The organism is Salmonella sp. SAL00672, from assembly GCF_046552175.1.
In the GTDB taxonomy this organism is placed as follows: domain Bacteria; phylum Pseudomonadota; class Gammaproteobacteria; order Enterobacterales; family Enterobacteriaceae; genus Salmonella; species Salmonella enterica.
Genome location: NZ_JBGDUQ010000001.1, coordinates 683213 through 739305 on the forward strand (window position 1 = coordinate 683213; position 56093 = coordinate 739305).

The following is a 56093-nucleotide window of genomic DNA, read 5'->3' on the forward strand; positions in this document are numbered from 1 at the left end:
ACCTGTTCGGTCGTTGATACACACGCTCCTTCGGGAGCGTTTTTTTTGCCCGAAGCGTTGTTTGCCAGTGATTAAAAGGTGTATATTAAATACATCTTTTAATCACCACATCAGGGAGATGTCTTATGTCCCACTTACGCATCCCGGCAAACTGGAAAGTTAAACGCTCTACCCCCTTTTTCACCAAAGAGAATGTTCCGGCGGCACTGCTCTCTCATCACAACACAGCGGCAGGCGTTTTCGGACAACTCTGCGTGATGGAAGGCACCGTGACCTACTATGGCTTTGCGAATGAAACCGCGACAGAACCAGAAGTGAAAGTGGTGATTAATGCCGGGCAATTCGCCACCAGTCCGCCGCAATACTGGCATCGGGTAGAGCTGAGCGATGATGCGCGGTTCAACATTCATTTTTGGGTAGAGGAAGACCATCAGGGCGAGGAAATGTATCAACAGAAAAAAGCCTGACATCGGTAAACCAGTCACCACTGGGCGGCGTCCCGCCCAGTAGCCAGGTGATTAATGGCGCTAATTAAACGCTAGAGTAGTTTAATTTTAACGTGGTATCCCTCAAGCCCTTTCATCGTTTCTCGCGGCGCGAACTCTATTTCGGAAACCTCTTGCCCGGTTTTCTTCCGTAGTTCGGCGACCTTTTTGCTAATGAGTGCCGCGATTTCCTCTTCTGCTTTATGTGTCAACTCTTCGCTGTTCATTGATTTCCTCCTTTGAACTCGCAAACGGCTAAGCGCAATAAGACAGTGTCGTCATGGACGCGCTACTATTTTAACGTACAAAAAATTATAGGCTATCTTTCTGAGGATTATCAGGATGTTTCGCTTTAGAAGATGTAAAAAACCGCCTGGCACAGACAGTGTATCAGGCGGTTGGTTAATAGCACAAGACGCTATCTACGAGGATCTTCAACCTCATTCTGGGTATCCGGGTCGAGAGGATCGTCTCCCTCTGGCGTATCCGGAATATTTTCACCAGGAAGCGGCTCATCCTCTGGTAATGGATCGACTAAATCAGGACGTTCAGACATAAAGCCTCCAACGAACCATAGTTATTAAAGATACCCTACAGCACTACTTTTGGTTTTTCTTTGGATTTTTTCCTTCGTCTTCGGGTGTCTTATCAGGCTTCCTGGGCTGATCCTTTGAAACGCGCAACGGTTGGTTATTCATGGGGTAACTCCTCAGGATAGGCAGCGATATACTGCTTTGAAAGTATAGAGTCGCCGCCATACGTGCGCGAGCGCAGCGACAAGGCGCGTCAGGGAAGAATAGAAGGCAGTGATAACGCCAGGTGACGGAATTTGCACGCAATTCCTGGTTTCAGGGGCCGCCCGGCGTAAATTAAAGAATTGTAAACAATCAGCCGTTTTGCCGAAGACTTATTCTGCCCACGACGGTTTATTTAAAATATGATCCTGCCAGTCCCGTACTTCAGATTCTTTAACCGCGATATGACGGACAGAAATTCGCTCGCCATGCATAGCAGCTTTCGATCCAGTCAGCAGCGGATGCCACGTCGGCAAGGGCTTACCTTCCGCCAACAAACGGTAGGCGCAGGTCATCGGCAACCATTCAAAGTCTGGCAAGTTTTCGCGAGTGAGTTTGATACAGTCGGGTTCAAATTCAAAACGGCGCTCATAATGACGGCACTGGCACGTTTTAATATTTAATTGCCTGCACGCCACGTTGGTGAAGTAGATTTCATCTGTATCTTCATCCATCAGCTTATGCAGGCAGCATTGACCGCAGCCATCGCACAGCGACTCCCACTCGGCATCGGTCATTTCATCCAGGGTTTTACGTTGCCAGAAAGGTGTATCGCTCATTAAAGTATCCGCCATTGCACTAAAGCTGCACCTTATAACCAGTCTGGCCTGCAGATGCAAGTTTTACCACCGCTGAAGGCGGCAAGCAGATTTTACAGAACGCGGGTAGACAACGTTTCGCCATTAAAACGAATGTCCAGCTCATCGCCGCTTAATAATGGCCCCACGCCTGCCGGCGTGCCGGTTAGCACCACGTCCCCGGCTTTGAGCGTAAAATAGCGGCTCATATAGGCGATAAGAGGCACAATAGGATGAATCATATCCGCGGTCGACCCTTGCTGGCGAACCTCGCCATTAACGTTAAGTCCGATAACCGTATTTTGCGGATCGCCGCAGAAGGCCGCGACAGGGATGAAGCCTGAAATCGGACATGCGTTATCAAAACCTTTGGCTTTTTCCCAGGGCTGTCCGGCCTTTTTCATTTTCCCTTGAATATCGCGCAGGGTTAAATCAAGCGCCACGCCATAACCGGCTATCGCTTTACGTACATGATCTTCGGTCGCCTGGCGGAGCGTTGCGCCAATCAGCACGGCAAGCTCAACTTCATGATGAACAGCGCCCATATCCGCCGGAATCGCCAGCGGCTGGCGAATATCACACAATGCGGTTTCCGGCTTGATAAAAAGCACGGGTTCTTCCGGCGTCGCGCTGCCCATCTCCTTGATGTGATTTGCGTAATTACTGCCCACGCAGACCACTTTACTTACCGGGTAATCAAGCAAGGCGCCTTGCCAGTTACGATGTTGATACATATTTTCCCCTAAGATCATGATGGAATTCAGGCGCGGCACCGAATACCGTTTAACGGTCAGCGGGCGACGTATTTTGTCCCACCGAAGAAAGATGTTGTTTCAGCAAATCTTCCGGCGGCGGCGGCAATTGTAAATAATAGCCCTGCTCGCTTAACGCCTGTTTTACTTTTTCGAGCTCGGCATTGACTAATTTTTTACGTCCATCAAGCGGCAGCATCATCGCTAACTGCGGCTGACCGAATCCTTTCATCAACGCTTCAGGCACCCGCGAAAAATCGTCTTTTTTTTCGACATACAAATAGGTTTGATCGCGCTTGCTACTTCTATAGATCACACAAAACATACTTTTACTCTGAATTAACGGGATGGTGACTTGCCTCAATATAATACTGACTATAACATGCCTTCTGGACTTCGGAATATCACTCCGTATCGGAGATGATAAATAGCAAATTGAGTAAGGCCAGGATGTCAAACACGCCAATCGAGCTTAAAGGCAGTAGCTTCACCTTATCAGTGGTTCATTTGCATGAAGCGGAACCAGAGGTTATTCGTCAGGCGTTAGAAGACAAAATAGCGCAGGCTCCTGCGTTTTTAAAACACGCCCCTGTCGTTATTAACGTTAGCGGTCTTGAAAGACCGGTAAACTGGCCGGAACTGCATAAGATCGTGACCTCAACCGGCTTACGCATTATCGGCGTGAGCGGCTGTAAAGACGCCAGCCTGAAAGTAGAAATCGATCGGATGGGTCTTCCTTTACTGACTGAAGGTAAAGAGAAAGCGGTTCGGCCTGCGCCCGTTGAGCCGGCAACGCCCAGCGAGCCGCCGCAAAACGCTAATCCCATCACAAAAACGCGATTAATTGATGTTCCGGTTCGTTCCGGTCAGCGCATTTATGCTCCACAATGTGATCTGATTGTTACAAGTCACGTCAGCGCTGGCGCAGAGCTTATCGCTGACGGCAATATCCATGTCTATGGCATGATGAGAGGTCGCGCGCTGGCAGGAGCGAGCGGCGATCGGGAAGCGCAAATTTTTTGTACCCATCTGACGGCAGAACTGGTCTCTATCGCAGGTGTTTACTGGCTGAGTGATAAAATCCCGGCAGAATTTTATGGCAAAGCGGCGCGCCTGCGTTTAGCAGACAACGCTTTGACAGTTCAACCGTTGAATTGATCCCTTTTTAACAAGGAATTTTTATGGCACGCATTATTGTTGTTACTTCGGGTAAAGGGGGCGTTGGCAAGACCACCTCCAGCGCGGCCATCGCTACAGGTTTGGCCCAGAAGGGAAAGAAAACTGTCGTCATTGATTTTGATATCGGACTGCGTAACCTCGATCTGATTATGGGTTGCGAACGTCGTGTCGTTTACGATTTTGTAAACGTCATTCAGGGCGATGCGACACTGAATCAGGCGCTGATCAAAGATAAGCGTACTGAAAATCTCTTCATTCTTCCGGCGTCGCAGACCCGGGATAAAGACGCGCTGACGCGTGAAGGCGTCGCTAAGGTACTGGACTCACTGAAAGCGATGGACTTTGAGTTCATTGTTTGCGACTCGCCGGCGGGTATCGAAACCGGGGCGCTGATGGCGCTCTATTTTGCCGATGAAGCGATCATCACGACTAACCCGGAAGTCTCTTCTGTCCGTGACTCGGACCGTATTCTGGGTATTCTGGCATCGAAATCTCGTCGCGCAGAAAATGGCGAAGAACCGATTAAAGAACATCTCCTGTTGACGCGCTACAATCCAGGCCGCGTCAATAAAGGCGACATGCTCAGCATGGAAGATGTACTGGAGATTCTGCGTATTAAACTCGTCGGTGTGATCCCGGAAGATCAATCCGTACTGCGCGCATCGAACCAGGGCGAACCGGTGATTCTTGACGCCACTGCGGATGCGGGTAAAGCCTATGCAGATACCGTAGATCGTCTGTTGGGAGAAGAACGTCCTTTCCGCTTCATTGAAGAAGAGAAGAAAGGTTTCCTCAAACGCCTGTTCGGAGGATAAATTATGGCATTACTGGATTTTTTTCTCTCGCGGAAAAAGAGTACCGCTAATATTGCAAAAGAGCGGTTGCAAATCATTGTCGCGGAACGTCGCCGTAGCGATGCCGAACCGCATTATTTACCGCAGTTACGTAAAGATATTCTTGAGGTCATTTGTAAATACGTACAAATCGATCCGGAAATGGTTACCGTCCAGCTTGAGCAAAAAGATGGTGATATCTCCATCCTTGAACTTAACGTAACGCTGCCGGAAGCCGAAGAGTCAAAATAAGCTCTTTTATGGGAAAATTCCTGGATTAAAAAAGGCAGAAGAATCTGCCTTTTTTATTTTTTTACATTATTCCGAATACGGACATTTATTTCACTGGCCGTATTCCCGGCAATTACCGTCGTTAACGCGGATACTCCTGCAACAGAAGAGTTAACTTCTCCGCCATCAGTTCGGCGCGCCAGCCGGAAATCAATTCCGGTTGCCCATTTTGCGGTTTTAATTTCCAGTGCCAGTTAAGCAACTGATTAATCTGCCGACGCGATGCCAGTAGCTCGCCGCTGACGTGATGCGACGCGCTCACCTCCGCCACCAGCGCTTTGATGGCCTTAAACGCTTTGCGATAGCCCGGCATGTCCATCAGATTCAACAGGGGTTCCGGCAATGCCTCTTCCGGTAGCGCCTGTGCTTTCGCCACCAGCGATATCAACGTCTTGCCGTGAAAACGAATCTCGCTGCCGGAAAGCCCCAGGCTATCCAGCTCACCGAGACTGCCCGGCATATAACGCGCGACCGCCCACAGGTTTTCTTCACGCACAACAAAGTTCACCGCCATATCGCGCTCACGCGCCTTACGTAGCCGCCAGTCAGCTAAAAGTTGCAGACAGGCTAACTGGCGAGTACGCAGTTGCCAGGCATTGGTGATATCCCGCCATGCTTCTTCCGGCGCCTGAATCTCCTGACGACGCTGCTGCATCAATCGGCATTCATCAAGCGCGGCAGGCAGCCATCCTGCGGCTTCAGTTTCAATCATCAGCTTTTTGGCGATCGGTAACAGATACCAGACATCCGCCGCCGCGTATTCACACTGACGTTCGCTTAAAGGCCGGGCTAACCAGTCGGTACGAGACTCGCTTTTGTCCAGCGCCACGCCCGTATACTCTTCTACCATCGACGCAAAACCCCACGACAGCGGACGCCCGCAAAACGCCGCCAGAATTTGCGTATCAATCAGAGGTTCCGGCAGTTCGCCAAACGCATTAAGAAATACTTCCAGATCTTCGCTACCCGCGTGCAGAAATTTGGTGATTCCCGTATCGCGCAACACCGCTTTTAACGGCGACCAGTCACTGATGCCGAGCGGATCGATCAGGGCGACATTTGCCCCGTCAAATAACTGGATCAATCCTAACTGCGGGTAATAGGTGCGGGTACGGACAAATTCCGTATCTAAAGCAATAGCCGGACATGCGCGGACAGCCTCACACAGGCTCGCCAGCGCATCGTCCGTTTCAATCATTTGGTAATTCAAATCGTGTTCTCTTTGGTTCGCGCCAAAAAAAACGCCGGCTTAACCGGCGTCTCTCGTTAGCTGACTTAACGCTCAGGCTTTATTGTCTACTTTGCCACGGGCTTCGTCACGCAGTTCTCGTCGTAAAATTTTCCCAACGTTAGATTTTGGTAATTCCTCGCGAAACTCTACCTGTTTGGGCACCTTATATCCGGTCAGATGGCGACGGCAGAAGGTGATCAACGCATCGTCAGTCAATGCCGGATCTTTCTTAACCACAAAAAGCTTCACCGCTTCGCCGCTACTACCGGAAGGCACGCCAACCGCCGCGACTTCCTGCACGCCAGAATGCTGCATCACCACATCTTCAATTTCGTTTGGATAAACGTTGAAACCAGAAACCAGAATCATATCTTTCTTACGATCGACAATCCGCAGAAAGCCGTCTTCATCCATAACCGCAATATCGCCCGTATGCAGCCAGCCATCTTTAATGATTTCATCCGTCGCGTCAGGACGCTGCCAGTATCCCAGCATAACCTGCGGGCCTTTCACGCAAAGCTCTCCGGCCTCACCCGGCGCGACTTCGTTGTCATCGTCATCCACCAGTTTGGCTTCTGTTGACGGTACTGGCAGGCCGATACTGCCGCTGTGATAATCAATATCATGCGGGTTGACGCTCACCAGCGGGGCGCACTCGGTCAGCCCGTAGCCTTCCAGCAGGTATTGCCCGGTCAGCTTTACCCAACGTTCCGCAACGACGTTTTGCACCGGCATCCCGCCGCCGGCTGACAGATGCAGCGAAGAAAAATCCAGCTGTTGAAACTCTTTATTATTGAGCAGGGCGTTGAATAGCGTATTAACGCCAGTCATCGCCGTAAATGGATATTTCGCCAGCTCCTTGACCAGACCGGGGATATCACGCGGATTGGTAATCAGCAGGTTTTGCCCACCCAGCTCGATAAAAAGCAGACAGTTCATGGTTAAGGCAAAAATGTGATACAGCGGCAGCGCGGTCACTACCAGCTCTTTCCCCGGGTGCAGCAGCGGCCCATAGGTCGCTTTCACCTGCTCCAAATTCGCCAGCATATTGCGGTGGGTCAACATCGCGCCTTTCGCCACGCCCGTCGTACCGCCGGTATATTGCAGGAAAGCCAGATCTTCAGCGACAACCTCGGGTTTGACATACTGCATACGGTAGCCATGCTGTAGCGCGCTGCGAAACGAGATCGCATCTGGCAAGTGGTATTTTGGCACCAGACGCTTGATGTATTTCACGACAAAGTTAACAACCGTACCTTTGGCGGTAGAAAGCTGGTCGCCCATCCGCGTCAGAATAACGTGCTGTACCGACGTTTTCTCGACCACTTTTTCCAGCGTATGGGCAAAGTTAGAAACAATAATGATTGCCGCCGCGCCGCTATCGTTAAGCTGATGCTCAAGTTCGCGCGGCGTGTACAGCGGGTTAACGTTCACCACAATCATGCCGGCGCGTAAAATACCAAATAGCGCGACGGGATACTGCAACAGGTTTGGCATCATCAGCGCCACACGGTCGCCTTTTTTGAGTCCCAGCCCTTGTTGTAAATAAGCCGCAAATGCCCGACTACGTTCTTCTAATTTACGGAAGGTCATTACCTCCCCCATATTGACGAACGCAGGCTGATCGGCATAGCGCGTCGCCGCATGTTCAAACAGTTCAACCAGGGATTGATAACGGTCAGGGTTGATCTCCGCCGGAACATCAGCAGGATAACGGTTAAGCCAAACCTTCTTCAATGCATCACCTCTAAAATGAGTGTTCGTCGTCATCACAACCCCAGTTAATAAACAAGTCGTTAACATTATATTAACTCAGCGTACCAGTTTATTAATTACGCAACTGAAAGGTTGCGAAGCGCGTCACTATTTATTTTTATTATGTCTCTATGAATGCAGAAACAGCGGACCAGCCGCTGTTTCTTTTATTGATAAAACAAAGAGTTACTCTGTTACTATCGTCTGAACCTCTGCGGGTCCAGGGTTATACCACCCCCAACCGCCATAGCCATAAGGCCAAGCGCGTCCGCCGTAAAACCACGGATCGATCGGCTGTGGAGGCATGACGACCTGCTGAACAAGATGCCAGCGTTTATAGCCGGTAGCCTGCATCAGCATAAATTTATACGGCGTATTGCCGATTTTACCGTCAACCGTGCCGGTTATCGGGCCGACAACGGTAACTAACTGGCCACGGAAGTCCACCGGGTCCAGAAAACCGTTCACATCGGCAAAAATTCTGCCGCGCGAGGCTTCGCCCAGAACAGGACGCGCGCCGCTGTCGAGCGGTACGGTCGCGATTTCAAGCCGGGTTTTTCCCTGCTGATTTTGTACCGCCACAACTTTGCCGCCGAAACGCGCCTCTTGCCCGATATAGAGTTGTGGCGCATTCATCACCCGCACCAAATCCTGCTGCGGCGTCGGACTCGAACCTTTAATGGCATCCGGGATAGTCACGCAACCGCTCAGCATAAGCGCAAAAGCGCACGCCAGCGCCCCTTTTATTAACCGTTTTTGAACCGCCATGATGCGACTCCTTTTTCTCGACCTCTATTCCACCCCACAGCATAAAGTATGGGGGGTAATAGTAGTGAGAGTCATTCTTTGCCGGGAAGTTTCTTCCACGCCACTTCGTTACGCAAATAAACCGGCTCGGCATGTTCCACGGCAACGGTCTCTCCTGCCGCCAGCTTTTGACTGGCGATGGGCAACATATCTTCCGCTGCCGGGAGCGACACCTCCCCATCATGAAGCGTCAGGCCGCACTCCTTCGCCAGATCGGGCCACGCGGACCAACCCGTTCCTACCGTCGCCCACTCGCCGGAAAGCTGTTTCAACCGCTCGCCGACCCGTTCCGGTTTCAGCACCGCTTCCGTCTCTTCGCCCTGCCAGACGCCCTGCGCATCACGCTGGTATTCCGCCCAGTACACTTCGCCCATCCGCGCGTCAATCGCGGCGAGTACGCGGGTCGCGCCGGTTTTACGCCACGCGCCCTGCGCCATCGTGGCAAGCGTCGAAACACCGATCATCGGCAGATTTGCCCCTAACGCCAGCCCTTGCGCAATCCCAATGCCGATACGCACGCCGGTAAAGCTGCCCGGACCGCGCCCAAACGCCAGCGCATCTATCTCATTGAGCGAGACGCCGCTGGCGGCCAGAATCTCCTGCACCATGGGCAGGATACGTTGAGTGTGTTCTCGTGGACAAAGCTCAAAGTGAGCATTGATAGTACCGTTGTTCCACAGGGCGACAGAACAGGCCTCTGTGGCGGTATCGATAGCCAGAATTCGCATGAGGTTTCGTGCTTAGATCAATAAAATAGCGCGCATCTTACCATACTCCGTAACAAATTACTCGGCGGATGGAATCGCAAGAAAGCGAACGGCACGGGCGATATCACGCGTGCGCGGCGCAGGAGGCAGGCTGGCGAGAAACGTGGCGCCATAGGGCCGCATCACCAGCCGGTTATCACAAATCACTAACACCCCGCGATCGTCCGCATCGCGAATCAGCCGCCCCACCCCCTGCTTCAGTGTAATCACCGCGTCGGGCAGTTGAACCTCATCAAACGGATCGCCGCCGCGCAAACGACAGTCTTCCATTCGCGCTTTTAACAGCGGGTCGTCCGGGGAGGTAAACGGCAATTTGTCGATAATCACCAACGATAACGTATCGCCGCGCACGTCCACCCCTTCCCAGAAGCTGCTGGTGGCGACGAGCAGCGCGTTGCCGGCGCTAACAAATTGCTGTAACAGTTGGCCTTTACTGGTTTCCCCTTGCAACAATACCGGCAGCGTCATGGTGGCGCGAAACTGCTCCGCCAAATCGCGCATCATGGCGTGTGAGGTGCACAGCATAAAACATCGCCCGTTATTGGCTTCGATAATCGGCCTGAGCATAGCCGCCAACTGTCGCGCCGCGCCGGGCTGGTTGGTTTGCGGTAGGTTACGCGGTACGCAGAGTAACGCCTGGCGCGTATAGTCGAATGGGCTGGGCAGTAGCATGGATTCTGCCTGCTCAATTCCCAGACGGGCGGTAAAGTGGTGAAGATCATCATTTACCGACAACGTGGCCGAGGTAAAAATCCAGCTACCGGGTTTCTGTTCCATCACTTCTTTGAATTTGTCCGCCACGGTGAGCGGCGTCAGCGCCAGGGTGAAATGGCGCGAGGTGCACTCATACCAGTAGCTGTATCCCGGCTGATTGATCTCTTTTAAGCGTTTCAGCCGTGAACGGTATAGCGTGGCGCGTTCAAAAGCCGCATCCAGCAGCGCCGAACGGCCCAGCGACAGTTTCGCCACGTCATAACAAAGCTCCAGCGTATCATCCAGCAGTAAAAATGCCCGTTGGATACGCGAGTCGGCTAACAGTTCACGCAAATTTCCCCGATAGCCGGGCTCCCCCAGTTGCAGACGAAAATCCTGGGCGCTCTGGGCAAGGCGATCGGCGCATTTTTGCAACTGTTGAGTGTCTTTCAGTTCCGTCCGGTAGGCGATGGTGATGTCTTTTGCTAAATCCAGCAACTGACGGCTGGAGAGCGATTGTCCGAAATACTGGCTGGCGATGTCAGGCAGTTGGTGGGCTTCATCGAAGATCATTACTTCAGCCTGAGGGATAAGTTCGCCAAACCCGCTCTCTTTAACCACCATATCCGCAAGAAAAAGGTGGTGGTTTACAATCACCACATCCGCGTCCATCGCCTTTTTACGCGCTTTCACCACAAAGCACTCTTTGTAGAGCGGGCAATCGCTGCCAAGGCAGTTGTCGTTGGTACTGGTGACCAGCGGCCAGGCCTGGGAATCCTCCGCCACGCTGACGCAGGTGCTGATATCGCCATCCCGCGTCTGATTTGACCAGGAGCGCAGCAATATCACGTCGCTTAACGTTTGTACCGGTAAATCGCCGCCCGCCAGCGCTTGTTGTTCCAGACGCTCCAGGCAGAGGTAGTTTGAACGTCCTTTCAACAGGGCCGTCTTACCGGTAAACGCCAACGCTTTTGCTACCGTCGGCAGATCGCGGCTGTAGAGTTGATCCTGCAACGCTTTCGACCCGGTCGAAATAATGACTTTTTTCCCGGCGCGCAACGCCGGAGCGAGGTAAGCATAGGTCTTCCCGGTTCCGGTGCCGGCTTCAACAACCAGAGGCTGCGCATTTTCAATCGCTTGTGTTACGGCAACCGCCATTTGTCGCTGTGGTTCGCGCGGTTTAAAGCCGGTTATCGCTTTGGCCAGTTGGCCATCTGCTGCAAAATCGTCCGTCACACTGCCCCCTGTTAATTTACACAGGGATTATGTCAGGGTAGAAAGGCTTACGCCAGTTACAGAGGTGACGGCGGCGCCACATTGTGGCAGTCTTGAGCCATTCAAATGGAAAGCAAATGAGGAATAAGTGATGTCTATCGTGCGTATTGATGCCGAAGATCGTTGGTCAGACGTGGTGATCTACAATAATACGCTGTGGTATACCGGCGTGCCGGAAAACCTGGACGCCGATGCTTTTGAGCAAACGGCGAATACTCTGGCGCAAATTGATGCGGTGCTGGAAAAACAGGGCTCCAGTAAGTCACGTATTCTGGATGCCACTATTTTCCTGAGCGATAAAGCGGATTTTGCCGCCATGAATAAGGCGTGGGATGCGTGGGTCGTCGCAGGCCATGCGCCGGTACGCTGTACCGTACAGGCCGGGTTAATGAATCCGAAATATAAAGTTGAGATTAAGATTGTCGCGGCGGTATAAGCCGGTTATTCGTCTTCATCCTCAAAACGCGCCACTATCCGTTCGCCGGTATGGTTGGCGCGAAGTTCGCCCGCCACCTGGGCAATCGCTTCTCCGCTGCTCATACCTTGCGACATCAATTCCTGGATACGTTCTACGGCTTTTTGCTGTTGTTCATGACTGAGTGAAGGTAAACCTGCAAACATGATTAACTCCTGCTAAATTGTTAGCGCTAATTATTTCACGCTACCCGGCGGTAAGCCAGTAGTGTTGTAACGAGTCAGGAATGATGAAGACGTTATCTCCCACTGTTATCACCTTACCCTGGCGTCCGGACGCCGCTGAACACTATTTTGCGCCCGTAAATCATTTGCCCTGGGCGATGCTGCTGCATTCAGGTGATGCTATTCATCCCTATAACCGTTTTGATATTCTGGTCGCCGATCCTGTCACCACGCTGACCACGCGCGCGCAGGAAACCACGGTATGTACTGCGCGCACGACTACCGTCACTCTCGACGATCCGTTACACGTTTTGCAGACTCAACTGGAGGCGCTGCCTTTTCATCCTCAGCCTGACCCTGACTTACCCTTTCAGGGCGGCGCGCTGGGTCTGTTTGGTTATGATTTAGGGCGGCGTTTCGAAATTCTGCCCGATACTGCCGCGCGCGATATCGCTTTACCCGATATGGCGATTGGCCTTTACGACTGGGCGCTGATTGTCGATCACCAAAAACAGGTGGTGTCGCTGATAAGCTATCACGATGCAGACGCCCGATATCGCTGGCTCACCAGCCAGCGCGCGCCAACCCGAACGCCCTTCAGGCTTACCTCGGCCTGGCAATCCAATATGACGCGTTGCGAGTATGGCGAGAAGTTTCGTCAGGTGCAGGCCTGGCTGCACAGCGGGGACTGCTATCAGGTCAATCTTTCCCAGCGTTTTCAGGCGAGCTACGAGGGTGATGAGTGGCAGGCTTTCGAACGCCTTAACCGCGCAAATCGCGCCCCGTTCAGCGCCTTTCTTCGTTTACATGACGGCGCCATATTGAGCCTTTCTCCCGAGCGTTTTATCCAACTGGAGAATGGTCATATCCAGACGCGCCCGATCAAAGGTACGCTTCCACGGCTTAACGATCCGCAGGCGGATCGTCAGCAGGCGCAGAAACTGGCCAACTCAATGAAAGATCGCGCTGAAAATTTGATGATTGTCGATTTGATGCGTAACGATATTGGCCGGGTCGCCGTACCGGGTTCGGTGAAAGTGCCGGAACTGTTCGTCGTCGAACCATTTCCTGCCGTTCACCATCTGGTTAGCACCATTACTGCCCGTTTACCGGACTCGCTTCATGCCACCGATCTGCTGCGCGCGGCTTTCCCCGGCGGCTCCATTACCGGCGCGCCTAAAGTGCGGGCAATGGAAATTATCGACGAACTGGAGCCGCAGCGACGCAACGCCTGGTGCGGTAGCATCGGTTATCTGAGTTTCTGCGGCAAGATGGATACCAGTATTACTATCCGCACCGTCACGGCAACGCAGGGCCAACTCTATTGCTCAGCCGGCGGCGGTATCGTGGCCGATAGCAACGAAGAAGCGGAATATCAGGAAACTTTTGATAAAGTTAATCGTATCCTGCACCCACTGGAGAACTAATACGTGGATACCAGCCGTCTGACGCTCGATCATTTCTTATCGCGCTTTCAGCTTTTGCGCCCGCAGATGACTCATGAAACGTTAAATCAACGTCAGGCCGCCGTACTGATCCCTGTGGTTCGCCGCCCCCAGCCGGGGCTGCTGTTGACCCAGCGGGCTATTCATTTGCGCAAACACGCCGGACAGGTCGCCTTTCCCGGCGGGGCCGTGGACAGTACCGATGCTTCGCTTATCGCCGCAGCGCTTCGCGAAGCGCAGGAGGAAGTCGCCATCCCGCCGCAAGCCGTGGAAGTGATTGGCGTTTTACCGCCGGTAGACAGCGTGACCGGTTTTCAGGTCACCCCGGTGGTCGGCATTATTCCGCCAAATCTCCCCTGGCGCGCCAGTGAAGACGAAGTGTCTGCGGTGTTTGAAATGCCGCTGGCGCAAGCGTTGCAACTGGGTCGATATCATCCGCTTGATGTTTACCGTCGCGGCAATTCGCACCGCGTATGGCTCTCCTGGTATGAGCATTATTTCGTCTGGGGCATGACCGCAAACATTCTTCGTGAGCTGGCGCTGCAAATCGGCGTAAAGCCCTGACTGTACACAACGCCATTCACGTTGCCTCAAGGCGGTAACAATCGCCTCCCCCAAAGAGGCAGCCTGAAGGGCAACGTGTATATACTTAACTTTACGCGCGCAAGACACGACTTGAGATTACTGTCGCAATATTAGTAAAAACGCGGTTATTCATTAGTTTAATTCATGTGAATAGTTAAGCTGATGCCAGCGTTCCCTCTTACACTATGCGCAGTTATAACATCGTAACCGGAAGCCCCGGTTGCCCTGTCAGGAGTATTATCGTGATTAGCCTATTCGACATGTTTAAGGTAGGGATTGGTCCCTCCTCTTCCCACACTGTTGGCCCGATGAAGGCCGGTAAACAGTTCGTCGATGACCTGGTCGAAAAAGGATTACTGGATAACGTTACCCGCGTCGCTGTCGATGTCTACGGCTCGCTGTCGCTGACGGGGAAAGGTCACCATACCGATATCGCCATTATTATGGGTCTGGCGGGTAATGAACCCGCTACCGTGGATATTGATAGTATCCCCGGTTTTATTCGCGACGTCGAAACGCGCGAGCGTCTGTTACTGGCCCAGGGACGTCACGAAGTCGACTTCCCGAAAGATGACGGAATGCGTTTTCACAACGGCAATTTGCCGCTGCATGAAAACGGGATGCAGATCCACGCCTGGCATGACGACACGGTCATTTATAGCAAGACGTACTATTCCATCGGCGGCGGCTTTATCGTTGATGAAGAGCATTTCGGCCAGGAAGCGACGAATGAGGTTACTGTACCTTATCCGTTTAAATCGGCGAAAGAAATGCTGGAGTATTGCAACAGTACCGGCCTTTCACTCTCCGGCATGGTGATGCAAAACGAACTGGCGCTGCATAGCAAGAAAGAGATTGAAGAGTATTTCGGTCACGTCTGGCAGACCATGCAGGCCTGTATTGATCGTGGTATGAATACCGAAGGCGTGCTGCCGGGGCCGCTGCGCGTACCGCGTCGCGCCTCTGCGCTGCGTCGTATGCTGGTTTCCAGCGATAAGCTTTCCAGCGATCCGATGAACGTCATTGACTGGGTGAACATGTTTGCTCTGGCGGTGAACGAAGAGAACGCCGCAGGTGGTCGCGTCGTGACGGCGCCAACCAACGGCGCGTGCGGCATCGTGCCTGCGGTACTGGCTTACTACGACCATTTTATTGAGTCTGTCAGCCCGGATATTTACACCCGCTACTTCCTGGCGGCAGGCGCTATTGGCGCGCTGTATAAGATGAACGCGTCTATTTCCGGCGCGGAAGTCGGCTGTCAGGGCGAAGTCGGGGTCGCCTGTTCGATGGCGGCGGCAGGCCTTGCTGAACTGTTGGGCGCCAGCCCGGAACAGGTTTGCGTTGCCGCTGAAATCGGCATGGAGCATAACCTGGGGCTGACCTGCGACCCGGTTGCCGGTCAGGTGCAGGTGCCGTGTATCGAGCGTAACGCCATTGCTTCGGTTAAAGCGATTAACGCTGCGCGTATGGCCATGCGTCGAACCAGCGCGCCGCGCGTCTCGTTGGATAAAGTCATCGAAACGATGTACGAGACCGGAAAAGACATGAACGCCAAATACCGTGAAACGTCGCGCGGCGGGCTGGCTATTAAAGTCCAGTGTGATTAAACGCCGTTTCCCCTCCCTTCGCCCATCTGCTACGGATGGGCGAAATTTTTATCTCTTCCTCGTCGACTCCACGTTTCCCCACTACACTTGCTGTGTCGCGGTTGGCTTTTGTCGCCAACGCTTATTGGGCGGCCCGCATGCAAACAGCACAACGGATCATCAATCATTATCGCCGTAATCGTTTCATTGTTTGCACGATTTGTGCACTGGTCACGCTCATTCTTACGCTGAGCATCCGATTTATTTCGGAGCGGAACTTAAATCACCATCGCACGGTTGCATTCGCGAATCATGCCGTTGATGCGCTGGATAATGTGCTGCATCCTCTCCTGGTCGGACGAAACATACTGCTACCCTTACTTGAGCTTCCGTGCGCGACCGCGCATTTGCCGTTGCGTAAGCAAGCCGCCCGCCTGCAAACCATTCGTTCTATCGGGCTGGTAAAAGAGGGAATTCTCTACTGCTCAAGCATTTTTGGCGCCCGTAACACTCCCATACGCCAGCTTCAGCCCGATCTTCCCGCAGCTGGCGATCTGCTGCTACTTTCCACGGACCAATCGTTACTCAAGGGAAGCCCGATCCTCATTCAGTGGTATCCCGCCTCTGCCGATGGCCAGGATGGCGTGATGGAAATTGTGAATATTGACTTGCTGGCGACTATGCTACTTGAGCCTCAGCAGCCGCAAATTACCAGCGCCAGCCTGACGGTCGGCAAACGGCACCTGTTATATGGTCGGGGCGTGGTCGATACTCTTCCGGAATTAAAAAAAGATGAAGAGCGTTACCAGCTTTCATCGCGGCATTTCCCTTTTACTATCAGCGTCAGCGGGCCGTCGGCAGGCGTACTGGCGTTCAAACATCTCCCGACGCAGTTACCGCTGGCCGTATTGCTTAGCCTGTTGATCGGTTATATCGCCTGGCTGGCAACCGCCAGCAGAATGAGCTTTTCCTGGGAAATTAATCTGGCCCTTGCCGAACGGGAGTTTGAGCTATTTTGTCAGCCGTTGCTTAATGCCCGCACGCAGCAATGTACCGGCGTTGAGATCCTGTTACGCTGGAACAACCCGCGCCAGGGCTGGATCTCACCGGATGTTTTTATTCCTATCGCCGAGGAACATAACCTGATAGCGCCGCTGACCCGCTATGTGATTGCGGAAACCATTCGGCAGCGGCACTACTTCCCCATCAACCATCAGTTTCATATCGGCATCAATGTAGCGGCAAGCCATTTCCGACACGGCGTGCTTCTCAAGGATCTTAATCAGTACTGGTTTAGTGCGGAACCTGTTCAGCAACTGGTGCTGGAGCTCACGGAACGCGACGCGTTGCTTGACGTTGATTACCGCCTGATGCGCGAGCTGCATCGTAAAGGCGTGAAGTTAGCCATCGATGATTTTGGCACAGGAAACAGCTCGCTCTCCTGGCTGGAAAAACTGCGTCCGGATATTTTGAAAATCGATAAATCCTTCACCGCCGCCATCGGTACCGATGCGGTCAATTCAACGGTGACCGATATTATTATCGCGCTGGGGCAAAGACTGAATATTGAACTGGTGGCGGAAGGGGTCGAAAACCAGACGCAGGCACAGCATTTGCGCCAGCATGGCGTGCAAATGTTACAGGGCTATCTCTATGCGAAGCCGATGCCCATTAGCGAATTTCCACAGTGGCTGGCGGGCAGCGCGCCGCCGCCCGCCCGGCATAACGGACAGATTATGTCCGCGATGCCGCATCTATAGACTTGATTCCTGCGTGTGACGTTATTCCTCTTCGTCGTGGGCAGGCTGTTCTTTAACAATTCGAACCAGATCGACACGGTAATCGTTGGCCTCGACAATGGTGATCCGCAGGGGCGGAACATCAATGACATCGCCTACACGAGGAATATGGCCATTAGCGGCGATCACTAACCCCGCGACCGTCGCAATATCGCCCTCTTCGTTCACCAGATGGTCAACTTCCAGCGCCTGCTGTAGCGCATGAAGATCGGTGCCGCCCTTCACTATCCAGCCCTCGGCATCGGCAACGATTTCCGGCGTTTCATCGGCATCCGGGAACTCACCGGCAATCGCTTCCAGCACATCCAGCGGCGTAACCAGCCCCTGCACCACGCCGAACTCGTTAGTGACGATAACGAAACTGCCGCGCGCGCGGCGCAAAACGCCTAACAGATTGATAGGATCAAGCGTTTCCGGCACCACTATCGCCGGGGAAGACGCGGCGATAGCCGCAACATCCGCGCCCTCTTCCAGCGCCACCAGCAACTCTTTCGCCCGCACGATACCGATAATTTCATCCAGCTCGCCCCGACATACCGGGAACAGGCTATGCGGAGAAGAGAGTAACTGCTGACGGATTTCAGCTACGCTGAGATTCGCATCCACCCAACTAATTTCGCCTCGCGGCGTCATAATGCCGCGCAGGGAGCGCGACGCCAGAGTCAGTACGCCGTTAATCATGTAGCGTTCTTCTTCGGCGAAGGCGCCTTCCGACACCGATATCGCGGCCGGGCTATCCGTCTCATGTTGCGTACTCGTCTGGCGTTTACCGCCCATCAGACGCAGGATAGCGTCCGCAGTACGCGCGCGCAGCGGCAACGTGGACTGATGACGAATAAAGTTGCGGCGCGCAATCTGGTTAAACACCTCGATAACGATCGAGAAACCAATTGCCGCGTACAGGTAGCCTTTCGGAATATGGAAACCAAACCCTTCCGCCACCAGGCTCAAGCCGATCATCAGCAGGAAACTCAGACAGAGCACCACCACCGTCGGATGCTGGTTGACAAAACGGGTCAGCGGTTTTGACGCCAGTAGCATCACCGCCATCGCAATCACCACCGCCGCCATCATAACCGGCAGATGGTTTACCATACCTACCGCCGTAATCACGGCGTCCAGCGAGAAGACCGCATCCAGGATGACAATCTGCGTGACTACCACCCAGAAACTCGCATAGCCTTTACCGTGTCCGGTGTCATGCTCGCGGTTTTCTAGACGTTCATGCAGCTCGGTGGTCGCTTTAAACAGCAGGAATATACCGCCCAGCAGCATAATTAAATCGCGGCCGGAGAAGGTAAAATCCCAGACGGTAAAGAGCGGCTTTGTTAAGGTCACCAGCCACGAAATAATGGACAGCAGCGCCAGACGCATAATCAGCGCCAGCGAGAGCCCGATAAGACGCGCTTTGTCACGCTGCTTTGGCGGCAATTTATCGGCGAGGATCGCGATAAAGACCAGGTTATCGATACCCAGAACAATTTCCAGGACGACGAGCGTGAGTAAACCCACCCAAATTGAGGGATCCATTAATAATTCCATGACAAGCTCCTGCTTAAGGAATGACTAAACGGCGCCCACAACATCTCAAAGGATGCAGGCGGTAACGCAATAAACAAACTAAGGCTATGGCAAGATATGCCAGATTGACAGGCGCAAAACGGCCAAAGAGTGAAATGACGTCGGTGACGATCCATACAACGGGCTGCTGCCCTATACCCCATTCTAATTAAACGGAAGCTAAACATAACAGAGACAACTGGTTTTTGGCAAAGATTTACCTTCCTTTGCAAAGAGATGTAACCGGGATATTTTACACTTCGAAATTTCTCATTATCGAAAACAAAATTACGGATCTCCATCACACAAAATATTTTTTTCGATATCTAAAATAATTCACGAAAATCATGCGTTTTTCGTTGTAACCCTCATCTGAATCGATTCGCTTGCGGACGGCGATTCAAAAAATACATCTGTCAAGTTGATGTGTTGACAATAATAAAGGAGGTAGCAAGTGACCATTGCTATTGTTATAGGCACACATGGTTGGGCTGCAGAGCAGTTACTTAAAACAGCCGAAATGCTGTTAGGCGAGCAGGAAAACGTCGGCTGGATCGATTTCGTTCCAGGCGAAAATGCCGAAACGCTGATCGAAAAGTACAACGCTCAGTTGGCTAAACTCGATACCAGTAAAGGCGTGCTATTTCTCGTTGATACATGGGGAGGCAGTCCGTTTAATGCTGCCAGCCGCATTGTCGTCGATAAAGAGCGCTATGAAGTTATTGCCGGCGTCAACATCCCGATGCTGGTCGAAACGTTTATGGCTCGTGACGACGATCCGAGCTTTGACGAGCTGGTCGCACTGGCGGTAGAAACCGGTCGTGAAGGCGTAAAAGCGCTGAAAGCGAAACCGGTAGAAAAAGCCGCGCCAGCGCCAGTCGCCGCCGCGCCAAAAGCGGCCGCACCGGCAAAACCGATGGGCCCGAATGATTATATGGTTATCGGACTTGCCCGTATTGATGACCGCCTCATTCACGGTCAGGTCGCTACCCGCTGGACCAAAGAGACCAATGTCAGCCGTATTATTGTTGTGAGCGATGAAGTCGCGGCGGATACCGTACGTAAAACGCTGCTGACGCAAGTTGCGCCGCCGGGCGTTACGGCGCATGTGGTTGACGTCGCGAAAATGATTCGCGTCTACAATAACCCGAAATACGCCGGTGAACGCGTGATGCTTCTGTTTACCAATCCTACCGACGTCGAGCGCATCGTTGAGGGCGGCGTGAAAGTCACTTCCGTGAACATTGGCGGTATGGCCTATCGTCAAGGTAAAACGCAGGTGAACAACGCCGTTTCCGTCGATGAAAAGGATATCGAAGCCTTTAAAAAGCTCAACGAGCGCGGCATCGAGCTTGAGGTGCGTAAAGTTTCCACCGATCCGAAACTAAAAATGATGGATTTAATTGCCAAAGTGGCGAAATAACCGCCGGCATTTAATTAGCTTTCACACTTAAGATAGCAATAGGAGAAGTACAATGGAGATTACCACTCTTCAGATTGTGCTGGTGTTCATCGTCGCATGTATCGCGGGTATGGAGTCGGTACTTGATGAATTTCAGTTCCACCGTCCGCTGATCGCCTGTACCTTAATCGGCGCCGTTCTGGGGGACATGAAAACCGGTATTATCATCGGCGGTACTCTGGAAATGATCGCTCTGGGCTGGATGAACATCGGTGCTGCCGTTGCGCCTGATGCCGCACTGGCGTCCATCATCTCTACCGTTCTGGTCATCGCCGGGCATCAAAGCATTGGCGCCGGTATCGCGCTGGCGATTCCGCTGGCGGCGGCAGGCCAGGTACTGACCATTATCGTTCGTACCATCACCGTGGCATTCCAGCACGCGGCGGACAAGGCGGCTGAAAACGGCAACCTGACGGCGCTCTCCTGGCTGCACGTTTCTTCTCTGTTCCTGCAGGCAATGCGTATCGCCATCCCGGCGGTTATCGTTGCCATCTCCGTAGGCACCAGCGAAGTACAGGGAATGCTGAATGCGATTCCTGAAGTCGTCACAGGCGGTCTGAACATCGCCGGCGGCATGATCGTCGTGGTTGGTTATGCGATGGTTATCAACATGATGCGCGCAGGCTACCTGATGCCGTTCTTCTACCTCGGTTTCGTCACCGCGGCTTTCACAAACTTCAACCTGGTCGCACTGGGTGTCATCGGCGCAGTGATGGCTATTCTTTACATCCAGCTGAGCCCGAAATACAACCGTGTAGCGGGCGCGCCTGCAGCGGCTGCTGGCAATAACGATCTCGACAACGAACTGGACTAACAGGTGAGCGAAATGGTTGATATGACTAAAACTACCACCGAGAAAAAACTCACTCCGAGCGATATTCGCGGCGTATTTCTTCGTTCTAACCTGTTCCAGGGGTCATGGAACTTCGAACGTATGCAAGCGCTGGGCTTCTGCTTCTCTATGGTGCCGGCGATTCGTCGCCTGTATCCGGAGAATAATGACGCGCGTAAACAGGCGATTAAGCGTCACCTGGAGTTCTTTAACACCCATCCTTACGTTGCGGCGCCGGTACTGGGCGTAACGCTGGCAATGGAAGAAAAGCGTGCGAATGGCGCAGAGATTGACGATGGCGCCATCAACGGTATCAAAGTCGGTCTGATGGGACCGCTGGCAGGCGTCGGCGACCCTATCTTCTGGGGTACCGTCCGTCCGGTATTCGCGGCGCTGGGCGCAGGTATTGCAATGAGCGGCAGCCTGCTTGGTCCGCTGCTGTTTTTCATCCTGTTTAACCTGGTGCGTCTGGCGACCCGTTATTATGGCGTGGCTTATGGCTACCGCAAAGGCGTCGATATCGTTAAAGATATGGGCGGCGGCTTCCTGCAAAAACTGACTGAGGGAGCGTCAATCCTCGGCCTGTTTGTCATGGGGGCATTGGTTAACAAGTGGACGCATGTGAATATCCCGCTGGTGGTTTCCACCATCACCGGTCAGGATGGTCAGACACGCGTTACCACCGTGCAAACCATTCTCGACCAGCTGATGCCGGGTCTGGTTCCGCTACTGTTGACCTTTGCCTGTATGTGGCTGCTGCGTAAGAAAGTTAACCCGCTGTGGATTATCGTGGGCTTCTTCGTCATTGGTATCGCCGGCTACTCCGTAGGACTGCTGGGCCAGTAAGGCTGTTGTACACTACCGGGGCCAAACGGCCCCGTTTTTTATTTCTCTGGAGGATAAATGACTATCACGGACCTGGTGCTGATTCTCTTTATTGCCGCATTATTGGCTTACGCTCTCTACGATCAGTTCATCATGCCCCGTCGCAATGGCCCCACTCTGCTTTCTATAGCCCTGCTCCGCCGCGGTCGCGTAGACAGCGTTATCTTCGTTGGGCTGGTCGCCATCCTTATTTATAACAACGTAACCAGCCACGGAGCGCAGATGACCACATGGTTATTAAGCGCGCTGGCGTTAATGGGGTTTTATATATTCTGGATCCGCACGCCACGGATCATCTTTAAACAACGTGGCTTTTTCTTCGCCAATGTCTGGATAGAATATAACCGTATTAAAGAGATGAATTTATCGGAAGACGGCGTACTGGTGATGCAATTAGAACAACGACGCTTGCTTATCCGTGTACGCAATATCGACGATCTGGAAAAAATATATAAACTTCTTATTGAAAATCAATAATCTAAGATATAGCCTCAACTATGTTTTTCGAATTTTATTTCGAATCATAATATAGCTAAGGCTATATTTTCTATTGACCAATTGTTATTTAATTTAACGTTTTATTGATGAATAAATCTAAATGAAAATCGTTTTCAATTAGAAGGCAAATAATATTTTATCGCTGTTGTTTTATATTCTAAAAATATGTTAATGTTGCGCCGTCAATTGGGGAGTAGCCGATTTCCAGACTCCGGAAATGTACGCGTCAACATACTCGTTGCAAAACGTGGCGCGTACGGACCAGCCGCCGCTGGTCAGGCGAGACCATAGGCGCATCAACTGCTGTGTATTTCGTCACAGAATGGCGACATGCATGTTTGCTGGGGGCAGTGATGTGTTTAATGGATACCCCGGTCAGGACGCTGTCATGCACTTTACTGCTACTGTTCTTCTCGCTTTCGGCATGTCGATGGATGCTTTCGCGGCATCAATTGGCAAAGGCGCCACCCTACATAAACCCAAATTCTCAGAAGCGTTGCGTACCGGCCTTATCTTTGGCGCGGTTGAAACGCTGACCCCGTTAATCGGCTGGGGGCTGGGGATATTGGCGAGTAAATTCGTTCTGGAATGGAACCACTGGATAGCCTTTGTTCTGCTGATCTTTCTGGGCGGACGCATGATCATCGAAGGTATCCGCGGCGGTAGTGATGAAGATGAAACACCGTTACGTCGCCACAGCTTTTGGCTATTAGTCACGACGGCTATCGCGACCAGCCTTGATGCGATGGCGGTTGGCGTCGGTCTGGCGTTTTTGCAGGTAAACATCATCGCTACCGCATTAGCTATCGGTTGCGCCACGCTTATCATGTCCACCCTCGGAATGATGATCGGTCGCTTTATCGGCCCAATGCTGGGTAAGCGTGCTGAAATTCTCGGCGGGGTCGTACTGATAGGAATTGGCGTCCAGATCCTCTGGACGCATTTTCACGGTTAACGGTTACGCTGCCAGAGATGAAGGTTGAAATCCGTCTGGCAGCTAAGTCCGGCGCTGGCGGCCAGTTGTTCCCACACGTCTGGCCTGGCGCGCCAGGCAAATGGCGTCATTTGCAACAGTGCTACAGCCGCTTCGGCGGTGAGCTGCATGTGATAAGCAAGGCGGGTACTCTGCAGCAATGTGAATCCGTCGAGCTGCTCGGTATACGGCGCATGTAAACGCACCTCATCATAAATGAGCCCTTTTAGTTCCATCAGATGATGAGGTCCCGGCGTGGCGGTAACGACCCAACCACCAGGTTTCACCACACGCGCCAATTCCTGCGCCTTACACGGGGCGTAGATTCTGATCACCGCATCCATTGACGCATCGGCAAAGGGCAGTCGATGGCTTGACGCCACACAAAACTTCACCTGCGAATAGCGCTTCGCCGCCGCTTTGATCGCCGTTTTAGCAACGTCCAGTCCAAACGTGGTGACTCCCGGCAACGCCTCGGCAAAAGCATGAGTGTAATACCCCTCGCCGCAGCCGATATCCAGAATCGCCGTGGCCGACTGATCCAGCCGCTCGCGCAACAGGTTAATCACGGCATCGCGCAGCGGCTGATAATGGCCCGCATCAAGAAACGCTCTCCTCGCCTGCATCATTTCGGCGCTGTCGCCCGGATCGCGCGAACGTTTATGCTGTACCGGCAGCAGATTGATGTAGCCCTCTTTCGCCACATCAAACTGATGGCGCTGTGGACATATAACGCTGTTATTAATCTGCGTAAGCGGCTGATGGCAAAGCGGACAGGTAAACGACATGACAACTCCGGACTGGGGCGCTAAAGGGCGCAAGTGTAACGCGAATTGCGCCCCGGGAAAATCCTTTACGAGCCCGGAACCGCAACGTGGCTGCCATGCATCACCAGAAGGTGATCTGAATCGGCTGGCATACCGTCTGGCTCAACATTTTCCAGCCGCAGCACATCGCCCATGATCTGGCTGAATACGGGCGCAGATACCGCGCCGCCATAATAAGCCCCGTTTTGCGGATTATTAATCACCACCACCAGCGCAAATCTGGGGTTACTTGCCGGCGCGACGCCTGCGGTATATGCCACATACTTATCGACGTATTTACCATCATCGCCAATTTTTTTCGCCGTCCCGGTTTTGACCGCAATACGGTAGTCTCTTACTGCGGCTTTTGTTCCGCCGCCGCCAGGCAACGCGACGCTCTCCATCATATGTTCCACCTCGTGCACCAGTTCTTCCGGCATTACCCGCGTGCCGATCACGGGCGGATCAACTTTGGTGATCGATAACGGACGGTAGATACCAAAGCTGCCAATCGTGGCATAAACATGCGCCAGTTGCAGCGGCGTCACCATTAATCCATAGCCAAAAGCGAAGGTAGCGCGATCTAAATCACTCCAGTAACGGCGTTTCGGTAATAACCCGCTGCTCTCTCCGGTGAGACCCAGTCCGGTAGGCACGCCGAAACCAAAGCTTTTATAAGTATCCATTAATTTCTGCACCGGCATCGCCAGAGAAAGGTGAGAAACGCCGGTATCGCTGGATTTTTGCAAAATGCCGGTTAATGTCAGTTCCGGATAGTAACCGACGTCGCGGATACGGTGTCCATCGAGAGTAAAAGGATGGGTATCGATAACGCTGTCCGGCTGCACGATGCCCTGCTGTAACGCAGTCATAATGACCAATGGCTTCACAGTAGAACCGGGTTCGAAGGTGTCGCTAATCGCGCGGTTACGAAAATCGTCCAACTGCGCGCCTTCACGGTTGTTCGGGTTGAAATCCGGGTAGCTCGCCATCGAGAGAATTTCACCCGTTGGGATGTTAATCAATACGGCAGCGCCGGATTCCGCTTTGTTCCAGATGACGGCGTTATCCAGCGCATCTTCGGTAACCGTTTGCAGACGTTCATCAATGCTAAGCTGAAGTTCATGAGCAGGAACCGGATTCACTTCCGTAATGTTCTCAATAACGTGACCAAATTTATCTTTACGCACCAATCGGGAGCCCGGTTTTCCCGTCAGTTGCGCGTTAAAGCTCTTTTCAATACCTTCTATTCCCTGCCCGTCGATATTGGTAAAGCCGATCAAATTGGCCGCTACGTGTCCGGCAGGGTAAAAACGGCGCGACTCTTCCCGCAGGTTAATACCCGGTAGATTTAATTTATCTATCCATTCGGCTTGCTGGGGTGAAACCTGGCGCGCAAGGTAGATAAAACGGCCTGCCGGGTTACTGTTTACCCGTTCCGCAAGCGTACTGAGCGACAGATGTAAGGCGCTGGCCAGCGCCTGCCAGCGCTCATTGTAGCCAACGCCGCCTTTGCTTATGATAGTCTTCGGATCGGCCCAGACAGCATTAACCGGAACGCTCACCGCTAAGGGCCGCCCTTCTCTGTCGGTGATCATGCCGCGTGGAGAGGCCGTGGTCACTTCACGAAGCGAGCGCATATCTTCTTGTTTCACCAGTTTCGACGGCGTAACAATTTGCAGCCACGCCACCCGCCCTAACAACAATGCCATGCTGAGCAGAATGGCAGTGCAAAGTAGTGCAAAACGTATGGGCGTAAAATTACGGGTATCGCCGTCGCTTTTCTTTTTCACCTGATCTCCAGCAGAATCATTTTTCAGGTGATTGATTTAACGGGAAACGGACGGAAAAACCAGAAAAAACAATGCTAATAACCTCGCGCCTTTGCAACAAATCGCTAACGAGAGCGCATCCAGACACATTTTGAAGGATATTGAATTAAAAAGCCCCGCTTTTAGCGAGGCTTTATATCTGAGGCTGACGCGACAAACGCATCAAATCAGTGGTGTCGATCAGATAGCTGTTACGTTAACAGCAGCCGGACCTTTCTGGCCGTCCTGAATTTCGAACTCAACGTTCTGGCCTTCAGCCAGAGTTTTGAAACCATTGCCCTGGATAGCGGAGAAGTGTACGAACACATCTTTGCTACCGTCAGCCGGAGTAATGAAGCCAAAACCTTTGGATTCGTTGAACCACTTAACTTGACCTTTAATCTTTGCCATTTGCAAAATTCCTTAGAGTGTTTTCTTTGCCCGTAGGCATAACATAGATAAAACTGAGACATTACTGCTTGAGGCACTAATATAAGGTTCGGCAGAGAAGCGGTATTCAACGTCAACGTGTTTACTCAGGACTTCTTTACTGAAAATGCCACACATAAACAGAACTGTACCTCGTTTAACCCAAAGCCTGTTATCACATACAACGTTAATTATGGCAAGCCATTTTTAAACGTGTCTCGATCCGTCGCACAAATTACGAGAACCTTCACAAATTGACAGCACGTTTATGCAACAAAATTGCGAAAGATATATCCTCACGCGCTGACGGACTCCTGACAACGTCACTGCTGAAAAGCCATTTTTCTACCATAGCTCAATAACTTCGCTTCTTCCAGTGCATCAAATCACATTTAAAAGCTGTATTTTTCATATCACTTTTTATGCTGAGTTATGCATAAATTGTCACAATGATAAAAAACACCTTTTAATCAAAATAATAGAAAAGAAAAGCGATTTTCGACACCGCTTTTTGTGATGTTCTGCGTCTTTACAGAATGCCTTAAAATAATGAACAAACAATGACAATCCATAAAGAGAGAGAAACGTTTCGCTTTTAATAGAGAATGAGCGGTATCACAAAAATGCCATATGTCCATTTGTTATACATATAAAACTATGTTGCATATAAAGCCATATATTATGTAAGGTGTTGATGCTGTAGTATCAGTTGCAAACGGCAACGCGGAGAGATCCGACGGGGAAATGGGGCGTATGGCACTGGCGCCATTTGCGCCCCGGTAAGCATTATCGTTCTGCAACCAGACGAATGATGTCCTCATCCTCTTTTGGTTCGCTTGCCGCTGTTGCGGGTTCCGCTTCTTTTTCTGGTTCGTTTGCTTCGCAAAGGCGGCGTAACAACGCGTTTTGCCGCTTCTGTTGATCCAATAACGCTTCGAGCAATTCTATCTGCTCGTTGGCACGGGAACTTGCCCGGTTGACAAAGAACCAGAGCGCCAGCCCCACCACCAGAACCACCATTGATACTATTAAAGATGCAAGAGAAAACGCACCAGAGTTTAAAACGTCGTTCATTTCACCACCTCAATGTAGAGACGTCATTCTACCACTGCTACACGGGAAGGAAATCTCTGGTGTAAAACGTTTACCAGGGAATAAATTTATTGATGGCGCAAATACCGCTGAAAAATTGTACATCCTGATCGCACATGATATTAAACACCTGCGCCCACAGCAACAGGCATACTACCACCACGATGCCGAGAACGACCCATCGAAATTTTTTCACTCCACTCTCCGATCTTACATCTTATGTCGCTAAATTATCATGAGTTACTTAAACCAGGAGTAACTGTAGCGGCATTATATGTTTTTAGGAATGATTCACTTGTTTCAATCAATGTACACGCTACTCTTATTCTAACTAAAAAAGAAAAGAGGTAGTAATGCGTTTGATCATTCGCGCAATTGTATTGTTTGCCCTGGTGTGGATAGGCCTGCTGATGAGCGGCTATGGCATCCTGGTGGGAAGTAAAGTGAACGCTGCGGGGCTGGGTTTACAGTGCCATTACCTGACCGCACGCGGCACCAGCACGGCGCAATATCTCCATACCAACAGCGGCATTATTGGCTTTTCCGACTGTCCCATTTTCAGAAAAATCGCCACCGTGGTGGATAATGGCTAAGCGGCAATAAATAATTTCACAGTGAAACTATCACCAATAATTCTCCTATATTGGCTGTTGTTCATAAGTACTGTTAAATAATATTTTAATAACCGTTAAATAAGCCGACAGATATTATCTACTTTTACGATTTCATCCCACCCGATGTTATAAAAAAAGCAGCTACATTTTTCGCAGCTGCTTTTTTTTAACGTCATGCTAATAACGTTGCTTAGAAGGGATAATCGTTGTAACCCATTTGTTCAGAAATTTTACGCGCGGCGGCGTGTAACATAGCCACATATTCCTGTAGGCGTTCTTCTGAAAAACGCAGCGTCGGGAACGAAATGCTTAACCCTGCGATGACTACGCCAAAACGGTCAAATACCGGTACGCCGATACAACGTAACCCTTCTTCCTGTTCTTCGTTATCTTCACCGTAGCCTTGCGCACGCACTTCATCCAACAGCGGCAGCAACGCTTCAGTGCTGGTAATCGTACGTCCAGTGCTTTGCTTATACTCTACGCCGTCGAGAATCTGCTTAACCTCATCACGGTCGCGCCAGGCCAGAAGCACTTTACCGATGGCCGTACTGTACAGCGGATTACGACGCCCAATACGTGAGTACATCCGCAGATTGTACATAGAGTCAATTTTATGGATATAGACAATGCTGTCTTCATCCAGCGCGCCAAGATGGATAGTTTCTTTTGTCAGACGAGACAGTTCGCGCATCTGAATGTCCGCACTGCGGATGAGATCAACATTTTGCAAAGCTCGCGCGCCCAGCTCAAACAGCTTTAGCGTCAGAGAGTATTTTTCAGACTCCCCCTCCTGAGCCACGTAGCCCAGCGTTTTCATGGTTTGCAAAAAGCGATAAACGGTGCTTTTCGACATCATGACGCGCTGCGATAGCTCGGTAATCCCTATTTCACGCTCTTCACCCAGCGCCTGCAGAATGCCGAAAACTTTCAGCACAGAAGATACAGAATCAGGCTGCTTATCCAGATCTGCGTTTGCCATTTATCACCTCATTACGAGCGTTTTATAAAATTCAGAACGAGTTTTTATTATAATTTCACGCCAGGTCGCCCGCAATCCATCTTTGCTTACTTCGTTACAAATCTGCGACATAACAACTCAGTATTAATGCTAACATTATTATTCAGCTCATAATTCCCCTTATTACAAAATACTTATGGAAAAAACACGGGCCGATGGCCTGCCCCTCCCGCAGAGATACGGCGCTATCCTGACGATTATTATCGGTATTTCGATGGCGGTTCTGGATGGCGCAATCGCTAATGTCGCGCTGCCAACCATTGCGACTGATTTACATGCCTCCCCTGCCAGCTCTATCTGGATTGTCAATGCGTACCAAATCGCCATTGTCGTCTCACTGCTTTCCCTGTCTTTTTTAGGCGACATGTTTGGTTATCACCGAATCTATAAATGTGGTTTAGTGGTATTTCTGCTTTCATCATTGTTTTGCGCGCTTTCAGACTCGCTGCAGATGCTGACGCTGGCACGCATCGCGCAGGGATTTGGCGGCGCGGCGCTAATGAGCGTAAACACGGCGCTGATTCGTCTTATCTACCCCCAGCGTCATCTGGGACGAGGCATGGGAATTAACTCTTTTATCGTCGCCGTCTCTTCCGCCGCGGGTCCGACGATCGCCGCGGCGATTTTATCCATCTCATCATGGAAATGGCTGTTTCTGATTAATGTCCCGTTAGGTATCATCGCGTTAATTCTGGCCATCCGCTTTTTACCAGCAAACATCGCCCATGACACTAAGCCGCGCTTTGACTTACCGAGCGCGGTAATGAATGCGCTCACATTTGGCCTGCTGATTACCGCATTGAGCGGCTTTGCCCAGGGACAGTCGCTAACGTTGATTGGCGCAGAGCTGCTCGTTCTGGTCGTGGTCGGGTTTTTCTTCGTGCGCCGCCAGCTTTCTTTGCCCGTCCCTTTGTTACCCATCGACTTGTTACGCATTCCGCTTTTTTCACTCTCGATCGGCACGTCAATTTGCTCGTTCTGCGCGCAAATGTTAGCCATGGTCTCGCTACCTTTTTATCTGCAAACCGTGCTGGGCCGTAGCGAAGTAGAAACCGGCCTGTTATTGACGCCCTGGCCACTGGCAACGATGGTAATGGCGCCGCTGGCGGGATACCTGATAGAACGTCTTCATGCCGGTTTGCTGGGGGCGCTGGGAATGGTGATAATGGCAGCCGGGTTGTTTGCGCTGGTCATGTTGCCAGCCTCCCCCTCCGATCTGAATATTATCTGGCCGATGATCCTTTGTGGCGCAGGGTTTGGCCTGTTCCAGTCACCGAATAATCACACCATTATCACTTCCGCGCCGCGTGAGCGCAGCGGTGGCGCCAGCGGGATGCTGGGCACGGCGCGACTGTTAGGCCAAAGTACTGGCGCCGCGCTGGTAGCGCTGATGTTGAACCAGTTTGGCGATAGCGGTACGCATCTTTCTCTGCTCGCAGCGGCGATCCTGGCGACTCTCGCGGCGGTAGTGAGCGGTTTACGCATTACGCAACCACGCGTTCAGGCGTAAAAAAAGCGCGTCATTCGACGCGCTTTTCATACTTGCCAGTGGGCTTATTATTTCAGGTACTCACCGCTACGCAGCGCTTCAATGCGTTTATCCAGCGGTGGGTGCGTCATAAACAGCTCGCTTAACGATTTCGATTTACCGTTAATACAAAACGCCATCATGCTGGTCGCTTCTTGCGGCTCGTAGCTGGTTTTCAGGCGCTGCAACGCGGCAATCATTTTTTCACGGCCAACCAGCTTCGCCGATCCCGCATCGGCATGAAACTCACGGTAACGGGAGAACCACATGGTGATGATGCTCGCCAGAATACCGAAGACCAGTTCCAGCACCGTCGCAACGGCGAAATAGATTAGCGGATTACCGTTACTTCCTTCGCCTTCATCGCGGTTGCCGCCCAGAAAACCAGCAGCAATTTGCGCGATAATGCGCGAAATAAAGATAACGAAGGTGTTAACCACCCCCTGAATCAACGTCATCGTCACCATATCGCCATTGGCAATATGGCTGATTTCATGCGCAATGACGGCTTCCGCTTCGTCAGGGCTCATGTTTTGCAACAAACCGGTGCTCACAGCGACCAATGAGGCGTCACGGCGTGCGCCCGTCGCAAACGCGTTAATGTCCGGCGCATGGTAGATAGCAACCTGCGGCATGGCGATACCGGCCTGGCGCGCTTGCGTTGCTACGGTGTTCATCAACCAGCGTTCTCTTTCATTGCGAGGCTGTTCAATAACTTCCCCTCCTACGGATTTTAACGCCATCCATTTGGACATCAGCAATGAAATAAAAGAACCGCCAAAACCAAACAGCAGCGCCATGATCAGCAAGCCTTGCACGCTGCTCGACTGTATCCCTGTCAGGCTCAGAACCAGCCCGAAAACGACCATCACGGCCAGGTTCGTCAGCAGGAAGAGCGCGATTCGCATCATAATTTTCTTTTAACCTCAATTTAACAAAGCGCACTATGCGATTACCCACATCGTATGGGTCTTATGGCTATTTTCAAGCATCACCAGGCGGTAAGTCACGAGAAAAACACAACTTTACATTTTGTAGCATTATCCTGACGACTTCTGCGCTTGTTAAAAAAAAACAGGCACAATTTTTTGTGCCTGTTTAGCGTTACTTATTGGCTGCCGCCTGCTCCGCTGGTTTTTCTTTTTCAAGATGCGCCAGGTCCAGAGCAATCTTCACCGTTTCATCAAGGTACGGGTCCGGCTCCTGGTAATCCTTTGGCAGATCGTCCAGTTTCTTCAGCAACGGTTTACCCTCACGTTTAAACCGATCGTTAATACGCGCCAGACGCAGAGCGTCTTCTTCATTGTTCTCTTTCTCACGCTGCGCATAATTCAGAGAGACGATGTTGCGCTTATCCTTCATGGCATTGAAACGTGCAATATCCTTCATGATGTACTGAAACTCAGGATCTTTGGCGATACGCGCGTTGTGTTCTTTCAATAATTCCGGGCCAAACGGGGCCAAATCGTCCGATTTCACGTATTTCGCCGCATCAATGCTATCCCACGGCAAGGCGTTATCTTCAAATTTTTCTCCGGTTTCCGTCTCTTCATTGCCAGTCGGCATGATGATATCCGGCGTGACCCCTTTACGCTGCGTACTACCGCCGTTGACACGGTAAAACTTCTGAATGGTGTACTGCACCGAACCCAGCGCAGGCCATTCCGGGCGAAGCATCTGATCGTAAATTCGGTTTAGCGAACGATATTGCTGTACCGTCCCTTTACCGAAGGTCGGCTCACCGACAATCAGCGCGCGACCATAATCCTGCATCGCGGCAGCAAAGATTTCCGATGCCGAGGCACTGAAACGATCGACCAGCACCACCAGCGGGCCTTTGTAGTAGACCACGCCGTCGGTGTCGCTATCCTCACGCACTTTGCCGTTATTGTCGCGCACCTGAACTATCGGACCAGAAGGGATAAACAGACCGGAAAGCGAAACGGCTTCCGTCAGCGCCCCACCGCCGTTTGAACGCAGATCGATAACGATGCTGTTAACGTTCTGTTTTTCCAGCTTCTGAAGCTGAACTTTGACATCATCGGTCAAGCCAACATAGAAGCCTGGAATATCCAGTACACCAACTTTTTCCTTGCCGACGGTTTTCACCGACATTTTAACCGCGCGATCTTCAAGACGAATCCGTTCACGCGTCAGCGTGATAATACGCGTTTTCGTCCCTTTGCCAGCCGGCAGTATTTCCAGTCGAACCTTACTGCCTTTCGGCCCTTTGATCAGCGCCACCACATCGTCAAGACGCCAGCCAATAACGTCGACCATCGGTTTTCCGGCCTGCCCTACGCCGACGATACGATCGCCGACGCTAATCAACTTGCTCTTCGCTGCCGGGCCGCCGGCAACCAATGAGTTAATGACAGTATAATCGTCATCCATTTGCAGCACCGCGCCGATACCTTCCAGAGACAGGCTCATTTCGGTATTAAACTGCTCGGTATTGCGGGGAGAAAGATAATTCGTATGTGGGTCGATTTCACGCGCAAAAGCGGTCATCGCCAGCGAGAACACATCTTCACTGTTGGTCTGCGCCAGGCGACGAATAGCGAATTTGTAGCGACGCGTCAGCGTTTCGCGAATTTCTTTGTCGCTCTTGCCGGTGAGTTTCAGACTGAGCTCATCGAATTTCACTTTACCATCCCACAGCGCATTTAGCTCAGCCTCATCTTTCGGCCAGGGCGCTTTACTGCGGTCCAGGTTAAACGTATCGTTTCCGGTGAAATCCATTGGCCGTTCCAGCACTTTTAGCGCGTACTGGTAACGTTCAAACCGGCGCTTTTGCGCCAGGTTATAAAGATCGTAAAAAACATCCAGCTTACCCGTGCGCAGCTCATCGCCCAACACGGTTTTCTTTTTCGCAAACTGCTCAACATCGCTCGCCAACAAAACGTTGTGGCTATAGTCGAGAAGATTCAGATAGCGATCAAAAATCTTTGCCGAAAATGCCTCATCCAGATCGAACTGGCGATAGTGGGAGCGGGTAAAACGCGACGTTACGCGCTCGCTCACCGTCGCATGTTGCGTCTCTTCCTTTAGTACGGGAATTTGATCGGCACGCGTAATATCTTCCACGGCGAAGGACTGGCCTGCTAATGCAAGCAGGCCAGCTAACGCGGTAAGCCTAAAAAAAGTGTTCATGCCAGGCCTGGCCTCCGTTTCAGAACACCAGGTGTTCTGCGCGTACAATCAAAGACATACCCGAATTCAGCTGTACACGGACACCATCTTTGGTGATTTCTAATACGGTGGCATCCATCGCATTATTACCCGCTTTCACCTTGAGGGACTGCCCTACGGTCAATACTGAAATATCAGAAACCGGCGTGTGCTTCTCTTCGCGAGGCGCACGCGGCGCTTTCGTCGTCGGTTTATCAGCGCGAGGTTTACGTTCAGCGCCTTCTTTACGACGCGCTACCGGGCGAGGTTTACGCTCGCGTCGCGTCGCGTCTTCTTTTTCGCCAGCCGCCGCGGCAGCTTCGCGTTTTTTCGCTTGCTGCTCTGCGCGCTGCGCCTGAACACGGGCTTTGGCTTCTTCAAGCTGCTTACGCGCATGTTCGACATGCTGTTCTTCCAGCTCGCCGCACGGATTGCCATCAAGGTCGACGCGCGTTGCGCCCGGCTTAACGCCGTACAGGTAACGCCAGCTTGAAGTATAAAGACGTAAAGCGGAACGAAGTTGCGTTTTGCTGAGGTTCATTTCGCCCCCAACTCGCTCTACCAGATCCTGAAAAATACCAATTTTCAGCGGGCGAGCTTCGCCTTCCGCACTAAAACAGTGAGGAAAACGCTCGGCCAGAAACGCGATAACTTCTTTACTGCTATTCAACTTAGGTTGATTTTCCATGAAATTTCCTGATTACAACGGACGTAGCCAACAAGCAGCAGGCATGAACAGGCGTCATTATAATGACGCCATCAGTAATTGCTACGTTATCCGTTGATTATCCTGCGACGCTCGCAAAGAATTTTTTGTAATCCGTCGTTGCAAGCACGGTTTCAAGCTGTGCGACCAGCGTACGCAGGCCATGTTCATCTTCTTCGGTAAAACGGCCAAACGCCGTGCTATCTATATCCAGCACGCCGATAATCCGTTCGCCAACCGTGACAGGCAGCACAATTTCGGCGTTGCTGGCGGCATCACAGGCAATATGGCCGTCAAACGCATGAACATCATCAATACGTTGAACCTTATTCTGCGCTACCGCTGCGCCGCACACGCCGCGACCAACCGGAATCCGCACACAGGCGATTCGCCCCTGAAACGGCCCCAACACCAGCGTATCGCCTTCGAGGAGATAAAACCCTGCCCAGTTCACCTCGGTAAGACGTTCGAACAGTAGCGCGCTGGTATTCGCCAGCGTGGCCAGAAAGCTGGTTTCACCTGCCATTAACGACTGAAAATCGCGGTTTAACGCCGCGTATAGTTCTGTTTTGCTCATTATATAATCACTTCGTGGTCTTACTCCTAAACACAGGCTATTAAAATAAGCATTAAATGCGTTCTTGCTCAAGATTATTCCTGTCATGAGTTAAGATTACATTATTCTAACACTTTGATTCACGATACATGGCTCTGAACACCTCACACGTCACGCCAACAAAAAAGCTAACGATCAGGTCAATTAGCGAAGCGCTGCCGCGCAGCCACTACCAGCGCTGCCCTGAATGCGACATGCTGTTCAGCTTGCCGGAGATGAGCGCTCATCAAAGCGCTTATTGTCCTCGTTGCCAGGCCAAAATTCGCGATGGGCGCGACTGGTCGCTGACGCGGCTGACCGCGATGGCGGTAACCATGCTGCTATTGATGCCGTTTGCCTGGAGCGAACCGTTACTCCATATCTACCTGTTGGGCGTACGCATTGATGCCAATGTGATGCACGGCATCTGGCAAATGACGCAGCAGGGCGATCCGTTAACCGCCGCAATGGTGCTCTTTTGCGTGGTGGGCGCGCCGCTTATTCTCGTTTTTTCAATTGCTTACCTGTGGTTTGGCAGCCTTCTCGGCATGAATCTGCGTCCAGTCCTGCTGATGCTGGAAAAACTGAAAGAGTGGGTGATGCTGGACATCTATCTGGTTGGTATTGGCGTTGCCTCTATCAAAGTGCAGGACTATGCCTTTCTGCAGCCGGGCATCGGGCTTTTAGCGTTCGTTTCGTTGGTGGTTCTTAGCATTCTGACTATGATTCATCTGAATGTGGAGCAACTATGGGAACGATTTTATCCGCAGCGCCCTGCTCAACGTGCGGACGAAAGATTGCGCGTCTGTCTTGGCTGCCACTTTAGCGGCTATCCGGATGCGAAAGGACGCTGCCCGCGTTGTCATATTCCGCTACGGTTACGCAGAAAACAGAGCATACAGAAGTGTTGGGCGGCCTTGCTGGCGTCTATTGTCTTTTTGCTGCCGGCAAACCTGCTGCCTATCTCGGTAATCTACATTAATGGCGGGCGTCAGGAAGATACTATCCTGTCGGGCATTATGTCGCTTGCCAGCAGCAATATCGCCGTCGCCGCCGTCGTTTTTATCGCCAGTATTTTGGTGCCGTTTACCAAAGTCATCGTGATGTTTACGCTACTGTTGAGTATCCATTTTAAATGCCAACAGGGACTGCGGACGCGAATTCTGTTGCTGCGTCTGGTGACATGGATAGGCCGCTGGTCGATGCTTGATCTTTTCGTTATCTCGTTAACCATGTCTCTGATTAATCGCGATCAGATTCTGGCTTTTACTATGGGACCGGCTGCGTTTTATTTCGGCGCAGCGGTAATTTTGACTATTCTTGCAGTGGAATGGCTGGATAGCCGCTTACTTTGGGATGCACATGAGTCAGGAAACGCCCGCTTCGAAGACTGAAGCGCAAATTAAAACCAAACGCCGTATTTCACCTTTCTGGCTGCTACCGCTTATCGCGCTAATGATCGCGGGGTGGCTGGTATGGGATAGCTACCAGGATCGCGGCAATAGCGTGACTATCGATTTTATGTCGGCGGACGGTATCGTACCGGGCCGTACTCCCGTGCGTTATCAGGGAGTAGAAGTCGGCACCGTGGAAGATGTCAGTCTGAGCAAAGATCTGCGCAAAATTGAAGTTCGCGTCAGTATCAAATCAGATATGGAAGATGCGTTGCGCGAAGAGACGCAATTCTGGCTGGTGACGCCCAAAGCCTCGCTGGCGGGCGTTTCCGGCCTGGATGCGTTGGTCGGCGGGAATTACATCGGTATGATGCCAGGTAAAGGCAAGCCCAGAGATCATTTCGTCGCCCTGGATACACAGCCTAAATACCGGCTTAGCAACGGCGATCTGATGATTCATCTCCATGCGCCGGATCTCGGTTCGCTTAATAGCGGTTCACTGGTCTATTTCCGTAAAATCCCTGTCGGACGGGTGTATGACTATTCGATTAACCCTAACAAACAGGGCGTGACGATTGACGTTCTGATTGAGCGACGGTTTACCGATCTGGTGAAAAAAGGCAGCCGTTTCTGGAATGTCTCCGGCATTGACGCCGATCTAAGCCTGAGCGGCGCGAAGGTGAAACTGGAGAGCCTCGCGGCCCTGGTCAATGGCGCGATTGCGTTTGATTCGCCGGACAATTCCAAACCCGCCGCCCAGGATGACACGTTCGGCTTATATAAAGATTTAGCCCACAGCCAACGAGGGGTAATCGTTAAACTTGAGCTGCCCAGCGGAGACGGTCTGAAGGCGGAATCTACGCCGCTCATGTACCAGGGACTGGAGGTGGGTGAGCTTTCTAAACTGACGCTCAACCCTGGCGGTAAAGTCACCGGAGAGATGACCGTCGATCCCAGCGTTGTTCCGCTGATGCGGGAAAATACGCGTATTGAGTTACGCAATCCCAAACTGTCGCTGAGCGACGCGAATATCAGTTCGTTGTTAACCGGAAAAACCTTCGAGCTGGTGCCGGGCGACGGCGAACCGCGCAGTGAATTTGTGGTGGTGCCGGGTGAAAAGGCCCTGCTGCATGAGGCGAATGCCTTAACCCTGACGCTGACGGCCCCGGAAAGTTACGGTATCGAACCGGGCCAGCCGTTAATTTTACATGGCGTAAAAATTGGCCAGGTCATTGAGCGCAACTTATCCAGTAAAGGCGTGTCATTCATCGTCGCGATTGAACCGCAGCACCGGGATTTGGTACAGGGCGACAGTAAATTCGTGGTCAACAGCCGGGTGGATGTCAAAGTCGGCCTTGACGGCGTAGAGTTCCTCGGCGCCAGCGCCAGCGAGTGGATTGACGGCGGAATTCGTATTTTACCCGGTACGAGCGGGAAGATGAAATCCACCTACCCGCTCTATGCTAACCTGGAAAAAGCGCTGGAAAATAGTCTCAGTGACTTACCGACTACCACCCTGACGCTGACAGCCGAAACGTTGCCGGATGTCCAGGCAGGTTCCGTCGTGCTGTATCGAAAATTTGAAGTAGGCGAAGTCATCACCGTTCGCCCACGCGCCAATACCTTTGACATCGACCTGCATATTAAGCCGGAATATCGCCACCTGTTAACCAGCAATAGCGTGTTCTGGGCGGAAGGCGGCGCGAAGGTGCAACTTAACGGCAGCGGCCTAACGGTACAGGCCTCGCCACTCTCCCGCGCGCTGAAAGGGGCCATTAGTTTTGATAACCTGAGCGGCGCCAGCGCCAGTCGGCGCAAAGGCGATAAACGCATTCTTTATGCTTCAGAAACCTCCGCTCGCGCGGTAGGCGGACAAATTACGCTGCACGCGTTCGACGCCGGAAAATTGGCGGAAGGGATGCCCATTCGTTACCTCGGTATTGATATCGGCCAGATCCAGACGCTGGAATTGATCACCGCACGTAATGAAGTGCAGGCAAAAGCCGTACTTTATCCGGAGTATGTACAGACATTTGCCCGCGCCGGGACACGTTTTTCCGTTATCACGCCACAAATTTCCGCGGCGGGCGTCGAGCATCTGGATACGATTCTCCAGCCCTATATTAACGTTGAGCCAGGACGCGGCGCGGCACGGCGCGACTTTGAACTGCAGGAAGCCACGATTACCGACTCACGCTATCTGGATGGGTTAAGCATCGTCGTGGAGGCGCCAGAAGCAGGCTCGCTTAATATTGGTACCCCCGTCCTGTTTCGCGGTATCGAAGTGGGAACCGTCACCGGAATGTCCCTGGGGTCGCTCTCCGATCGCGTGATGATCACCTTGCGCATCAGTAAGCGTTACCAATATCTGGTGCGTAATAACTCCGTATTCTGGCTTGCCTCCGGCTATAGTCTCGACTTTGGTCTGACAGGCGGCGTGGTGAAAACGGGGACATTTAATCAGTTCATCCGTGGCGGTATCGCCTTCGCTACTCCACCAGGTACGCCGCTGGCGCCAAAAGCGCAAGCCGGTAAGCATTTCCTGTTACAAGAGAGCGAACCGAAAGAGTGGCGTGAATGGGGTACCGCTCTGCCACGTTAAACACCCGGCTCCGGCGTACTCGCGCCGGAGCGTTTTATGCTACACTGCGCGCCTGTTTTTTTGCCGGCGATACACCTGTGGCTCAACACGCTGTCTATTTTCCTGACGCTTTTCTGACGCAAATGCGTGAAGCAATGCCTTCCACGCTCTCTTTTGATGAATTTATTTCGGCCTGCCAACGCCCGTTGCGCCGCAGTATACGCATCAATACGCTTAAAATATCCGTGGCTGATTTCCTTGCCCTAATCGCGCCCTACGGCTGGTCGCTCACGCCAATTCCGTGGTGTCATGAAGGATTCTGGATCGAGCGCGATGATGAAGAGGCATTGCCGCTTGGCAGTACCGCTGAGCATTTAAGCGGCCTGTTTTACATTCAGGAGGCCAGTTCGATGCTGCCGGTCGCGGCCCTGTTCGCCGATGATAATCATCCGCAGCGGGTCATGGATATGGCAGCGGCGCCTGGCTCCAAAACCACGCAGATCGCTGCCCGCATGGGGAACCGCGGCGCCATTCTGGCCAACGAATTTTCGGCCAGCCGCGTCAAAGTTCTGCACGCTAATATCAGCCGATGTGGAATCGCCAATACCGCACTGACGCATTTCGATGGCCGCGTATTTGGCGCTGCGTTACCGGAGATGTTTGACGCTATCCTGCTGGATGCGCCCTGCTCTGGCGAAGGCGTAGTACGTAAAGATCCTGATGCGCTAAAAAACTGGTCGCCAGAAAGCAATCTGGATATCGCGGCGACACAGCGGGAACTGCTCAACAGCGCTTTTCATGCTTTACGACCCGGCGGCACGCTGGTCTACTCCACCTGCACGTTAAATCGCCAGGAAAACGAAGCGGTCTGCCTCTGGCTGCAAGAGACCTACGCCGACGCCGTTGAATTTTTGCCGCTGGGTGATCTGTTTCCTGACGCTGACCGCGCCCTCACCCCGGAAGGCTTCCTGCACGTCTTCCCGCAAATTTACGACTGCGAAGGATTCTTCGTCGCACGTCTGCGTAAAATGTCATCCCTTCCAGCCATGCCCGCGCCGGGGTATAAAGTGGGGGCGTTTCCTTTTACCCCCCTCAAAGGCCGCGAAGCATTACACGTTACCCAGGCGGCCAACGCCGTCGGACTGTTATGGGATGAAAATCTCCATCTTTGGCAGCGTGAAAAAGAGGTCTGGCTGTTCCCGGCAGAGATTGAATCACTGATCGGAAAAGTCCGTTTTTCCCGGCTCGGCATTAAACTGGCTGAAAGTCATAATAAAGGCTATCGCTGGCAACATGAGGCGACGATAGCCCTTGCCTGCCCGACTCATGCTCACGCATTCGAACTCTCTGCGCAAGAGGCGGAGGAGTGGTATCGCGGTCGGGATATTTATCCGCAAACACCCCCTGCCGCTGATGATGTCCTGGTGACGTTCCAGCATCAGCCGCTTGGTCTGGCAAAACGTATCGGCGCCAGAATAAAGAACAGTTACCCGCGTGAACTGGTGCGGGATGGCAAACTCTTTACTGGTAATAGCTAAAAGGCGCACAAAAAAACCGCACTTTTTGACTGGCGCTTTTGCGTACGTTGACTACGCTGAAAAATGGACGGCTAAACTGGTCGTACCACAATTAGCGTATTAACGGAGAGCACGATGATGAAAACCAGTGTGCGCATTGGCGCTTTTGAAATCGACGATGCCGAATTACATGGCGAATCGCCGGGGGAGCGAACGTTAACAATCCCCTGTAAATCCGATCCGGATTTATGTATGCAACTGGACGCCTGGGATGCCGAAACCAGCGTTCCCGCCATTCTCAACGGGGAACATTCCGTTTTGTTCCGTACTCATTACGATCCTAAATCTGATGCCTGGGTCATGCGTCTTGCCTGACTCAAAAAGAACCCGTCGCCAGGCGGGTTATTTATTCTTCCTTTTCTCATTTCCCCCTGCGCTAACCTCTCCTACACTATCGTGTAAAGTAGTTAACATTGAGGATGTAATGTTCGCGCTGGTACTTTTTGTATGTTACCTGGATGGAGGATGCGAGGATATTGTCGTGGACATCTACGATACCGAGCAGCAATGTCTTTATTCGATGGACGATCAACGGATTCGCCATGGCGGCTGTTTTCCGGTAGAGGATTTTATCGATGGCTTCTGGCGGCCTGCGCAGCAATATAGCGATTTTTAACCCTGGGCGCTGATACCGCTATTGTATCCGCGCTAACGTCAATTGCCCGCCAAATACCGCGCCCGTATCAATATAGTGTACGTTGGCAAAATCCATGCGCCGGCGCAACGGCGTATGGCCAAACCAAAAATGATCGGCTCCGCTAATCCCGCCGCGCTTATTTATGAGCCGTTCGCGGCTCCAGAGAACCTGATGTAAATCGACTTTTCTTTGCCATTGATAGGTTGACGCGGGGTAATCAGCATGAGCGATCACATGCGTGCTATGGCGGCAGCGAACTTCCAGTATCCAGGGCAGCCGCTGACAAAGGATAAAAAGCGCTTCAGCTTGCGCAGCGTGTTCAGCGGTCAGGCGGGTAAACCAGTCGCCACCATTCATCAACCACAGCGTCGACTGCAATGAGGCCCGCGCATCCAGCGCCATTTGTTCATGATTGCCGCGAACCGCCATCATCCAGGACTCACGCAGTAAAGCCAGGCAACCCAAGCTGTCCGGGCCTCTATCAATGAGATCGCCCACAGAAACTAACAAGTCTTGTTGCGGATCAAATCGACACTCACGTAACCTTTTCATTAACATTGAAAAACAGCCGTGAATATCGCCGACCACCCAGACATGCCGCCAATTTTTTGCCTCTATTCGCTGATAAATCTCTTCAGGCCGCATCATGTTTTTCCTGTCATTCATTACCCAGGACAGATATAAAAAGATAGCGTGTGCAGATTTTTTTGCTTAGTAAGCGTGCTCTGTTGTAAATAGCGAATTTCATCAGTAGTGAGTAAATGCTTTGTTATCACCGCACTAAAATATAACTGGCTGCGCCAGGGGAGTATTATCCCCTGGCGCAGCGAGCTACTCACTATCGCCTGTTCACGTTCAATATTCTTCCTCCTTAAAAGCATATCGGAAACATAAACCACATCACCTCAGCACACGATATAGCACACTCTTTAGCGGAGTGATCCTCAAGGCAAACCAGCGCCAATGCAGGTGTCGTTACCGTGGCGACCATCGCCCCCACAAACAGGCGCAGCACAATTTTTTTTAAAGGTGGCATAACCTCTCCTGACAGTTAACAGACCATTAATCCTTATCGAGACATCATCCGTGCGCGGGTATCATAAACTTAACAACACGCAGCGTTTCAAAAAAAGCTGTCTGGTTATACCGGCATTTAGAGTAATAACAATTATTTTAAGTTTTAAGTGTATCCATTTGATTTTTATATTAAAATAAATATGACGACGTTTTGTTAAAAGCGTCGCCATAAAAATGAATATATAGTTTCAGAAAATCTGCTATTAATTCATATGGTTAATAGCAGTATTGTATTTACTACCTTCAGGAGGCATTCTGAAGATACTTATTCGCAATATTTTCTATAGTTAACTGAAATTGTTGTGGCGTTGGCATCGTCCCCTTATTAAACAGCGGCGTAACCTCTTTCATAACGATTTTCTCAGCATACGCTTTAAAAGATACCTGCTGATTATGATTTATAAACATATGCGGATATTTAATACTCGCGGAAGCAATGAGGGGGACGACAAAAGGATTCGCCCCTGCCCCACCTGGAGTAAATACACCATTTTTTATCTCCCCAGGTAGCCCCGCATTCTGCGCAGCCTCTCCTATCTCTTTCAGAAAGGGGGTAATACTGACCCCTTTACTGATGAGTAATTTACAACAGTGATCTTTATTATTACTGTACACGGCTGATAATATGGCTTCGCATGTCTGACGAGCATAGGCCGGATCTTTACTCGCATTACCTTTGATATCCAGACTATTGAGCTTTTGCAGCATAAAATCTTTAACAGTTTTACTGGTTAATACCGCCCTACCCTCAGAAGCGTTCCCACGATGAAAATGGGTAGTCGGTATGTCTGTTTGTTGATGCAGGCTAAAACGATCTGACAGACTCGTCGACAGGCTGATAAAGCTATTTCTAACGGCAGTAATACTTTTTGCAAAAATGTCCTTCTCCGTTGTTTTTTCTTTTACTGGTTCAACGTCACTTCTATGGATTCTGTAGTGCTGGGTGGATAGTGTTATGTTAGTCACGGTAGTTCTCCTTTTAGATAACTATGCATAGCTACACTTTGTTTATATTTCTTGCTTTCAAAAAATAGCCACCTTCTCCACAACCATTTTTACTCATTGATATTTATAAATTTTATTTTCCTGATGGATTTTGTTCTTCTGTCACTTAGCCTGTTTTTTTTCGGCGCAAGGTGATCGACTTTTATCGAGAAACATTTTTATCGGGACAATCCTGAACAGACAAAACATCACTTCAATTCAACTGCTGCGTCACACAAAACATTCATGAATATTATTATTTATGCTGATGTTATTACGATTTTGCCCCCATTCGCAGGCTGGCTACCAATTATCCTGCCAGCGAGTTAGCCGCTTTTTCAAAACCTATAAAGTCGCCACGCCAAACCTCTCCGTCACTGTAATCCTTATCTAAACATCAATTAATTAACTGATTTTTATATATTATGACTTTTCATGACGTTCAGAAAAACTACAAATGAAATGGATTGACGCATCTATTAGTGGTCAAAAAAACGCGCTACGAGAAATAATCAGTAACAATTGCAACACTATTCCAATCATAACGTAAACTATATGATACCAGGCGATTATTATTGCTTTTAGGTAACATCTTTGTATGGCTGCTTTTAAGCAACAATACTCTAACACAACATATAACATTATAACTTACAATAGGTTAACAAATGGAATTACAGCTTATGCTTAACCACTTTTTCGAGCGCGTCAGAAAGGATGCAAATTTCAACGCATTTCTAATCGATCTGGAATATAATAATATCGCTTATTACATCTATTTTGTTGCTACCGGCAATGTGAAAATTATCACTCATGCAGGCCACTTCATTTCTATTAAAAGCAATAGAAAGCTGATTAAAGTCAATTCAACACCGAATACGCAATTAATAAAATTGACTTCAGATAAACACTTTTCGGGGGAGCATTCCTATGAAAAATACTGTACCGATCTGGCAACGGCAGGCGTTTTTAAATGGATTGTGGAATTAAACCAAAAAACTCGACAATACTGGTCGAAAGACAACAAATTATTATATATAGAAAATGTGGTCATGCCGCTTTAACAAGCCAGGGTAATAATAGCGTCAGTCGTGACATCCGGCGTGTTGCGACTGCGGGTTATCCATTTAGAGACCATAATGAGAGTCTGACTGCGAGAGTTACCTTGTGCAGTCCGACCGACGCGGCAACGTTTGACCCGATTCTCGACAACAGCATCTCCTGGATCAGGAGAAATGATATTCAAAGCGATATCGACTAAAAGCTCAAAATATTTGCCTGCTATTTATATTTCATCTAATTAATACCCTCCAGGAAGTGTGGCATAATTGCAGAATCTGTCAGGATTCCGGGAGCATACCGGAGCGTAATCGAAAAACCATCTGGAGATGTATGAGCAAGGATGAAATCAGTTATCAAATTCTTTACCGGTACTCTCTGGAAAAGCTATACAGTACTCTTACCAGAAGAGTAGATAACGTGCTGTCATTCGCCCTCGTTTTTCTCGGGGTCGGCGTCACCATAAACGTCGGGAGTCCCTTTATTCTGGGGCCAGGCATTGTGGGTATCGCCATACTAAAAAGAGTACTCCGCTTCGGCACGCGATCAGCACAGGCCGACCGGCAGTCCCGCGCCTGGCTGAAACTTTTTAATACTCAGCACCGCTTTCCTTCAGATAAAACACTGTTCCTTGCCTTCACATCGCTTGAGCAAGACGCGAGCGAAGCATGGTCCATGCTTATTGGTCCTGCCATCGTCATGACTGAGACCGCCCTCAGAAAAACGCCCATTGAGCCATTAACGGCGGGTGAAAAACTCTGTGCATTTTTGAGCGGCGCGACGAAATCCCAGCCAGCAGCTCGCAATTGACCTGTCTTCTAAACGTCTGTGCCATACCACAGAGATTTAGTACAAAATTAATTAATGGAGTACTAACGCTGTCAGCAGGTTTCTCTGAGTGAAAGATTCGTATTATACGCACAGCCCAGTTTACAGTTTATATAACAGCGCAATATGTTTTTGTATCCGTACCATGCCGCCTACAAGCGGCTGTCTGAGTATCTCTAGCCGTGCCAGGGGCGAAGGGCAATTAGTTAAACGCCATCCCAGCCCTCCCCTTAGCAATTATTTTTTTATCATTTCATGGTAGAGAGAATGTATTTCTCCAAGCGAATGGAATACCGGTAAATGTAAGTACGCTCTTTTACCTTGCCCATGATACCACAGTCCCAGCACACACTTTCCAGCACTCATCAATTTCAGTGGCGCGCTATCATCTCCACCAAGAATAATCGCCATAAATACTTGCTCGCGCCATAAAAAATGCTTTATTGTGATAACCTACAAGTCGAGTATTTCAGCGGCATAACGCTGTTTGGCTAAAAAGATATAAATCCTTTCGGCAATTGAAGAAACCGTGATATGAAATTCTCTCAACTGCTGCAATAACAATTTTCGTCTAACCGGAGACAAAGGAATACTTCCAGAGTCGGCATATGTTGTATCTTTAACATTTCAGTGCTGCGAAGTACATGGCGACTATCGTGATGACCATCACAACTAAAGAAATATGCCGCTTCACCGATGAATCTTTATTGCATTTGAGCCAGGACAGTTTAAAATATTAGAATTAATAACCTTACATTTGATTTTGTAGCAGTATTTAATCCTGTTTTCGTTTCGGTCTGAACACATACTTGAAATTATCATTCATGATATTGAGCTCTCCCGCAAAATAAAAGACACATTTCATCAATAATGTTATTAAATATTTCACAATCATGGTAAACACTTACAAACAAGACATTCGACATGTTAGTTTTTTTAAAGTGCTTCTTTCATGATTACTCTTAAATCACAATCATAAACGTTTATCGTATCGATCTATTTTTTGTTATTTTGATTCGAATTCACTATTATTATCAATGAATTATATTAAATATCGGCGTCCTGGGAGGGGGCCAGACACTTTGGTGGTGTGGCTTTTATTATTGATACCCGCTTTACATGAACGTCTCTCATTAATATTTTCAGACCTATCTTCAGCCTGTGATCAATAATTCTCATTCGCTCAAATGACATTATCTATGCGTAATAAAATAATGCTTGCCCTAGCGATTGTCAGTATGATATATGGCGCATCGACTTTTACTGCTGGCGCTATTGCCACCACTGACGCTGGCGGGAGGGCGATGACCTTAGTGTCTCAGCCATTGATGCGTCGGGCTGCATTGTGCCGGACAGCGAGAGCATCAAAGTAGACCAGGGTCTCAGCAGCAGGCAAGTCCTCGAGTTCGGTTTCAGTTATTATCAATCTTACCGGGTATTTATTTGAGGGCCTCGGAAGTACTTCGGGCGCGGGTGCCGCCACTATTCAACAGTGGCCATGACATTCCCGAGTGTTCTGCCCCCACTGGACGGTCATTTGGCTAAAGGAGAAATAGCAAATACTGCAAGCAATTCTGTTACCAATGTGGCTATTCAGCTTCTGACAGGTGATGGCGTTAATCCTGTGGACCTGAGCAAGGCACCTACAGCAGGTGATATTACGCTGGATACCTATTCGGCGACTAATAAGCTGAATTTCTTTGCACGTATGATAACCGCTGGAGGATCAATCTCCCAAGGCACTGTCGGCACCACAGTCATCTATAATCAGAAACACTTCTGATACGGCCCACAAGCCGATATTTATTTCAGATTTTAATAAACAGTTTCGCTGTCCATTTATCTGGTATGTCCGGACGCCAGAATTGTTTATTTCTTCAGTGATGCGCTGTTATTTCACGGAACGGTTTAAATCAGCAGCGGCGGATTTTCATTTATTCAGGCAACACGGATAGCGGCTTATACCATGAAACTGAATCGGCCTACACTGCTAATTACTCTGAATATACTGTCGTTGCCAGTAGAGACGACGGAGTTCAGCGCCGATTCTCTTAAAAACAGTGACCACCTCAGTGTGGATTTATCCGCCTTCAGCCGGGATGGCTATATTGCGCCAGGGAATTACCTGCTTGATATTTACGTGAATGACAGACTCATTCACAATCAATAAAAAGTCAGTGTGGTGGAGATTAGCGACGAGCACTCACGGTTCTGCATCATCTCTGCACTGGCAGACATGCTCGGGTTAAAAGAGGAGAACCGCCGACTACTCGGGCCCGTCCGGCAGTGTCTGAAACTGAACACTACGCATGGTAAAGTAACATACAGCCCGGATAACCAATCTCTGTTAGTCACTCTGCCCCAAGTCTGGATAGAATACCAGAATCTGGCTTGAGTACCCCGGCCCGCTGGAGTGATGGTGTCACAGCCGCCCTGCTGAGCTATAACCTGATGACGAACCTGTGGTCTACATTCCACTGGTATTGGCATCTGAAGCTGCACGCGAAAGATCTGGCTGGAAAATGGCATAGCCATTCATAGTCTCAGCCAAGCATGTACTGCAATTGACCCTGCAGATCTCGTCAATTTTGAATCTCTGGCTGTCGCTTGCATATGCTGGGTTCTCCTTAGCCCCCTCGTTCCTAAGTTTGTAATGCAGAGACGGTTTTTATGTTTGTAAATTTTCTGGCGCGATGGTTTTGCTCACAAGTGGTAAGTTGTTTTTCTTTTCCAGTGTAATATGTTAAATTTCTCGCACTGATTAATTCACTTTTTGTACGACATGCACAATCTAACGCCAGAATTATTGCAAACTCCATCTGTAAGAAGCAACAGAGACAGAAGTCTTGATATAGCCAAGGGAATTATGATGCTGTCTGTTGTTGCTGGACACATTGCAAATTTCCCATTTGGGGAGGTATTCTATTACTATCAAGTTGCCGGATTTTTTCTGCTATCGGGTTATTTCTTTCATTACGACAAGTATGCTGACAGATTTAGTAAATTTTTAAAAAGCAGATCAAAGCTTATTTGTCAGTACCTTATTTATTCTGCGATAATCATATCGACGCATAATTTACTTACTGAGTTTGGGTTACAACCTACAAATTACATTTATTACTCACCTGCTGATTATGTCACAGCATTTATACGGTCTATAACAATACCATCTGAAGCACTGGCAGGTGCAATGTGGTTCATACCAGTATTGATTTTAATGCAGTTTGTTTTTTATTGGCTAAATAGAGTGGTTAAAGAAAATAAACTGCTAATTGGATCTTCAGTTTTAATTTTATTCTTCATTGGTTGGTGGATTGTAAAAAGTAATGCAATTGCTAATAATCCCTACATAAACACTCACATTCCAAACGCACAATACTTCGTCTATTTGCCGTTTTTCTACATAGGCTATGTATTTAAAAAATTTGGATTCAAATCCTTGAGCAGCATAAATGCTATGCTGCCAGCGCTAATCGTCATAGTCCTTAGTTACATTGTAATACGGCCAACTATGTATTTATACGGAAGCATTGATCCGTATTGCTTTATCTTTTTATCGCTTATTAGCATTTCTCTCGTAATTGGTATTTCTTACCACATAAAATCTAACATACTCGTTAGATTTTTCACAACAATAGGCGAGAATACAGTACACATTCTCGCTATGCACTTCTTCTTTTTCAAGATAGCAACTCTTCTATTAACCATTGTAGGGCTCAAGCAAATTGATGATCTTCATCGCATTGACGGCCCATCTAATGGGTCAATCATTGAAACAATAACATATCTTTCATTCGGTATAGTTTTCCCATTAGTTCTTGTATCATTAGTAAGGAAGATAAGAAGTAAGATTTTTGTAAATAAATATTCTCCGGCATAGCCGGAGGTTTTTCAGATGCGTCTGTAAGGCTATCTTACCCGCAGCCCCTAACAGGCGCATACGATCTAACATTTACATTAAGCTTCGTTACTTACGGCCCGTAAACGGACTGCCCGGATTAGGAGAAATGATTCTGGCAGAAGTAAGCACGCGTCATGTTGCAGAATTTCTTGAGCTATGGATCGCGGAAGGTAAAAACACGATGGCGGGGGCGACGAGGTCTGTACTATCTGACATGTTTTGTGAAGCTGTTGTAGAAGGAAGAATAACACTGAATCCGGTTGAAAAAGCCAAGGTACCAAAAATTGAAGTTGCAAGGGAGCGCTTGCGAATAGAGGTTTATAATGCTACACGAGCATATGCCCTCATGGTTCCCTCTCGCGATGGATTTAGCACTCGTTACAGGTCAACGTAGGGAGGATATCGTAAACATGAAATTTAATGATGTTTTTGACAACCGCTTACACGTAACTCAGATTAAAACCGGAATGAAAATAGCTATTCCCCTATCCCTGACCCTTGAGGTGCCAGGGTTACGTCCGGGAACGGTTATCGATCGCTGCCGGCTGGTAAGCAGAACCGATTTCATGATCAGTGCAGGAATCAGGAAAAATAGCCCGACCGGGAATATTCACCCGGATGGGCTCACAAAGAAATTTGTAAAAGCCAGAAAAATTTCAGGTGTTAAATTCAGTGATAACCCACCGACATTTCACGAGATCCGTAGCCTGGCTGGTCGGCTGTACAAAGACGAACGCGGCGAGGAATTCGCTCAAAAACTACTGGGCCACACCTCAGAGAACACCACGAAACCCTATCTCGATGAACGCAATAATAAAGCTTACGTGATGCTCTGATTTTACTGTAAAAGAAATGTTAACCCGGATTTGGATGTGATCTAACCAAAAAGACCGGAATACAGAAATTTGAGGAAATTTCGAAGGGAAACACATAACCCATTGATTTACAATAGAAATAAAAAGAGACCGAATTCGATTCCTGTTCTCGCTAAAAATAAAAATTCACTTTAAATTCATATAGTTAAACAAAAAACCACTATTTTATCGTCTGAAATACGTTCCGTTGCGTTCTAATAGATTCAATTAGTTATCACTTTTTCCGTTTTAATTCGGGCAGATTTCGGGCAAGTTTTCCTCTTATTATTAGCTCTCCTGACCGCATAAATAATAACGTTTTTTTAACGAATAACGATTTCGTTCTTAACTAGCTATGGAGTTTTATAAGTTCACCAGATGTCACATCCCACACTCGACATCTTTAGCTAGTACGCTAATCTATAATCTGAGAAAATGTTAAACACTTGCCGCTTGTGACAAAAAACAGATTTTAAGCGAAAAAGCGAGGGTCTGCTGTTAAATATACCAATGATTCAGGCAGCTATCATTATACCGGGACACTGCAAGAATCCACTTTATTGCTTGTATTCTATTGAGTTTTCCGCAACTTCTTCGAACTAACCACCGTCATCCTACCGCCAAGTAGTGAGGTACTGCAAACCAGCTAGTTCATTGAGCACATCGCTGCGGCCATCATCAGTGTAAAAGTCGAAAGGTTCGCATACCCCAATAAATACATAGCAAGAATATTAATAGCTAACGAAGTTGTGAGTTGATTCATGTTTTTTATCTGTTACGTATGAAATAAGGATTATCTGCAATGTTAATGCGAAGTGTCAGGCGCAGTCGCCTCGTTGAGTAAAAACTCAACAAGATTTACGGAGTTACAATGATCGATAAATTAGTGCTTACGGTTACACCAATTTTCTCCATACCACCGCGTGGTGCAGCCGCAGTAGATATATGGATGTACCAAGTTGCACGGCGAACAAAAACTACCAAACAGAATCGCTTGTATTAAGAATGAAGGTTATAGCGATTTTTTAAAGGTAAATGACCATTGTTCTGTTCATCGCATAGGTTTCAGCAGACTCTATAAGCGCCTCTTTCAGAAGTGGACTCGCCTTGACCCGCTCCCCTACTCACAGCGCATTCTGAATATTGCAAAAGACTTTAACGTTACCGATGATAGTGTAATCATCGTTCATAACAGCATAAAGCTGTACCGCCAGATCCGCAAAAGAGCCCCAAAGGCAAAAATGGTTATGCATATGCATAATGCTTTCGAACCTGATGGGTTAGATCAAAACGTTAAAACGATCGTCCCCAGCGTGTTTTTGAAGAAGCATTATCAGGCGTACCTGCCGGATGCTGATATCGCTATCGTCCCTAATGGTATTGACCTGGAGGCCTATCAGAAAAACGCTGTACCACTGCAAAAGTCTGACCTGGGAATAACTCCGGAAAAAAAACGATTTTCTTTGCAGGCCGTATATCACCGGATAAGGGAGTGACTTTGCTTTTACAGGCGTTCGAACAACTCCTCAAGGAACGCAACGATATAGAGTTAGTTGTCGTTGGTAACTATATGAGTAAAAGTAAAGGTGAAAAAGCAACCTATCAGCGTGAGGTGCGGGAATTAGCAGAACGGCTAAAACCACACTGTCATATGGTTGGAGGTGTAACGCCTGAAGAGATATACAACTACTATTCGTTAGCAGTTCTGGTTGTTATTCCCTTTCAATTCCAGGAACCGTTCTGCATGGTTGCAATTGAAGTAATGGGGGCAGGAAAGCCTGTACTGGTCAGTACACGCGGCGGGATGACTGAGCTCGTAAAAGAGGGGGATACCGGCTTCCATTTGCAGGAGCCAATGACCCCGGAGACCATTGCCAGGGACATTAATAAAGCGCTGGCATCCCCTGATTTAAACGATATTGCCTTACATAGACAACGTTGTGTGGAAGAGAAATTCCCGTGAGAAAAAGTAACCCAACGGTTTGAGGAAGTGGTTAATAACTGGTTTAGATAATTAATGTGCATTAGCTCAAATGTGAGCTGACATATCTATGGCACAGCGCCAAACCTAATCTGACTGTCCGCCCTGTGCCAGAAGCGGACGCTGATCATGGTGTGTACAGGCCAGCAATACGATATATTTTAAAGCTACCTGATTGCAGCTTTCATAAAGCCAAGGTATTCAAATGCAGCAAAGCTATAAACCAGGCTTAATTAAATAATGCCTTTGCGAACCTACTTTAGGAAAGTCCGGTAGCGACATTTGAAGTATATAACCCTGTTTTTCATAAAAAGGGAGAGCCTGGAAGCTAAAGGTATCTACAAGTCCATGAACACAGCCTTTCCGCAAACCTTCTTTTTCGGCCATCTCCATAAGTTTACTACCCAGACCGTTGCTCCTTGCAGATTCACTTACCCAAAGATAGTCGATGCAGAGCCACGGACCTTTTCTGTCAGCAATTAATCCGCCTACCATTTCGCCGCTTTCGTTTCTGCAGTAGACCCCAAGCTGCCCATTTTTACTAAAATCGACGAACTGAGCATTGTAGCTTCTTAATCCGGCTAATAGTTCTTCTTTATCAAATTCAGTAACTTGATGTGTGATTTGAATGTTCATACATATCCAATTGAACAAGTTTGCATTTGGAATATAACGTTATAAATAAGTTAATTAAATGTATCAATAGAAAGTTTGTTTTTACTCCTGGGGGCAGGCCACGTCCGCTACTCACAGCTTAAAGCAGACTGTCAGCTGGAGTCTGAGCCGGTACAATTAATGTGCCACTGGTTAGAAATCAGTAATACGATTTTATCAGGCTGGTGCTCTGGCCTGTCAGGATTTGAGGTATCCACCCGGTTTACCAGCCCCCTGTATTTGGCACCAGTGGAACCCACTTCCCGATCCAGGATATCCAGTACCCACCACCGAACCTCTTTCCCCAAAAGACATGAGCAACCTCAAGCGCCTTGTCTGGATGATAACCACGGTATGAAGTTTGATAACACGTGGAATCAGGGCGTATGGTTCGCTCTCCGTTCAGCAACTGGACGCCCTTCTCCCCAGCCTTTCAGCGTTGAAGATTTGCCAGCGCAGGGTGAAGAGTGTAGGCGAATTATGAAAATCACTTCTGCCGTTTATACTTCGAAAAAGACGTTATCAGAAAGGTGGTTCGCAAGCGCGGAGTTATTAAACCTTTACTTAACGAAATACGGTTTAAGTTGCTTGAATTGCAGCAGAAAGAAAACGACGGCTTGCTGATGCTGGACAAATTAAGCGAGCATGGCATCAATGGACTGATACGCCGTCAATAAAAGGAAGGGTGCATGGACGATCCCGTCACATCACCAATCACAACAGAAGAGCACAAAACAACATTTCACAGCGTAAAGGATAAAACACGATGCCATTTTCAATCAAAAACATATGTTCAGGTCCACAAGGACACTACCCAGAAATCTCCAGACCTATACAGAACAAGCCAGTACCGAGGAATTGCACACTGATCTCAACAACATGCAAAATACAGGAGTATACAGTATTCAGCAGATGTTCCTGCAGTTTTGAAATGCGACCACCCGGTACAGAAGAAAGAACCCCACGACTAAAACTCTCAGCAACAGAGCTCTCATGGCTATCTAAAACAATAGAAACAGAGATGCGCAACACAAAAGAATGAGCCTGTCAGTAATTCTGTGTAACTGCCCAGTTATTAAAGGTGATCGCTCAGGCGGTCACCGAACTCGATAATAAAACGGCTCATCGCCAGCCGCCAGTTCTGGATCGGCATACTCCATTTTTTTGACGCATCCTTGATTGCCAGATAAATAACTTTTCGTACTGAGTTTAGATATCAGCGAGGGTGACACATTGGCGTCGTACATCTCTTTGCAGGTGGCGACGATTTCGCGGGTAGTCATGCCTTTGGCGTAGAGGGATAAAATTTGGCTGTCCATCTGCGTAATGCGCGTCTGGTGCTTCTTAAGCAGCTGTGGTTCGAAGGTGTTTTCACGCTCACGCGGTGTGTTGAGTTCTATCTCGCCGTCATCGCACAACACCGTTTTGGACGAGTAGCCATTACGGGTGTTTGAGCCTGTTTTGGGCGCATTTTTCTCATAGCCGGGGTGGTCAGCCAGCTCCGCATTGAGCACCGTTTCGACGGTTAATTTCGCCAGCATACGGGAAAACGAATTGAGGTCGGCTTCGGTTTTAAGGCCTTTAGCCAGTTCAACCACAAGGGCTTTGAGTTTCTTTTCGTCCATAATTGCCTGTCTCCGTTACTGGAGTGAACATATCAAAAACAGGCAATTACACAATTTTACTTACAGTCTCAGTTCAGTCACATTATTGATGAGTGACTGTACGTTAAGCAAATCAAGACCGGGATGAAAATCGCTCTGCCACTTTCGCTCAACCTTCCTTCCATGGGTTTACGCCTCAGTACGGTGATTGAGCGTTGCCGCCTGGTAAGCCGTAGCGAATACCTTATCAGCGCTGGCATACGCAAAAACAGCCCGAACGGGAGTATTCATCCTGATAGCCTGACTAAAAAATTTGTTGCGGCACGAAAATTGACCGGAATAAATTTCAGTGAAAACCCACCGCCGTTTCACGAGATCCGCAGCTTATCCGGACGACTGTATAAAGACGCTTACGGCGAAGGGTTTGCTCAGAAACTCCTGGGACATACTTCAGAGAACACAACAAAAATATACCTTGATGGACGTGACGAAAAGGCATACATGATGCTCTGATTTTCTGTTTTAAAAATGTTAAATCAGGTTTTATCGTGGTATAAAGAAAAAAGACCGAATACAGAAATTCGGACGTATTTCGGGCCATTTTGCGTATAAATCCCCCGACCAAACAAATTCACTGCCCAATACATCTCTCCCCTCTTCCATTGGGGGACTCTCGATGCCAAATACCCATGTAGACGAAGGCTTAATAGTGATGCCAACAAAAGCGATCGCGAAAAGTTGAACAGGTGGCTAGTTTCAGATTAAACACATTGGTTAGTCATCCTGAACAAGTAAAATCCGCCGCAACTGGCAACCATTCAATACTCGCACTATCGAACGATCGCCAGCTTGCCGCAGCCCGTTCTTGCATACGATGTGGCTGCGGTTCCATTACATCAGGAATGTGAAAATCGGGATAAACCTGCCACTTAACCTGAAGCAGGTCTTCATAGCGGGTGGTATACCGAGGCGAAAGCATTTCTCGCTTCATAGCCCACGGTTGCGGCATCCCCCACCCGGCGAAGTACAGCGTCCCCTTCCCGTCTTTTGCGTTAAGATGGTCCAGTACTTCCATCAGCTTCGCACTACCGGCGCGCAGCGCGTTATGTAAAATCACAGATTATCCTGCGATCGTGAAAATTCCCCCTGTCGCCGTCGGCGTATTAGCCGCCGGGGGGAGTAGCCAGGTACCTTTCCACGTCAGCCTGGAATGTGAGTCCGGCGCCGTATCCAGCCCCCGTCCAACCATTAGTGCCGCCAATATCGCAATGGGGTTTGTCGTTAATCAACCAACCGCCGTGGCGGTGGCTCGTCGCCTGGGGATAACCGCATCCGCAGGCGGTCTGTCGTGGCTACTGGACGCCCATTATGGCGACCCCGGCGTAGCTTCCGGAGTGGGAATTCGCATCTATAACGATGCCGGTACGCCGATTAATCTGTTGCCCGATCGTATCAGGACGGGCATCGGCAACGCCCGAGGCTGGTATG

At 49.8% G+C, this 56093-nt stretch carries 59 protein-coding genes, 6 pseudogenes and 1 riboswitch (2 of these 66 running past the window's edge); of the genes and pseudogenes, 33 read left to right on the plus strand and 32 right to left on the minus strand.

Features of this window, described 5'->3' with window-relative positions:
• Positions 1–17: the final stretch of a disulfide bond formation protein DsbB gene (gene dsbB / locus ACLJTG_RS03470; RefSeq protein WP_410958890.1), read on the plus strand. Its footprint begins 514 nt before the window's first position; only the last 17 of its 531 coding nucleotides appear in the window; its start codon lies beyond the left edge, outside the window; its stop codon occupies positions 15–17.
• A 108-nt stretch (positions 18–125) separates the two neighbouring features.
• The gene (locus tag ACLJTG_RS03475) at positions 126–467 is read left to right on the plus strand and encodes a DUF1971 domain-containing protein (protein WP_000018967.1); all 342 of its coding nucleotides are present in this window, start codon (positions 126–128) and stop codon (positions 465–467) included.
• A gap of 71 nt (positions 468–538) precedes the next feature.
• On the opposite strand, the gene ACLJTG_RS03480 is transcribed toward ACLJTG_RS03475, so the two are convergent.
• The 5 genes from ACLJTG_RS03480 to ACLJTG_RS03500 form a co-directional block, all read right to left on the minus strand.
• Complete coding sequence (locus tag ACLJTG_RS03480; protein ID WP_001083582.1) at positions 539–712, minus strand: GnsA/GnsB family addiction module toxin; 174 nt, start codon at positions 710–712, stop codon at positions 539–541.
• A gap of 191 nt (positions 713–903) precedes the next feature.
• Positions 904–1041: a hypothetical protein gene (locus ACLJTG_RS03485; protein ID WP_001519337.1), complete on the minus strand. Its 138-nt coding sequence runs from the start codon at positions 1039–1041 to the stop codon at positions 904–906.
• A gap of 351 nt (positions 1042–1392) precedes the next feature.
• The gene (locus ACLJTG_RS03490) at positions 1393–1839 is read right to left on the minus strand and encodes a YcgN family cysteine cluster protein (RefSeq protein WP_001285703.1); all 447 of its coding nucleotides are present in this window, start codon (positions 1837–1839) and stop codon (positions 1393–1395) included.
• Positions 1840–1931: 92 nt separating this feature from the next.
• Complete coding sequence (locus ACLJTG_RS03495) at positions 1932–2591, minus strand: fumarylacetoacetate hydrolase family protein (RefSeq protein ID WP_001519895.1); 660 nt, start codon at positions 2589–2591, stop codon at positions 1932–1934.
• Between the two features lie 49 nt (positions 2592–2640).
• On the minus strand, positions 2641–2934 hold the full coding sequence (locus tag ACLJTG_RS03500; protein ID WP_001525604.1) for a YcgL domain-containing protein: 294 nt from the start codon (positions 2932–2934) through the stop codon (positions 2641–2643).
• 125 nt (positions 2935–3059) lie between these two features.
• On the opposite strand from ACLJTG_RS03500, the gene minC reads away from it, so the two are divergent.
• From minC to minE, 3 genes are read left to right on the plus strand one after another with little or no spacing between them, the layout of a single operon-like run.
• Positions 3060–3767, plus strand: a complete 708-nt coding sequence (gene minC, locus ACLJTG_RS03505) for a septum site-determining protein MinC (RefSeq protein ID WP_021000409.1) — start codon at positions 3060–3062, stop codon at positions 3765–3767.
• A 23-nt stretch (positions 3768–3790) separates the two neighbouring features.
• On the plus strand, positions 3791–4603 hold the full coding sequence (minD, locus tag ACLJTG_RS03510; protein WP_000101047.1) for a septum site-determining protein MinD: 813 nt from the start codon (positions 3791–3793) through the stop codon (positions 4601–4603).
• A gap of 3 nt (positions 4604–4606) precedes the next feature.
• Entirely contained in the window at positions 4607–4873 is a 267-nt protein-coding gene (gene minE / locus ACLJTG_RS03515; protein WP_001185666.1) for a cell division topological specificity factor MinE, read from the plus strand.
• Positions 4874–4994: 121 nt separating this feature from the next.
• Here the strand turns inward: minE and rnd are convergent, their stop codons facing one another.
• The 5 genes from rnd to ACLJTG_RS03540 form a co-directional block, all read right to left on the minus strand.
• Entirely contained in the window at positions 4995–6122 is a 1128-nt protein-coding gene (gene rnd, locus ACLJTG_RS03520; protein WP_001109128.1) for a ribonuclease D, read from the minus strand.
• Positions 6123–6194: 72 nt separating this feature from the next.
• Positions 6195–7880 carry a long-chain-fatty-acid--CoA ligase FadD gene (gene fadD, locus ACLJTG_RS03525; RefSeq protein ID WP_000758418.1) on the minus strand — a complete coding sequence of 562 codons (1686 nt, stop codon included), beginning with the start codon at positions 7878–7880 and terminating at the stop codon, positions 6195–6197.
• Between the two features lie 204 nt (positions 7881–8084).
• Positions 8085–8666 (minus strand): Slp family lipoprotein, encoded by a 582-nt coding sequence (locus ACLJTG_RS03530; protein WP_000290594.1) that lies wholly within the window; start codon positions 8664–8666, stop codon positions 8085–8087.
• A gap of 71 nt (positions 8667–8737) precedes the next feature.
• The gene (gene tsaB / locus ACLJTG_RS03535; RefSeq protein WP_001221017.1) at positions 8738–9433 is read right to left on the minus strand and encodes a tRNA (adenosine(37)-N6)-threonylcarbamoyltransferase complex dimerization subunit type 1 TsaB; all 696 of its coding nucleotides are present in this window, start codon (positions 9431–9433) and stop codon (positions 8738–8740) included.
• Positions 9434–9490: 57 nt separating this feature from the next.
• Complete coding sequence (locus ACLJTG_RS03540) at positions 9491–11401, minus strand: ATP-dependent DNA helicase (protein ID WP_000128807.1); 1911 nt, start codon at positions 11399–11401, stop codon at positions 9491–9493.
• A gap of 130 nt (positions 11402–11531) precedes the next feature.
• Between ACLJTG_RS03540 and ACLJTG_RS03545 the strand changes: the two genes are divergently transcribed.
• On the plus strand, positions 11532–11876 hold the full coding sequence (locus ACLJTG_RS03545) for a RidA family protein (RefSeq protein ID WP_000029550.1): 345 nt from the start codon (positions 11532–11534) through the stop codon (positions 11874–11876).
• Positions 11877–11881: 5 nt separating this feature from the next.
• On the opposite strand, the gene ACLJTG_RS03550 is transcribed toward ACLJTG_RS03545, so the two are convergent.
• Positions 11882–12061: a YoaH family protein gene (locus ACLJTG_RS03550; RefSeq protein ID WP_000457328.1), complete on the minus strand. Its 180-nt coding sequence runs from the start codon at positions 12059–12061 to the stop codon at positions 11882–11884.
• An 80-nt stretch (positions 12062–12141) separates the two neighbouring features.
• On the opposite strand from ACLJTG_RS03550, the gene pabB reads away from it, so the two are divergent.
• From pabB to ACLJTG_RS03570, 4 genes are all read left to right on the plus strand, one after another.
• Positions 12142–13506, plus strand: a complete 1365-nt coding sequence (gene pabB / locus ACLJTG_RS03555) for an aminodeoxychorismate synthase component 1 (protein ID WP_000978464.1) — start codon at positions 12142–12144, stop codon at positions 13504–13506.
• A gap of 3 nt (positions 13507–13509) precedes the next feature.
• Positions 13510–14088: a CoA pyrophosphatase gene (locus ACLJTG_RS03560; RefSeq protein WP_000381544.1), complete on the plus strand. Its 579-nt coding sequence runs from the start codon at positions 13510–13512 to the stop codon at positions 14086–14088.
• A 263-nt stretch (positions 14089–14351) separates the two neighbouring features.
• Positions 14352–15716, plus strand: a complete 1365-nt coding sequence (sdaA, locus tag ACLJTG_RS03565; protein ID WP_000624277.1) for an L-serine ammonia-lyase — start codon at positions 14352–14354, stop codon at positions 15714–15716.
• Between the two features lie 137 nt (positions 15717–15853).
• On the plus strand, positions 15854–17455 hold the full coding sequence (locus ACLJTG_RS03570) for an EAL domain-containing protein (protein WP_001192519.1): 1602 nt from the start codon (positions 15854–15856) through the stop codon (positions 17453–17455).
• A gap of 21 nt (positions 17456–17476) precedes the next feature.
• On the opposite strand, the gene yoaE is transcribed toward ACLJTG_RS03570, so the two are convergent.
• Together yoaE and ACLJTG_RS03580 are read right to left on the minus strand one after the other, a co-directional pair.
• Positions 17477–19036, minus strand: coding sequence for a CNNM family cation transport protein YoaE (gene yoaE / locus ACLJTG_RS03575; protein WP_000421820.1), 1560 nt, complete (start codon positions 19034–19036; stop codon positions 17477–17479).
• Positions 19024–19356, minus strand: a complete 333-nt coding sequence (locus ACLJTG_RS03580) for a protein YoaL (protein WP_392451743.1) — start codon at positions 19354–19356, stop codon at positions 19024–19026. The genes yoaE and ACLJTG_RS03580 overlap by 13 nt, the downstream gene beginning before the upstream one ends.
• Positions 19357–19508: 152 nt before the next feature.
• On the opposite strand from ACLJTG_RS03580, the gene manX reads away from it, so the two are divergent.
• The 5 genes from manX to mntP all read left to right on the plus strand — a co-directional run bounded on the left by manX (position 19509) and on the right by mntP (position 23686).
• Positions 19509–20477, plus strand: a complete 969-nt coding sequence (gene manX / locus ACLJTG_RS03585; protein WP_000150521.1) for a PTS mannose transporter subunit IIAB — start codon at positions 19509–19511, stop codon at positions 20475–20477.
• 52 nt (positions 20478–20529) lie between these two features.
• A complete protein-coding gene (gene manY / locus ACLJTG_RS03590; RefSeq protein ID WP_000406918.1) occupies positions 20530–21330 on the plus strand; it encodes a PTS mannose transporter subunit IIC in 801 nt (266 codons plus the stop codon).
• A gap of 12 nt (positions 21331–21342) precedes the next feature.
• Positions 21343–22194, plus strand: coding sequence for a PTS mannose transporter subunit IID (locus ACLJTG_RS03595; protein ID WP_001518647.1), 852 nt, complete (start codon positions 21343–21345; stop codon positions 22192–22194).
• A gap of 57 nt (positions 22195–22251) precedes the next feature.
• Positions 22252–22710, plus strand: coding sequence for a DUF986 family protein (locus ACLJTG_RS03600; protein ID WP_000156280.1), 459 nt, complete (start codon positions 22252–22254; stop codon positions 22708–22710).
• Between the two features lie 196 nt (positions 22711–22906).
• Positions 22907–23008: riboswitch (yybP-ykoY riboswitch) on the plus strand.
• Between the two features lie 111 nt (positions 23009–23119).
• Positions 23120–23686 (plus strand): manganese efflux pump MntP, encoded by a 567-nt coding sequence (gene mntP, locus ACLJTG_RS03605; protein ID WP_001518359.1) that lies wholly within the window; start codon positions 23120–23122, stop codon positions 23684–23686.
• On the opposite strand, the gene rlmA is transcribed toward mntP, so the two are convergent.
• The 6 genes from rlmA to mgrB all read right to left on the minus strand — a co-directional run bounded on the left by rlmA (position 23683) and on the right by mgrB (position 28038).
• Complete coding sequence (gene rlmA, locus ACLJTG_RS03610) at positions 23683–24492, minus strand: 23S rRNA (guanine(745)-N(1))-methyltransferase (protein ID WP_000010920.1); 810 nt, start codon at positions 24490–24492, stop codon at positions 23683–23685. The genes mntP and rlmA overlap by 4 nt on opposite strands.
• A 65-nt stretch (positions 24493–24557) precedes the next feature.
• Entirely contained in the window at positions 24558–26303 is a 1746-nt protein-coding gene (gene ftsI, locus ACLJTG_RS03615; RefSeq protein WP_000730322.1) for a peptidoglycan glycosyltransferase FtsI, read from the minus strand.
• 219 nt (positions 26304–26522) lie between these two features.
• Positions 26523–26732 (minus strand): transcription antiterminator/RNA stability regulator CspE, encoded by a 210-nt coding sequence (gene cspE / locus ACLJTG_RS03620; protein ID WP_001062678.1) that lies wholly within the window; start codon positions 26730–26732, stop codon positions 26523–26525.
• 12 nt (positions 26733–26744) lie between these two features.
• Positions 26745–26888, minus strand: a complete 144-nt coding sequence (locus tag ACLJTG_RS03625; RefSeq protein ID WP_001537930.1) for a DUF2627 domain-containing protein — start codon at positions 26886–26888, stop codon at positions 26745–26747.
• Between the two features lie 648 nt (positions 26889–27536).
• On the minus strand, positions 27537–27824 hold the full coding sequence (locus ACLJTG_RS03630) for a YebO family protein (protein WP_001000660.1): 288 nt from the start codon (positions 27822–27824) through the stop codon (positions 27537–27539).
• A gap of 70 nt (positions 27825–27894) precedes the next feature.
• Positions 27895–28038, minus strand: a complete 144-nt coding sequence (gene mgrB, locus ACLJTG_RS03635) for a PhoP/PhoQ regulator MgrB (RefSeq protein WP_000714547.1) — start codon at positions 28036–28038, stop codon at positions 27895–27897.
• A gap of 157 nt (positions 28039–28195) precedes the next feature.
• Between mgrB and yobH the strand changes: the two genes are divergently transcribed.
• A complete protein-coding gene (yobH, locus tag ACLJTG_RS03640) occupies positions 28196–28435 on the plus strand; it encodes an invasion protein YobH (RefSeq protein WP_001236777.1) in 240 nt (79 codons plus the stop codon).
• A 211-nt stretch (positions 28436–28646) separates the two neighbouring features.
• Here yobH and kdgR read toward each other — a convergent pair whose 3' ends face one another.
• Entirely contained in the window at positions 28647–29438 is a 792-nt protein-coding gene (gene kdgR / locus ACLJTG_RS03645; protein ID WP_001262195.1) for a DNA-binding transcriptional regulator KdgR, read from the minus strand.
• Positions 29439–29613: 175 nt separating this feature from the next.
• Here kdgR and ACLJTG_RS03650 point away from each other — a divergent pair, with 175 nt between their 5' ends.
• Positions 29614–30987, plus strand: coding sequence for an MFS transporter (locus ACLJTG_RS03650; RefSeq protein ID WP_000416128.1), 1374 nt, complete (start codon positions 29614–29616; stop codon positions 30985–30987).
• A 47-nt stretch (positions 30988–31034) separates the two neighbouring features.
• On the opposite strand, the gene htpX is transcribed toward ACLJTG_RS03650, so the two are convergent.
• From htpX to ACLJTG_RS03670, 4 genes are all read right to left on the minus strand, one after another.
• The gene (htpX, locus tag ACLJTG_RS03655) at positions 31035–31916 is read right to left on the minus strand and encodes a protease HtpX (protein WP_000984498.1); all 882 of its coding nucleotides are present in this window, start codon (positions 31914–31916) and stop codon (positions 31035–31037) included.
• A 193-nt stretch (positions 31917–32109) separates the two neighbouring features.
• A complete protein-coding gene (gene prc / locus ACLJTG_RS03660; protein ID WP_410958891.1) occupies positions 32110–34158 on the minus strand; it encodes a carboxy terminal-processing peptidase in 2049 nt (682 codons plus the stop codon).
• A 19-nt stretch (positions 34159–34177) separates the two neighbouring features.
• Positions 34178–34864 (minus strand): RNA chaperone ProQ, encoded by a 687-nt coding sequence (gene proQ / locus ACLJTG_RS03665; protein WP_079951499.1) that lies wholly within the window; start codon positions 34862–34864, stop codon positions 34178–34180.
• Positions 34865–34961: 97 nt separating this feature from the next.
• A complete protein-coding gene (locus ACLJTG_RS03670) occupies positions 34962–35459 on the minus strand; it encodes a GAF domain-containing protein (RefSeq protein ID WP_001518229.1) in 498 nt (165 codons plus the stop codon).
• A gap of 128 nt (positions 35460–35587) precedes the next feature.
• Between ACLJTG_RS03670 and yebS the strand changes: the two genes are divergently transcribed.
• The 5 genes from yebS to ACLJTG_RS03695 all read left to right on the plus strand — a co-directional run bounded on the left by yebS (position 35588) and on the right by ACLJTG_RS03695 (position 41645).
• Positions 35588–36871, plus strand: a complete 1284-nt coding sequence (yebS, locus tag ACLJTG_RS03675; protein WP_001207294.1) for a membrane integrity lipid transport subunit YebS — start codon at positions 35588–35590, stop codon at positions 36869–36871.
• A complete protein-coding gene (locus ACLJTG_RS03680) occupies positions 36840–39473 on the plus strand; it encodes a PqiB family protein (protein WP_001535256.1) in 2634 nt (877 codons plus the stop codon). The genes yebS and ACLJTG_RS03680 overlap by 32 nt, the downstream gene beginning before the upstream one ends.
• 77 nt (positions 39474–39550) lie before the next feature.
• Positions 39551–40990 (plus strand): 16S rRNA (cytosine(1407)-C(5))-methyltransferase RsmF, encoded by a 1440-nt coding sequence (rsmF, locus tag ACLJTG_RS03685; RefSeq protein ID WP_079951509.1) that lies wholly within the window; start codon positions 39551–39553, stop codon positions 40988–40990.
• 117 nt (positions 40991–41107) lie between these two features.
• Positions 41108–41344 carry a YebV family protein gene (locus tag ACLJTG_RS03690; protein WP_024131108.1) on the plus strand — a complete coding sequence of 79 codons (237 nt, stop codon included), beginning with the start codon at positions 41108–41110 and terminating at the stop codon, positions 41342–41344.
• A 109-nt stretch (positions 41345–41453) separates the two neighbouring features.
• Entirely contained in the window at positions 41454–41645 is a 192-nt protein-coding gene (locus tag ACLJTG_RS03695) for a YebW family protein (protein ID WP_000457838.1), read from the plus strand.
• 18 nt (positions 41646–41663) lie between these two features.
• Here the strand turns inward: ACLJTG_RS03695 and pphA are convergent, their stop codons facing one another.
• From pphA to sopE2, 4 genes are all read right to left on the minus strand, one after another.
• Positions 41664–42314, minus strand: a complete 651-nt coding sequence (pphA, locus tag ACLJTG_RS03700) for a protein-serine/threonine phosphatase (protein ID WP_000986173.1) — start codon at positions 42312–42314, stop codon at positions 41664–41666.
• 17 nt (positions 42315–42331) lie between these two features.
• The gene (locus ACLJTG_RS03705; protein ID WP_024143539.1) at positions 42332–42547 is read right to left on the minus strand and encodes a hypothetical protein; all 216 of its coding nucleotides are present in this window, start codon (positions 42545–42547) and stop codon (positions 42332–42334) included.
• Positions 42538–42702, minus strand: a complete 165-nt coding sequence (locus ACLJTG_RS03710) for a hypothetical protein (RefSeq protein WP_001134857.1) — start codon at positions 42700–42702, stop codon at positions 42538–42540. Before ACLJTG_RS03710 ends, ACLJTG_RS03705 begins: the two co-directional genes overlap by 10 nt.
• Positions 42703–42986: 284 nt before the next feature.
• Positions 42987–43709, minus strand: a complete 723-nt coding sequence (gene sopE2 / locus ACLJTG_RS03715; RefSeq protein WP_020839289.1) for an SPI-1 type III secretion system guanine nucleotide exchange factor SopE2 — start codon at positions 43707–43709, stop codon at positions 42987–42989.
• A 683-nt stretch (positions 43710–44392) separates the two neighbouring features.
• Between sopE2 and ACLJTG_RS03720 the strand changes: the two genes are divergently transcribed.
• Both ACLJTG_RS03720 and ACLJTG_RS03725 read left to right on the plus strand, forming a co-directional pair.
• Positions 44393–44788: a DUF1398 domain-containing protein gene (locus tag ACLJTG_RS03720; protein WP_000422889.1), complete on the plus strand. Its 396-nt coding sequence runs from the start codon at positions 44393–44395 to the stop codon at positions 44786–44788.
• 328 nt (positions 44789–45116) lie between these two features.
• Positions 45117–45593: a hypothetical protein gene (locus ACLJTG_RS03725; protein ID WP_079951497.1), complete on the plus strand. Its 477-nt coding sequence runs from the start codon at positions 45117–45119 to the stop codon at positions 45591–45593.
• Between the two features lie 255 nt (positions 45594–45848).
• Here ACLJTG_RS03725 and ACLJTG_RS03730 read toward each other — a convergent pair whose 3' ends face one another.
• On the minus strand, positions 45849–46022 hold the full coding sequence (locus ACLJTG_RS03730) for a CZB domain-containing protein (RefSeq protein WP_021000421.1): 174 nt from the start codon (positions 46020–46022) through the stop codon (positions 45849–45851).
• A 1126-nt stretch (positions 46023–47148) separates the two neighbouring features.
• Here ACLJTG_RS03730 and ACLJTG_RS03735 point away from each other — a divergent pair.
• The 5 genes and pseudogenes from ACLJTG_RS03735 to ACLJTG_RS03755 all read left to right on the plus strand — a co-directional run bounded on the left by ACLJTG_RS03735 (position 47149) and on the right by ACLJTG_RS03755 (position 52329).
• Positions 47149–47394 (plus strand): hypothetical protein, encoded by a 246-nt coding sequence (locus ACLJTG_RS03735; RefSeq protein WP_001051755.1) that lies wholly within the window; start codon positions 47149–47151, stop codon positions 47392–47394.
• Between the two features lie 183 nt (positions 47395–47577).
• Complete coding sequence (locus tag ACLJTG_RS03740) at positions 47578–47781, plus strand: FimD/PapC N-terminal domain-containing protein (protein WP_000774038.1); 204 nt, start codon at positions 47578–47580, stop codon at positions 47779–47781.
• 612 nt (positions 47782–48393) lie between these two features.
• Positions 48394–49491: an acyltransferase family protein gene (locus tag ACLJTG_RS03745; protein ID WP_020924196.1), complete on the plus strand. Its 1098-nt coding sequence runs from the start codon at positions 48394–48396 to the stop codon at positions 49489–49491.
• A gap of 118 nt (positions 49492–49609) precedes the next feature.
• Positions 49610–50348 (plus strand): annotated as a pseudogene (locus ACLJTG_RS03750) (tyrosine-type recombinase/integrase); the annotation flags it as partial.
• 889 nt (positions 50349–51237) lie between these two features.
• Positions 51238–52329, plus strand: a pseudogene (locus tag ACLJTG_RS03755) (lipopolysaccharide N-acetylglucosaminyltransferase).
• A 234-nt stretch (positions 52330–52563) separates the two neighbouring features.
• On the opposite strand, the gene ACLJTG_RS03760 reads toward ACLJTG_RS03755, so the two are convergent.
• A complete protein-coding gene (locus ACLJTG_RS03760) occupies positions 52564–52983 on the minus strand; it encodes a GNAT family N-acetyltransferase (RefSeq protein WP_001025517.1) in 420 nt (139 codons plus the stop codon).
• A gap of 372 nt (positions 52984–53355) precedes the next feature.
• On the opposite strand from ACLJTG_RS03760, the gene ACLJTG_RS03765 reads away from it, so the two are divergent.
• Entirely contained in the window at positions 53356–53625 is a 270-nt protein-coding gene (locus ACLJTG_RS03765) for a hypothetical protein (protein ID WP_001576019.1), read from the plus strand.
• A 165-nt stretch (positions 53626–53790) separates the two neighbouring features.
• Positions 53791–53931, plus strand: coding sequence for a hypothetical protein (locus ACLJTG_RS03770; RefSeq protein WP_001576018.1), 141 nt, complete (start codon positions 53791–53793; stop codon positions 53929–53931).
• 272 nt (positions 53932–54203) lie between these two features.
• Here ACLJTG_RS03770 and ACLJTG_RS03775 read toward each other — a convergent pair.
• Positions 54204–54626: pseudogene (locus ACLJTG_RS03775) on the minus strand (transposase); the annotation flags it as partial.
• Positions 54627–54722: 96 nt separating this feature from the next.
• On the opposite strand from ACLJTG_RS03775, the pseudogene ACLJTG_RS03780 reads away from it, so the two are divergent.
• Positions 54723–55118: pseudogene (locus tag ACLJTG_RS03780) on the plus strand (tyrosine-type recombinase/integrase); the annotation flags it as partial.
• Positions 55119–55533: 415 nt separating this feature from the next.
• Here ACLJTG_RS03780 and ACLJTG_RS03785 read toward each other — a convergent pair.
• Positions 55534–55710, minus strand: a pseudogene (locus ACLJTG_RS03785) (DUF4113 domain-containing protein); the annotation flags it as partial.
• Between ACLJTG_RS03785 and ACLJTG_RS03790 the strand changes: the two are divergent.
• Positions 55700–56093 (plus strand): annotated as a pseudogene (locus ACLJTG_RS03790) (fimbrial protein); its annotated part runs 170 nt beyond the window's last position; the annotation flags it as partial. The pseudogenes ACLJTG_RS03785 and ACLJTG_RS03790 sit on opposite strands and share 11 nt — an antisense overlap.

Bases quoted from the DNA above. Each gene is read 5' to 3' on its own strand.
- ACLJTG_RS03710 (WP_001134857.1), bottom strand. From the start codon at position 42,702: ATGCCACCTTTAAAAAAAATTGTGCTGCGCCTGTTTGTGGGGGCGATG.
- ACLJTG_RS03720 (WP_000422889.1), top strand. From the start codon at position 44,393: ATGGAATTACAGCTTATGCTTAACCACTTTTTCGAGCGCGTCAGAAAG.
- ACLJTG_RS03765 (WP_001576019.1), top strand. From the start codon at position 53,356: ATGAAGTTTGATAACACGTGGAATCAGGGCGTATGGTTCGCTCTCCGT.
- ACLJTG_RS03500 (WP_001525604.1), bottom strand. From the start codon at position 2,934: ATGTTTTGTGTGATCTATAGAAGTAGCAAGCGCGATCAAACCTATTTG.
- mntP (WP_001518359.1), top strand. From the start codon at position 23,120: ATGCACTTTACTGCTACTGTTCTTCTCGCTTTCGGCATGTCGATGGAT.
- ACLJTG_RS03630 (WP_001000660.1), bottom strand. From the start codon at position 27,824: ATGAACGACGTTTTAAACTCTGGTGCGTTTTCTCTTGCATCTTTAATA.
- ACLJTG_RS03745 (WP_020924196.1), top strand. From the start codon at position 48,394: ATGCACAATCTAACGCCAGAATTATTGCAAACTCCATCTGTAAGAAGC.
- cspE (WP_001062678.1), bottom strand. From the start codon at position 26,732: ATGGCAAAGATTAAAGGTCAAGTTAAGTGGTTCAACGAATCCAAAGGT.
- ACLJTG_RS03725 (WP_079951497.1), top strand. From the start codon at position 45,117: ATGAGCAAGGATGAAATCAGTTATCAAATTCTTTACCGGTACTCTCTG.
- prc (WP_410958891.1), bottom strand. From the start codon at position 34,158: ATGAACACTTTTTTTAGGCTTACCGCGTTAGCTGGCCTGCTTGCATTA.
- ACLJTG_RS03680 (WP_001535256.1), top strand. From the start codon at position 36,840: ATGAGTCAGGAAACGCCCGCTTCGAAGACTGAAGCGCAAATTAAAACC.
- ACLJTG_RS03475 (WP_000018967.1), top strand. From the start codon at position 126: ATGTCCCACTTACGCATCCCGGCAAACTGGAAAGTTAAACGCTCTACC.
- ACLJTG_RS03490 (WP_001285703.1), bottom strand. From the start codon at position 1,839: ATGAGCGATACACCTTTCTGGCAACGTAAAACCCTGGATGAAATGACC.
- ACLJTG_RS03485 (WP_001519337.1), bottom strand. From the start codon at position 1,041: ATGTCTGAACGTCCTGATTTAGTCGATCCATTACCAGAGGATGAGCCG.
- ACLJTG_RS03580 (WP_392451743.1), bottom strand. From the start codon at position 19,356: ATGGAGATCCGTAATTTTGTTTTCGATAATGAGAAATTTCGAAGTGTA.
- ACLJTG_RS03480 (WP_001083582.1), bottom strand. From the start codon at position 712: ATGAACAGCGAAGAGTTGACACATAAAGCAGAAGAGGAAATCGCGGCA.
- manY (WP_000406918.1), top strand. From the start codon at position 20,530: ATGGAGATTACCACTCTTCAGATTGTGCTGGTGTTCATCGTCGCATGT.
- ACLJTG_RS03690 (WP_024131108.1), top strand. From the start codon at position 41,108: ATGAAAACCAGTGTGCGCATTGGCGCTTTTGAAATCGACGATGCCGAA.
- minE (WP_001185666.1), top strand. From the start codon at position 4,607: ATGGCATTACTGGATTTTTTTCTCTCGCGGAAAAAGAGTACCGCTAAT.
- rlmA (WP_000010920.1), bottom strand. From the start codon at position 24,492: ATGTCGTTTACCTGTCCGCTTTGCCATCAGCCGCTTACGCAGATTAAT.
- yoaE (WP_000421820.1), bottom strand. From the start codon at position 19,036: ATGGAATTATTAATGGATCCCTCAATTTGGGTGGGTTTACTCACGCTC.
- ACLJTG_RS03730 (WP_021000421.1), bottom strand. From the start codon at position 46,022: ATGGCGATTATTCTTGGTGGAGATGATAGCGCGCCACTGAAATTGATG.
- tsaB (WP_001221017.1), bottom strand. From the start codon at position 9,433: ATGCGAATTCTGGCTATCGATACCGCCACAGAGGCCTGTTCTGTCGCC.
- ACLJTG_RS03530 (WP_000290594.1), bottom strand. From the start codon at position 8,666: ATGGCGGTTCAAAAACGGTTAATAAAAGGGGCGCTGGCGTGCGCTTTT.
- proQ (WP_079951499.1), bottom strand. From the start codon at position 34,864: ATGGAAAATCAACCTAAGTTGAATAGCAGTAAAGAAGTTATCGCGTTT.
- ACLJTG_RS03650 (WP_000416128.1), top strand. From the start codon at position 29,614: ATGGAAAAAACACGGGCCGATGGCCTGCCCCTCCCGCAGAGATACGGC.
- ACLJTG_RS03545 (WP_000029550.1), top strand. From the start codon at position 11,532: ATGTCTATCGTGCGTATTGATGCCGAAGATCGTTGGTCAGACGTGGTG.
- ACLJTG_RS03570 (WP_001192519.1), top strand. From the start codon at position 15,854: ATGCAAACAGCACAACGGATCATCAATCATTATCGCCGTAATCGTTTC.
- ACLJTG_RS03770 (WP_001576018.1), top strand. From the start codon at position 53,791: ATGTTCAGGTCCACAAGGACACTACCCAGAAATCTCCAGACCTATACA.
- minD (WP_000101047.1), top strand. From the start codon at position 3,791: ATGGCACGCATTATTGTTGTTACTTCGGGTAAAGGGGGCGTTGGCAAG.
- ACLJTG_RS03740 (WP_000774038.1), top strand. From the start codon at position 47,578: ATGAAACTGAATCGGCCTACACTGCTAATTACTCTGAATATACTGTCG.
- kdgR (WP_001262195.1), bottom strand. From the start codon at position 29,438: ATGGCAAACGCAGATCTGGATAAGCAGCCTGATTCTGTATCTTCTGTG.
- minC (WP_021000409.1), top strand. From the start codon at position 3,060: ATGTCAAACACGCCAATCGAGCTTAAAGGCAGTAGCTTCACCTTATCA.
- ACLJTG_RS03600 (WP_000156280.1), top strand. From the start codon at position 22,252: ATGACTATCACGGACCTGGTGCTGATTCTCTTTATTGCCGCATTATTG.
- ACLJTG_RS03670 (WP_001518229.1), bottom strand. From the start codon at position 35,459: ATGAGCAAAACAGAACTATACGCGGCGTTAAACCGCGATTTTCAGTCG.
- htpX (WP_000984498.1), bottom strand. From the start codon at position 31,916: ATGATGCGAATCGCGCTCTTCCTGCTGACGAACCTGGCCGTGATGGTC.
- ACLJTG_RS03705 (WP_024143539.1), bottom strand. From the start codon at position 42,547: ATGCTTTTAAGGAGGAAGAATATTGAACGTGAACAGGCGATAGTGAGT.
- pabB (WP_000978464.1), top strand. From the start codon at position 12,142: ATGATGAAGACGTTATCTCCCACTGTTATCACCTTACCCTGGCGTCCG.
- ACLJTG_RS03550 (WP_000457328.1), bottom strand. From the start codon at position 12,061: ATGTTTGCAGGTTTACCTTCACTCAGTCATGAACAACAGCAAAAAGCC.
- ACLJTG_RS03625 (WP_001537930.1), bottom strand. From the start codon at position 26,888: ATGTGTGGCATTTTCAGTAAAGAAGTCCTGAGTAAACACGTTGACGTT.
- yebS (WP_001207294.1), top strand. From the start codon at position 35,588: ATGGCTCTGAACACCTCACACGTCACGCCAACAAAAAAGCTAACGATC.
- pphA (WP_000986173.1), bottom strand. From the start codon at position 42,314: ATGATGCGGCCTGAAGAGATTTATCAGCGAATAGAGGCAAAAAATTGG.
- ACLJTG_RS03595 (WP_001518647.1), top strand. From the start codon at position 21,343: ATGGTTGATATGACTAAAACTACCACCGAGAAAAAACTCACTCCGAGC.
- ACLJTG_RS03695 (WP_000457838.1), top strand. From the start codon at position 41,454: ATGTTCGCGCTGGTACTTTTTGTATGTTACCTGGATGGAGGATGCGAG.
- ACLJTG_RS03760 (WP_001025517.1), bottom strand. From the start codon at position 52,983: ATGAACATTCAAATCACACATCAAGTTACTGAATTTGATAAAGAAGAA.
- yobH (WP_001236777.1), top strand. From the start codon at position 28,196: ATGCGTTTGATCATTCGCGCAATTGTATTGTTTGCCCTGGTGTGGATA.
- ACLJTG_RS03495 (WP_001519895.1), bottom strand. From the start codon at position 2,591: ATGTATCAACATCGTAACTGGCAAGGCGCCTTGCTTGATTACCCGGTA.